Annotated in this window: 54 protein-coding genes (2 of these 54 cut by a window edge); 23 read left to right on the top strand and 31 right to left on the bottom strand. The window is 54.3% G+C overall.

Going from position 1 to position 57,435, the window contains the following annotated elements:
- Window positions 1-277 carry the end of a gephyrin-like molybdotransferase Glp gene (glp, locus tag PUV47_RS16920; RefSeq protein ID WP_274219769.1) on the top strand. Its footprint begins 1,004 nt before the window's first position, so 277 of the gene's 1,281 nt are visible here — the last part of the coding sequence; its start codon lies beyond the left edge, outside the window; the stop codon is at window positions 275-277.
- Window positions 278-330: 53 nt separating this feature from the next.
- Here the strand turns inward: glp and PUV47_RS16915 are convergent, their stop codons facing one another.
- Both PUV47_RS16915 and PUV47_RS16910 read right to left on the bottom strand, forming a co-directional pair.
- Window positions 331-990: a DsbA family oxidoreductase gene (locus PUV47_RS16915; RefSeq protein WP_274219768.1), complete on the bottom strand. Its 660-nt coding sequence runs from the start codon at window positions 988-990 to the stop codon at window positions 331-333.
- Window positions 991-1,033: 43 nt separating this feature from the next.
- Window positions 1,034-1,750 carry a glutathione S-transferase family protein gene (locus PUV47_RS16910; RefSeq protein ID WP_274219767.1) on the bottom strand — a complete coding sequence of 239 codons (717 nt, stop codon included), beginning with the start codon at window positions 1,748-1,750 and terminating at the stop codon, window positions 1,034-1,036.
- 97 nt (window positions 1,751-1,847) lie between these two features.
- Between PUV47_RS16910 and PUV47_RS16905 the strand changes: the two genes are divergently transcribed.
- Window positions 1,848-2,231 (top strand): winged helix-turn-helix transcriptional regulator, encoded by a 384-nt coding sequence (locus tag PUV47_RS16905; RefSeq protein ID WP_274219766.1) that lies wholly within the window; start codon window positions 1,848-1,850, stop codon window positions 2,229-2,231.
- 71 nt (window positions 2,232-2,302) lie between these two features.
- A complete protein-coding gene (locus tag PUV47_RS16900; protein WP_274219765.1) occupies window positions 2,303-3,148 on the top strand; it encodes a fumarylacetoacetate hydrolase family protein in 846 nt (281 codons plus the stop codon).
- A gap of 98 nt (window positions 3,149-3,246) precedes the next feature.
- Here PUV47_RS16900 and PUV47_RS16895 read toward each other — a convergent pair whose 3' ends face one another.
- From PUV47_RS16895 to PUV47_RS16870, 6 genes are all read right to left on the bottom strand, one after another.
- Complete coding sequence (locus PUV47_RS16895) at window positions 3,247-4,692, bottom strand: FGGY-family carbohydrate kinase (protein ID WP_274219764.1); 1,446 nt, start codon at window positions 4,690-4,692, stop codon at window positions 3,247-3,249.
- A 15-nt stretch (window positions 4,693-4,707) separates the two neighbouring features.
- Window positions 4,708-5,487, bottom strand: coding sequence for an SDR family oxidoreductase (locus PUV47_RS16890; protein WP_274219763.1), 780 nt, complete (start codon window positions 5,485-5,487; stop codon window positions 4,708-4,710).
- On the bottom strand, window positions 5,474-6,433 hold the full coding sequence (locus PUV47_RS16885; RefSeq protein ID WP_274219762.1) for an electron transfer flavoprotein subunit alpha/FixB family protein: 960 nt from the start codon (window positions 6,431-6,433) through the stop codon (window positions 5,474-5,476). Before PUV47_RS16885 ends, PUV47_RS16890 begins: the two co-directional genes overlap by 14 nt.
- Before the next feature lies 1 nt (window position 6,434).
- Window positions 6,435-7,229, bottom strand: a complete 795-nt coding sequence (locus PUV47_RS16880; protein WP_274219761.1) for an electron transfer flavoprotein subunit beta/FixA family protein — start codon at window positions 7,227-7,229, stop codon at window positions 6,435-6,437.
- The gene (locus PUV47_RS16875; RefSeq protein WP_274219760.1) at window positions 7,229-8,530 is read right to left on the bottom strand and encodes an MFS transporter; all 1,302 of its coding nucleotides are present in this window, start codon (window positions 8,528-8,530) and stop codon (window positions 7,229-7,231) included. Before PUV47_RS16875 ends, PUV47_RS16880 begins: the two co-directional genes overlap by 1 nt.
- Before the next feature lie 89 nt (window positions 8,531-8,619).
- Window positions 8,620-10,101, bottom strand: coding sequence for an FAD-binding oxidoreductase (locus PUV47_RS16870; protein ID WP_274219759.1), 1,482 nt, complete (start codon window positions 10,099-10,101; stop codon window positions 8,620-8,622).
- Window positions 10,102-10,160: 59 nt separating this feature from the next.
- Between PUV47_RS16870 and PUV47_RS16865 the strand changes: the two genes are divergently transcribed.
- Window positions 10,161-11,024: a MurR/RpiR family transcriptional regulator gene (locus PUV47_RS16865; RefSeq protein ID WP_274219758.1), complete on the top strand. Its 864-nt coding sequence runs from the start codon at window positions 10,161-10,163 to the stop codon at window positions 11,022-11,024.
- A gap of 52 nt (window positions 11,025-11,076) precedes the next feature.
- On the top strand, window positions 11,077-12,702 hold the full coding sequence (locus PUV47_RS16860) for a BCCT family transporter (RefSeq protein ID WP_274219757.1): 1,626 nt from the start codon (window positions 11,077-11,079) through the stop codon (window positions 12,700-12,702).
- 88 nt (window positions 12,703-12,790) lie between these two features.
- Here PUV47_RS16860 and PUV47_RS16855 read toward each other — a convergent pair whose 3' ends face one another.
- The 4 genes from PUV47_RS16855 to PUV47_RS16840 all read right to left on the bottom strand — a co-directional run bounded on the left by PUV47_RS16855 (window position 12,791) and on the right by PUV47_RS16840 (window position 17,530).
- The gene (locus PUV47_RS16855) at window positions 12,791-13,783 is read right to left on the bottom strand and encodes a LacI family DNA-binding transcriptional regulator (RefSeq protein WP_274219756.1); all 993 of its coding nucleotides are present in this window, start codon (window positions 13,781-13,783) and stop codon (window positions 12,791-12,793) included.
- A 179-nt stretch (window positions 13,784-13,962) separates the two neighbouring features.
- Entirely contained in the window at window positions 13,963-14,961 is a 999-nt protein-coding gene (locus PUV47_RS16850) for an ABC transporter permease (RefSeq protein WP_274219755.1), read from the bottom strand.
- Window positions 14,962-14,979: 18 nt separating this feature from the next.
- On the bottom strand, window positions 14,980-16,527 hold the full coding sequence (locus PUV47_RS16845) for a sugar ABC transporter ATP-binding protein (protein WP_274219754.1): 1,548 nt from the start codon (window positions 16,525-16,527) through the stop codon (window positions 14,980-14,982).
- Between the two features lie 79 nt (window positions 16,528-16,606).
- Window positions 16,607-17,530 carry a sugar ABC transporter substrate-binding protein gene (locus PUV47_RS16840; RefSeq protein WP_413697817.1) on the bottom strand — a complete coding sequence of 308 codons (924 nt, stop codon included), beginning with the start codon at window positions 17,528-17,530 and terminating at the stop codon, window positions 16,607-16,609.
- 596 nt (window positions 17,531-18,126) lie between these two features.
- Here PUV47_RS16840 and PUV47_RS16835 point away from each other — a divergent pair.
- Window positions 18,127-19,377, top strand: a complete 1,251-nt coding sequence (locus PUV47_RS16835) for an MFS transporter (RefSeq protein WP_274219753.1) — start codon at window positions 18,127-18,129, stop codon at window positions 19,375-19,377.
- 80 nt (window positions 19,378-19,457) lie between these two features.
- Here PUV47_RS16835 and arsH read toward each other — a convergent pair whose 3' ends face one another.
- From arsH to PUV47_RS16820, 3 genes are all read right to left on the bottom strand, one after another.
- Entirely contained in the window at window positions 19,458-20,180 is a 723-nt protein-coding gene (arsH, locus tag PUV47_RS16830; RefSeq protein ID WP_274219752.1) for an arsenical resistance protein ArsH, read from the bottom strand.
- Entirely contained in the window at window positions 20,155-20,577 is a 423-nt protein-coding gene (gene arsC / locus PUV47_RS16825) for an arsenate reductase (glutaredoxin) (protein WP_274219751.1), read from the bottom strand. The genes arsH and arsC overlap by 26 nt, the downstream gene beginning before the upstream one ends.
- Before the next feature lie 93 nt (window positions 20,578-20,670).
- Window positions 20,671-21,003 (bottom strand): ArsR/SmtB family transcription factor, encoded by a 333-nt coding sequence (locus PUV47_RS16820; RefSeq protein WP_274219750.1) that lies wholly within the window; start codon window positions 21,001-21,003, stop codon window positions 20,671-20,673.
- Window positions 21,004-21,199: 196 nt separating this feature from the next.
- On the opposite strand from PUV47_RS16820, the gene PUV47_RS16815 reads away from it, so the two are divergent.
- On the top strand, window positions 21,200-21,880 hold the full coding sequence (locus PUV47_RS16815) for a GntR family transcriptional regulator (RefSeq protein WP_274219749.1): 681 nt from the start codon (window positions 21,200-21,202) through the stop codon (window positions 21,878-21,880).
- Window positions 21,881-21,933: 53 nt separating this feature from the next.
- Here PUV47_RS16815 and PUV47_RS16810 read toward each other — a convergent pair whose 3' ends face one another.
- The 4 genes from PUV47_RS16810 to PUV47_RS16795 are packed head-to-tail and all read right to left on the bottom strand — an operon-like array spanning window position 21,934 to window position 26,296.
- Entirely contained in the window at window positions 21,934-23,511 is a 1,578-nt protein-coding gene (locus tag PUV47_RS16810) for a BCCT family transporter (RefSeq protein ID WP_274219748.1), read from the bottom strand.
- A 51-nt stretch (window positions 23,512-23,562) separates the two neighbouring features.
- A complete protein-coding gene (locus PUV47_RS16805; RefSeq protein WP_274219747.1) occupies window positions 23,563-24,735 on the bottom strand; it encodes a mandelate racemase/muconate lactonizing enzyme family protein in 1,173 nt (390 codons plus the stop codon).
- A 50-nt stretch (window positions 24,736-24,785) separates the two neighbouring features.
- On the bottom strand, window positions 24,786-25,961 hold the full coding sequence (locus PUV47_RS16800) for a UxaA family hydrolase (protein WP_274219746.1): 1,176 nt from the start codon (window positions 25,959-25,961) through the stop codon (window positions 24,786-24,788).
- Window positions 25,961-26,296, bottom strand: coding sequence for a carbohydrate kinase (locus tag PUV47_RS16795; protein ID WP_274219745.1), 336 nt, complete (start codon window positions 26,294-26,296; stop codon window positions 25,961-25,963). The genes PUV47_RS16800 and PUV47_RS16795 overlap by 1 nt, the downstream gene beginning before the upstream one ends.
- Window positions 26,297-27,241: 945 nt before the next feature.
- Here PUV47_RS16795 and PUV47_RS16790 point away from each other — a divergent pair.
- Entirely contained in the window at window positions 27,242-27,454 is a 213-nt protein-coding gene (locus tag PUV47_RS16790) for a cold-shock protein (RefSeq protein ID WP_274219744.1), read from the top strand.
- A gap of 71 nt (window positions 27,455-27,525) precedes the next feature.
- The gene (locus PUV47_RS16785) at window positions 27,526-27,744 is read left to right on the top strand and encodes a cold shock domain-containing protein (protein ID WP_274219743.1); all 219 of its coding nucleotides are present in this window, start codon (window positions 27,526-27,528) and stop codon (window positions 27,742-27,744) included.
- Window positions 27,745-27,898: 154 nt separating this feature from the next.
- Here the strand turns inward: PUV47_RS16785 and PUV47_RS16780 are convergent, their stop codons facing one another.
- Window positions 27,899-28,090, bottom strand: a complete 192-nt coding sequence (locus tag PUV47_RS16780; protein ID WP_274219742.1) for a hypothetical protein — start codon at window positions 28,088-28,090, stop codon at window positions 27,899-27,901.
- A gap of 793 nt (window positions 28,091-28,883) precedes the next feature.
- On the opposite strand from PUV47_RS16780, the gene PUV47_RS16775 reads away from it, so the two are divergent.
- Both PUV47_RS16775 and PUV47_RS16770 read left to right on the top strand, forming a co-directional pair.
- Window positions 28,884-30,158: an aromatic amino acid transport family protein gene (locus PUV47_RS16775; protein WP_274219741.1), complete on the top strand. Its 1,275-nt coding sequence runs from the start codon at window positions 28,884-28,886 to the stop codon at window positions 30,156-30,158.
- Between the two features lie 77 nt (window positions 30,159-30,235).
- A complete protein-coding gene (locus PUV47_RS16770) occupies window positions 30,236-31,603 on the top strand; it encodes an L-serine ammonia-lyase (RefSeq protein WP_274219740.1) in 1,368 nt (455 codons plus the stop codon).
- Between the two features lie 47 nt (window positions 31,604-31,650).
- Here PUV47_RS16770 and PUV47_RS16765 read toward each other — a convergent pair whose 3' ends face one another.
- Complete coding sequence (locus PUV47_RS16765) at window positions 31,651-32,664, bottom strand: LacI family DNA-binding transcriptional regulator (protein WP_274219739.1); 1,014 nt, start codon at window positions 32,662-32,664, stop codon at window positions 31,651-31,653.
- A 280-nt stretch (window positions 32,665-32,944) separates the two neighbouring features.
- Between PUV47_RS16765 and PUV47_RS16760 the strand changes: the two genes are divergently transcribed.
- From PUV47_RS16760 to PUV47_RS16720, 9 genes are all read left to right on the top strand, one after another.
- Window positions 32,945-33,895, top strand: coding sequence for an extracellular solute-binding protein (locus PUV47_RS16760; protein ID WP_274219738.1), 951 nt, complete (start codon window positions 32,945-32,947; stop codon window positions 33,893-33,895).
- 91 nt (window positions 33,896-33,986) lie between these two features.
- The gene (locus PUV47_RS16755) at window positions 33,987-35,981 is read left to right on the top strand and encodes an ABC transporter permease (RefSeq protein ID WP_274219737.1); all 1,995 of its coding nucleotides are present in this window, start codon (window positions 33,987-33,989) and stop codon (window positions 35,979-35,981) included.
- The gene (locus PUV47_RS16750; RefSeq protein ID WP_274219736.1) at window positions 35,978-37,072 is read left to right on the top strand and encodes an ABC transporter ATP-binding protein; all 1,095 of its coding nucleotides are present in this window, start codon (window positions 35,978-35,980) and stop codon (window positions 37,070-37,072) included. Before PUV47_RS16755 ends, PUV47_RS16750 begins: the two co-directional genes overlap by 4 nt.
- Window positions 37,069-37,869: an inositol monophosphatase family protein gene (locus PUV47_RS16745; protein ID WP_274219735.1), complete on the top strand. Its 801-nt coding sequence runs from the start codon at window positions 37,069-37,071 to the stop codon at window positions 37,867-37,869. Before PUV47_RS16750 ends, PUV47_RS16745 begins: the two co-directional genes overlap by 4 nt.
- Before the next feature lie 419 nt (window positions 37,870-38,288).
- A complete protein-coding gene (locus PUV47_RS16740; protein ID WP_274219734.1) occupies window positions 38,289-39,899 on the top strand; it encodes a peptide ABC transporter substrate-binding protein in 1,611 nt (536 codons plus the stop codon).
- A gap of 61 nt (window positions 39,900-39,960) precedes the next feature.
- The gene (gene oppB, locus PUV47_RS16735) at window positions 39,961-40,884 is read left to right on the top strand and encodes an oligopeptide ABC transporter permease OppB (RefSeq protein ID WP_274219733.1); all 924 of its coding nucleotides are present in this window, start codon (window positions 39,961-39,963) and stop codon (window positions 40,882-40,884) included.
- A 4-nt stretch (window positions 40,885-40,888) separates the two neighbouring features.
- A complete protein-coding gene (locus tag PUV47_RS16730) occupies window positions 40,889-41,815 on the top strand; it encodes an ABC transporter permease subunit (RefSeq protein ID WP_274219732.1) in 927 nt (308 codons plus the stop codon).
- Between the two features lies 1 nt (window position 41,816).
- Entirely contained in the window at window positions 41,817-42,788 is a 972-nt protein-coding gene (locus PUV47_RS16725) for an oligopeptide/dipeptide ABC transporter ATP-binding protein (RefSeq protein WP_274219731.1), read from the top strand.
- Complete coding sequence (locus PUV47_RS16720) at window positions 42,785-43,771, top strand: oligopeptide/dipeptide ABC transporter ATP-binding protein (protein ID WP_274219730.1); 987 nt, start codon at window positions 42,785-42,787, stop codon at window positions 43,769-43,771. Before PUV47_RS16725 ends, PUV47_RS16720 begins: the two co-directional genes overlap by 4 nt.
- 176 nt (window positions 43,772-43,947) lie before the next feature.
- Here the strand turns inward: PUV47_RS16720 and PUV47_RS16715 are convergent, their stop codons facing one another.
- The 10 genes from PUV47_RS16715 to PUV47_RS16670 all read right to left on the bottom strand — a co-directional run bounded on the left by PUV47_RS16715 (window position 43,948) and on the right by PUV47_RS16670 (window position 54,650).
- Window positions 43,948-44,232 carry a DUF6916 family protein gene (locus PUV47_RS16715; protein WP_274219729.1) on the bottom strand — a complete coding sequence of 95 codons (285 nt, stop codon included), beginning with the start codon at window positions 44,230-44,232 and terminating at the stop codon, window positions 43,948-43,950.
- Between the two features lie 83 nt (window positions 44,233-44,315).
- Window positions 44,316-44,900, bottom strand: coding sequence for a GNAT family N-acetyltransferase (locus tag PUV47_RS16710; RefSeq protein WP_274219728.1), 585 nt, complete (start codon window positions 44,898-44,900; stop codon window positions 44,316-44,318).
- A gap of 35 nt (window positions 44,901-44,935) precedes the next feature.
- A complete protein-coding gene (locus PUV47_RS16705) occupies window positions 44,936-45,475 on the bottom strand; it encodes a phage tail protein (protein ID WP_274219727.1) in 540 nt (179 codons plus the stop codon).
- A 73-nt stretch (window positions 45,476-45,548) separates the two neighbouring features.
- A complete protein-coding gene (locus tag PUV47_RS16700; RefSeq protein WP_274219726.1) occupies window positions 45,549-46,109 on the bottom strand; it encodes a phage tail protein in 561 nt (186 codons plus the stop codon).
- Window positions 46,110-46,155: 46 nt separating this feature from the next.
- Window positions 46,156-46,701, bottom strand: coding sequence for a phage tail protein (locus PUV47_RS16695; RefSeq protein WP_274219725.1), 546 nt, complete (start codon window positions 46,699-46,701; stop codon window positions 46,156-46,158).
- A gap of 311 nt (window positions 46,702-47,012) precedes the next feature.
- On the bottom strand, window positions 47,013-48,284 hold the full coding sequence (locus tag PUV47_RS16690; protein WP_274219724.1) for a cytochrome P450: 1,272 nt from the start codon (window positions 48,282-48,284) through the stop codon (window positions 47,013-47,015).
- Window positions 48,281-49,474 (bottom strand): radical SAM protein, encoded by a 1,194-nt coding sequence (locus PUV47_RS16685; RefSeq protein ID WP_274219723.1) that lies wholly within the window; start codon window positions 49,472-49,474, stop codon window positions 48,281-48,283. The genes PUV47_RS16690 and PUV47_RS16685 overlap by 4 nt, the downstream gene beginning before the upstream one ends.
- Before the next feature lie 13 nt (window positions 49,475-49,487).
- Window positions 49,488-50,993 (bottom strand): hypothetical protein, encoded by a 1,506-nt coding sequence (locus PUV47_RS16680; RefSeq protein ID WP_274219722.1) that lies wholly within the window; start codon window positions 50,991-50,993, stop codon window positions 49,488-49,490.
- Window positions 50,986-52,998: a carbamoyltransferase C-terminal domain-containing protein gene (locus PUV47_RS16675; RefSeq protein WP_274219721.1), complete on the bottom strand. Its 2,013-nt coding sequence runs from the start codon at window positions 52,996-52,998 to the stop codon at window positions 50,986-50,988. Before PUV47_RS16675 ends, PUV47_RS16680 begins: the two co-directional genes overlap by 8 nt.
- A gap of 302 nt (window positions 52,999-53,300) precedes the next feature.
- A complete protein-coding gene (locus PUV47_RS16670; RefSeq protein WP_274219720.1) occupies window positions 53,301-54,650 on the bottom strand; it encodes a class I SAM-dependent methyltransferase in 1,350 nt (449 codons plus the stop codon).
- A gap of 125 nt (window positions 54,651-54,775) precedes the next feature.
- On the opposite strand from PUV47_RS16670, the gene PUV47_RS16665 reads away from it, so the two are divergent.
- The 3 genes in view from PUV47_RS16665 to PUV47_RS16655 are tightly spaced (at most 3 nt apart) and all read left to right on the top strand, a layout consistent with a single transcriptional unit that may run on beyond the window.
- Window positions 54,776-55,981 carry an NAD-dependent epimerase/dehydratase family protein gene (locus PUV47_RS16665; protein ID WP_274219719.1) on the top strand — a complete coding sequence of 402 codons (1,206 nt, stop codon included), beginning with the start codon at window positions 54,776-54,778 and terminating at the stop codon, window positions 55,979-55,981.
- Window positions 55,896-56,948: an NAD-dependent epimerase/dehydratase family protein gene (locus tag PUV47_RS16660; RefSeq protein ID WP_274219718.1), complete on the top strand. Its 1,053-nt coding sequence runs from the start codon at window positions 55,896-55,898 to the stop codon at window positions 56,946-56,948. The genes PUV47_RS16665 and PUV47_RS16660 overlap by 86 nt, the downstream gene beginning before the upstream one ends.
- A 3-nt stretch (window positions 56,949-56,951) precedes the next feature.
- A protein-coding gene (locus tag PUV47_RS16655; RefSeq protein WP_274219717.1) for a glycosyltransferase family 4 protein crosses the window boundary here: on the top strand, window positions 56,952-57,435 show its 5' portion. It continues 2,597 nt past the right edge of the window; 484 of the gene's 3,081 nt are visible here — the first part of the coding sequence; it begins with the start codon at window positions 56,952-56,954; its stop codon lies beyond the right edge, outside the window.

The raw sequence follows: 57,435 nt of genomic DNA, 5'->3' as shown, positions 1-57,435 counted from the left end.
CGACCTTCATCTTCAGGCGGTCTCTGGCTTCGAATGGCAGCGAAGGCCGGGTCGAACGGAGTTCTTCCCAGTACGCGTTCTCGGCATCAACGAAGTCGGCCTACCCGTTCTTGCTCGGCACGCCACACACGGTGCTGCATCACTCCACGAGATCGCGCAGGCAGATGGCATCGGTATGGTTTCTCCCAGTACCACTCAAATAGTGCAGGGCACCACACTCATGTGGCGGCCATTTCCGTCTGCAACCCTCTCGCCATTCCCATGGCTCTCCAAATGAAAAGGCCGGGCTTTTCACCAGTCCGGCCTAATGGGGTTGTTGCGCCAAAAACCTCAGGAAGAAGCCGGCAGCGCCATTACTTTTTGCAGCACTGCCTTGTAATTTTCAGTGCCCTGAGCACCTGTAACGAGGTGCTCAAGATTGAAAACCACCGCTGGCACGCCCCGTATGCCACGGGCTGTCCAAAAGTTCTCCTCCTCGCGCACTTCCTGCGCAAAGCGCCCGTCCTCTAGAACTGCTTGGGCCTCAGCCACGTCCAGATTTACGCTGCCTGCAACCCCTGCCAGAACCTCAGGATCACTGACATCCCATCGGTCTGTGAAAAAAGCTGCAAACAAGGCCATCTTCAACTCATGTTGCTTGCCGAAATCCTGAGCCCAGCGAAGCAGTTGATGGGCGCGAAAGGTGTTATACATGCGCATGTCATCGGCATAGTTGAAGGCGAAACCCAACTCGTTCCCCATTTGGGTCAGTTGGTCACGCGCCTTTTTAGAGCCTTCAGGCGTGGTTCCATACTTTGCGGCAAGGTGCTCTCTCAGGTTTTCGCCTTCTGGTGCCATACCGGGGTTCAGCTCAAACGGGTGCCAATGAAGCTGAGCAGTTGTGCCGGTCTCCAAAAGCGCCCGCTCCAATTGCTTGAAGCCGATTATGCACCAGGGGCACACGACATCAGAAACAATATCGATGCGAACATCCGCTGATTTTTGAGACATCGGAGAGCCTTTCTTTTGAGTTCGAAGCAGCGCCGCCTGCAGTTTACTTTTTCACATCGCTGGCAAAACGCGCAGCATTTTCGGCGGCGAAGGCACCATCGTCCTTTTCACCCCAAAATACCGGCACCGGCTTTGGAACTTGAAGGGCACGTTGAACGGCTGGACGCGCATCAATTCGCTCAAACCACGCCTTCAAGTTGTCTAGTCCATCCACCGAGACATTAGCCCATGGATATGCTCGGGCCCACGTGTAAGTTGTCATGTCTGCAATTGAATAGGCGTTTCCGACCAGCCACTCCCGCCCTTCAAGCCGGGTGTTCAAAACCTCCAGGAGACGGCGGCTCTCATCTACATACCGGCGAATGGAAAACGGTTCTTCATTGCCATTTGGCGCGGCGATGCGTTGAAAATACATGGCTTGCCCCATCATGGGGCCAATGCCTGCCATCTGAAACATAACCCATTGAAGGGTTTCGGATTTTTCCTTCGGGTCGGAAGACAGGAACTTGCCGTACTTCTCCGCCAGATACCAGAGGATTGCGCCGGACTCAAAAACAACGAAACCATCATTGCTGCGATCTACGATTGTCGGAATACGCCCGTTTGGGTTCAGCATGACGTACTCAGGTGCTTTCTGTTCCTTTTTGGAGAAATCAATCGGCGTCAAATCGTAGTCGACACCAGCCTCCTCCAGAAAAAGAATGGGCTTCCAGCCGTTCATGGTCGAAGCTGTATAAACATGAATGTCAGGTTGAGACATGGGTCTACTCCAACAAAGGGTGTCGCATTTGGCCCCAACGTGGTAGATCAGAGTTCAAATAGCAACCAGTATACTTTTGGTAACCTAGGATTTTCTGATGAAGGCCAAGATTGTCCATGATGGGGAAGGGCGGAAGCAGGCCGTGAATGCCTGTGGTGCCCCGTGTCCGATTGAACGGGGTATGCGCATTCTCGGCGGCAAATGGACAGGCTCAATTCTGTGGCACCTCAAAGATGAACCTGTCCGCTTCAACGACCTTGCTCGCATGATCGGCGGGGCCAGCAAGAAAATGATCACCGAACGCCTGCGCCAACTGGAAGATTATGGGCTGATCGAACGCCGGGTGCTGGACACTTCACCGGTGGCCGTTGAATATCAAATCACCCCGTTTGGACAGACAGCATTGACGTTCCTTGATGAATTGCGGCGGTGGTCCGATGAGCTGCCACCCGCCTTAAGTGAACGAATTGCCGCTGAATGACCGCCGCAGGTCTATCTTGCGACCCCTACAGGGCTTGATAGGGTGGACTTTCCAAGAACAAGGGGGAGTTCATGAAGTTTCTGCGGTTTGGAGAAAAAGGCGCCGAGAAACCCGGCATTTTTCACAATGGTGAGATCAAGGATCTTTCTGCGCACGTTTCGGAACTATCGGGCCATAATCTCGACCCTGACAGTCTGGCGCAGGTGGCAAGGCTTGATCTGGATGCGCTCCCAACTGTGCAAGATGCGCCGCGCTTAGGGCCCTGTGTTTCGGGCACAGGAAAGTTCATCTGCATCGGCCTGAACTACTCCGATCACGCTGCCGAAGCTGGCATGCAGGTGCCACCCGAACCCATCATCTTCATGAAGGCGACCTCTGCCATCAGTGGCCCTAACGACCCGATCGAGTTGCCGCGAGGCTCCACAACCACAGACTGGGAGGCAGAACTAGGCGTCGTCATTGGGCGCCATGCAAAGTATGTGAGCGAGGAAGACGCGTTGGATCACGTCGCGGGCTATTGCATTGTGAATGATGTTTCCGAGCGCACCTACCAAACCCAGCGGTCCGGACAGTGGACCAAAGGCAAGTCCGCAGACACGTTCGGCCCGGTTGGTCCGTGGCTGGTCACGCCAGATGAGCTTGGCGATCCTCATGCGCTTTCAATAAGGCTTCAGGTCAACGGCATCATTCGGCAAGAGGGGTCGTCGTCGACAATGGTCTACCGAATTCCGTTCCTCATATCATACCTATCCCAGTTCATGAGCCTGCACCCGGGGGACATCATCGCGACCGGGACGCCTCCCGGCGTTGGCATGGGCATGAAGCCACCTGTTTACCTGCAAGACGGGGATATAGTCCATATCGAGATCGAGGGGCTCGGCACGCAAACCCAGCGTGTGAAGGCAGCTGATGGCTAGCGTGCCTCATCCATGGAAACGGCTGATTTAAAAAGCAATCGCGCGGAGAATACGTTTACTCTCCGCGCTGCATTGTGCGTTTTGGGCGCTATTTCGGACTAGCGTCCCTGAAAGATCTCATGTGATCTTTTCAGCAATGGCTCCATCTGCGATGCAAGATTGCAGTAGACGGTTTCATTGATGCCCTTGTAGAGCGCCACGTTCTCAGGAATAGGCGTAAAGACATCGCGCTTGCGCACCATGTGCTCGACAGCTTGCTCCCGATCAGGATAGATCCCCAATGCCAGCGCCGCACATATCGCTGCACCGACGCTTGCGGATCCATTGACCTCATTGCGGTAGGCAGGCACGCCATAGACGTCTGCAAAGATCTGCATGAACAACTCGCCGTTGGATCCGCCACCGCTGACGATGATCTTCTCGAGTTTGATGCCGCGTTCATCACACATGGCTTGGGTGTTGTTCTTCATGGTCATGGCGATCCCCTCCAAGACAGAGCGGAACATGTGCTCACCTTTGTGGGTACCGTTGAAGCCAATCATCATACCGCGCTCGTGTAGGCGGGTAGGGTGCGAGAGCCAGTGGAGGACCGTGTACAAACCATCACAACCGGGGCTAACCTCTTCAGCAGCCAGCTTGTTGAGATACGCCTCTGGAGACATCCCAGCACCTTCAGCCGCTTCAACAATGTCCTTGCCCAGCAGATCCTTGATCCAGGTAACGGTAGCCATGCCACGGCGAATACCATTGCTTTCATAAAGGAATTCACCTGGTGTAGCCCCTGGGTTGGCGAAGTACGCATTGGTGTCAAAGCGGTTTTCTTCGCCAACCATCATGGATGTGATGTAGGTGCCAAGAGATACCAGCGCCGTGCCATCATTCACCAGACCAGCGCCAAGTCCTTCCACCGCCTTGTCATTTGCCGTGGATGCCACCGGCACACCCTGTGGGATGCCCGTTGCTTCGCTCGCAGCCGCTGTGATTTCGCCAACGATCGTCGCTGGGTCTACCAGATCGAAGAGCATCTCTCTGGGCGTGGTGTAGCTGTCGAACGTTTCCTTGTCGTCATACCACTCCAGCGCAACTGGATCGATAGGCCAAGGCCCAACGTAGTTGGAGCGTGTGTCCTTGGTGGCACCAGTCAAGCGATGGGTCAGATATCCCGTTGTGGTTGTCACCCAGCGAACCGCATCATCTTCATGTTCATAGGGGCGGGAGAGACGCATATCCATCCAGCTTTGAACAGGAGAGACCAGGTTGCCGTCCTCATTCATGAGCGCACGGCAACAACGAATAGACCCCAGTCCGACACCGATGATCTTGGTTCTATCGCCCTTGAATTTTTCAAAAACCTTGTGACACGCGTCTTTCAAGCTATCCCAAAGATCATCATCAGGATGCTCAGCGCGATTGTCACCATACAAGACGATGGGACGCAACTTCACCGTGTGCGAACAGATCTCTGCACCACGCAGATCGAAAATAGCGACCTTGGTGCTTTGTGTACCGCCATCAATGGCGAGAATGTATTGTTCTTCAGTCATTTACAACAAGTCCAGTTAGCGCATCAGATAGCCACCGTCCACGGTCACGGTGGAGCCGTTGACGTAGTTAGATGCAGCACTTGCGAGGAAGATGGTTGCGCCCATCAGGTCGGCAGTCCATCCCCAGCGGTTTGCCGGAATGTGCGAGAGAATTTCCGCATTCCGCTTTTCATCGCTGCGGGTCATCTCGGTCAGCGGGGTCGCGAAGTAGCCCGGCGCTATTGCGTTCACCTGAATGTTGAACTGAGCAAGCTCATCACACATGGATTTGGTCAGACCAACGATCCCGTGTTTGGTAGATGCATAAGCCGGAGACCACTGCCCACCCAAGAAAGAGTAGAGGGAGGCAATGTTTATGATCTTGCCGCTCTTCTGTTTGATCATGAAGGTGCAGCATTCGTGGATCATCTCAAAGGCAGCTGTCAGGTTAACCGCAACCATCTTGTCCCACTGAGCACGACCATACTTGGTGATGTCCTGTTCGTTGATACTGATCCCCGCACAGTTAATCAGAATGTCGATGCTGCCCCACTTGTTGACGCAATGTTCAACAACACGCTTGCACTCGCCTTCCGCAGTAATGTCAGCCTCGACGAACTCATATTCAACACCACAGCCCTCCACCAGCTTGCGGGTCGTCCCATCGTCATCGCAAAGGCTAGGAACCAGGACATTTGCACCAGCGTTGGCAAGCGCCGCACTAAAGGCTTGCCCCAGACCGCCATTACCGCCGGTAACGATCGCATTCTTGCCCTTCAGCGAAAAGAAATCCATATTGAAATCAGTTATTTGCATTGATTTGCTCCTCCCGTATCTTCTCGAGCAGTTTTTCTACAAATATAACCGCATCCCCTTCGACAACGATGTCTGAGAGGCTGCAGATTGGTGCATCCGGGTTGGTGTTGACTGAGATGATGTACTCAACCTCATCCAATGCAACGACGTGCTGGATAGCGCCATGTATCCCAAGTGCCAGATACAGGCGCGGACTGACCGTCTTGCCTGACTGTCCCACTTGAACACTTCTTGAAATTAGTCCTCGGTCGACGATGGCCCGGCTTGCAGCCACCTTGCCGCCAAGCGCTTTTGCCAAGGGCTCAAGCAGTTCAAAACCGCGCGCCACACCGCCACCGCCAGAAACCAGAACATCTGCTTCACGAATATCGTAGGAAAGCTGCTTGCTCTCCCTCTTGATCTGGCGGATGCCACCTAGCCGATAACGCAATCCCTTGGGCTCAATGACTTGCGTTGCCTTGTGGTGCTGCTCGCCAGGGCCACGGAACACTCCGGGGCGAACAGTAAGCATGACCGGGCCATCACCCTGCATCTCAATGGCAGCCATCATCCGGCCACCATAAGCTGGACGCACAAGACGCAGCTTGTCGTTTTGCCGGGAAATCTCGGTTACATCAGCTACGAGACCACAATTGATCTTCATGGCGACACGGGGAGCCAACATCTTGCCAGCTGCCGTGGCTGCCACGACGATGCTGTCAAACTGGTGCTCAGCATGCAGCCCGGCAACCACATCGGCCAAAGCCATCTGATCGTGGGCCTGAAGTGCCTCATCCTCAACACTGATGACCGTGTCGAACTGGCCGACCAGCGAACCGACGTCGCCGTTGATCACAACCGCATAGGTCTCGAACGGCTGCGGCCCATGGATCTGGTCAGCCACTGCCAGCAGTTCCGGCGCGAGCCTTTCGTTGTTCTGCTCTATGAAGATGAGTGCTCGGTTCATGCTAAAGAAATCTTTTTTCTTTCAAAAACTTGAGTACCGTTTCCACGCCATTGTCATCCGCGGCGACCCTTAGCTGGGCACCGCTTTCATATTTTCTGGTGTAGGCCTTGGCCACTTTGGTCAAAGACCCCTTGAGCCCAACTTCGCCCTTGGCAAACCCAAGCTCGTCATTGCTCAAAACCTTTATGCGGTCCGTTACGTCTTTCTTTCGGTCCTTGAAGCGCACGTGTGGCAAACGACACTTGCTCTTTCGGGAAAAACTCAAAATGGCCGGCAGGTTCAGCTCATAGGTCGTAACTGCCTCTTCATCGTCTACTTCCACCACCGCGCTTTCAGAGCCGAAGCTGTCTTCTTCCACCTTGGTGATGCCGGAGATTTGTCCCAAGCCGAGGATCTCTCCAAGTTGCGGAGGCACATGAGAGGTGTCTCCATCAATCGCCTGGCTTCCGGTCAAAATGCAGTCATACTCAGTAGTCGCCAGATAGCGGCCCAGGATACGACTTGTTACCCAGCTGTCGCTGCCGGCATAAGACCGGTCGGAGATGATGGTCCCCTGATCCACCCCCACACGGAGGATGTCTTCAACCAGCGGGACCACGGAGGCGGGGGCCATTGTCAGCACTTCGATGAAGATCTCAGGATTCCGTTTCTTCATCTCAAGGGCGAAACCAATGGCGCACCCGTCGTCCGGATTGATCATCATCCGGCTGCCCTCCCGGATGAGGACGTGCTTTTCGTGATCGTACTCAAAGCGATCCACATCCGGGACAAACTTCACTACACAAACAAGTTTCATCAGCTTTCAGGTACTGGTTTGATTTCAGTATCTACAACCGTTGCCGGCTTATTGATCCGCGCATGGATCAGGGCAAGAATTGCACCAACGACGCCGAGGCCAGCACTGACAATGAAGTACGCGTTGTAGCCGCCAGTGTCGCCGAAAGTGTTCCATAGGAACGTGTTCAGCTGAGGCAGGATGATGTCAGGCAGGTAGCCCACAAAGGAGATCACACCAATGGCTGTACCCATCATGGCTACGCTGATGCCGCATTGACCCAACAAGGACCAATAGGTTCCGCGAATGGCATAGAGGAAGGCGCCAAGAGCGACGATAACCACGTAGAAAAGGGACCCGGAAGTCACCGGCAGAATGGTAAGAACAACCAGCAAGGAGGCCGCACCGAGCATGGCACAGCAGATCACCTGCGCTCTACCAAAACGGTCGGCAAGGAAACCACCCACAAAGCCACCCACAGGACGCATCCAAAGAACGATGGCCGTCACGGTACCAGCTGTTACCGCATCCACGCCCACATTGGTCTGCAAGAAGCCACCGAGATAGTAAACGGTCCAGAAAACGGCATAACCCATGAAGATGATGCTACCCATCAAGAACACGTTGCCGTTCTTGAGAAGCACGCCAATTTTGCTGAGCTGGAACTTTTCAGATTCTGCCCGTTCGCCGCTGTTTTCAGCGTGCGCAAGCAAGTTCTTTTCGCTGTCAACGAAGAAGATGACAAGAACTGCAGTCGCCAGAACGATTGCCGAGTAGAGGTTGATCACCGCCACGAGCGCGGATGTCTTGTCTTCAACGCCGACGCTGGTGCCCAGGATTGATGCGAAGATGGCAAGGCCGATTGTGCCCATGACAGCTTCAACGACGCCACGTCCGCCGTCCATAATGCCGAAGAAACGGCCTTCTTCATTGGCGCGCGCGAGCATCTTGACCATCTTCATGTGTGCACTCCAGAAGGTGAACACAGTGAAGAAGCCCCAAAGCAGGAAGATGATGCGAACTTGAGATTGATCTGGAACTGTACCGAACCAGAAGCCGCAAATAGCTGTGCCAAGTAGAGAAATTGCAAGCAGCCATTTGGCCGAGAAGCGGTCGCTCAACAGACCACTGGGGATGTACCCAACAACAAAGGTCATGCCCAAGACAGAATAGAAATTATTCAAGTCTGGCAGAGACAGGTTGAAAACTTCTAGGATTGTCTCTTGATAGTTGGTGCGCAAATAGACAATAGGAAAAATTGCCCCTGCTGCAATAACAACCAAGAAAAACTGGAAATAGCGTTTAAAATTCTCTGTTTGCATAGGTTCCTCCCACAAATAGAGATCGTTTTTGAAGGGGCCAGCAGGAAATCAAGCTCCCACATGACCTGCTGGCCCTTACTCAGAGGCGATTAGTCCTGCTGATAGATGTACTTGTTCAGCTCCTTCACCGGATAAATGGTGCCGTGGTTCATGATGCCTTTTGGATCAAAGGCTTCCTTGAGCTTCTCAAGCATGTAGTAAGCGCTACCATGCTCATCCTTGGTCCACTCACTGCGGTACTTCCCGATACCGTGGTGGTGACACATGGAACCGCCATGTTTTAGCGTTTCTTCCACGATGATCTTCTGGATAGGATGGTGGTAGGTGATCAACTCGTCTTCTGGCTCGCAGTTGATCTTGTAGTTGTAGACGAAATACATGTTCGTCCCATTCAGATAGCTGTGAGACGAGTGACCACCAAGCATGGTCAGATCGTCTGCACGCTCGAACTCAGCGCGAACCCGAGCTATGACCGCGTCATAGATTTTCGGAATTGTCTCCCAATCCGCAGAAATCTCAGTGGTATAGCCTGCATGAGACGCATTGGTACGCATCTCGGCATACTCATCATCGATGTCTTGCTGTGACCAGTTCAGGTGATTGAACCAATCCTCGATCAGCTTGCTATCGACTTGCTTGATGATGCCTTCTTCGAATTTCTTGACTGCCTCTTCAATGGCTACGCCTGTTGCCTCGACGATACCCTTCGGGCCTTCTGCCATGAACAAGACAATGCACTTGCCTTCGTAGAAATGGTAGAAGTGTTGCGCTGCATCTTCTTCAGAGTAGGCACGTGCAACGGATGGACGGAAACCATTGACCATCACTTCGCGCAGGATCTTGATGCCCGTTTCAATGTCCTTGGTCAGGTAACCATAGAACTTGTTGTTCTCTGGATAGTACTTGAAGATCTTCACCGTGACTTCGGTGATGTAGCACAGTGCGCCTTCGTTACCGATCACGATGTGGCGGATGTCTGGACCGCCAGCGCGACGGGACACATTCTTGACGCGAGAAACAGTGCCGTCCGGGAACACGCATTCCAGACCAACCACCATATCCTCGATACCGCCGTAGAGGGTAGAGAACTGGCCAATGCTTCGTGTCGCCACCAGACCACCAAACTTGGCCACCGGCTTGGATTGCGGTGAATGACCTGTGGTGTATCCCAGCTTGCGCAGCTCGTCTTCGAGAACCTGTAGCGGCACGCCTGCCTGAACAGTAGCCTGACTGTTATAGGTGTCGATCTTGACGATCTGGTCCAACTTTTGGGTATCAATGACCAGCGTGGTGTCTTTCCAGTTTTCCAGACCACCTTCAGTCGCGGTCATGCCCGCGCGCGGAATGACGTTGATGTCGTATTCATTACAGAACTTCAGCAGTTCGCTGACCTGCTCTGCGGTCTTTGGGTAAACGATGGCGACCGGCGCAGGGACATCAAGAACGTTTCTTGCAAAAGCATACTTCTTGTATCGATCTGCGGAGGCCACGTACAGATCATCTTCGTTGGTGTTGATCTGCTCTGGGGCAACCAGTTTCGCCAACTGCTCGACAACGGCTTTCGGATCCAAATCCCTTACTCCCTCTTGAGATGGAAAACTTTCTATCGGCTAAGAAGAAGCCTACCCGCATGAGAGAGATTCATCAAGAAATAATGGAATATTTTCTATTATACAGCATCATTTTCTTCACAAATGGAAATTTTTCCATTTGGAATGCAGAAAATTTTCCATTACACTGGGCAATTATCGGACTTATCCACCCTAGACACCAAGAAACGGGGCGCTTCTTGATAAATATCGATTTTGACGCATTGAACCCGTTGGAGCAACGAATCCATGCCGTCCTGAAAGAACACAGTGAAACTACGTCAACCATTCGTATTACGGAAGCGGCGGAGCTCTGTGATTGCTCTGTTTCCAAGATATCGAAATTTGCCAAAAAGCTCGGCTTTGCCAATTACAAACAGTATTTGGATTTCCTCTATGAGCGTGAAACTGTCGAAAGCAGCAAGCCATCAGAGATTCTGCGATTGCAGCACTTCCTGCAGAACTTCGATCAGCGAAAGGTAGAAGAGGTGGGCGAGATGATTGCCGCCAGCAAGAAGCTGGTGCTGCTCGGCTACGGACCATCTCTGCTATGTGCGCAGTATTTCGAATACAAGCTGAAGACATGTACAAATAAAGTCTGCATCGCAGCTCCGGATGACCTGACCGCGACCACCATGACCGATGAAGATACGTTACTTCTCATCTTCACCGTAACGGGCACCTTCAAGTCCTTTGAAGGCACTTACAAGGAAGCAAAACGCAAGGGCGGCAAGGTGGCCATCATCGTGGAGGAATACAATCCAACCGTGGTGACCCATTGCGACAAGGTCTTCTGTTTGACGCAGGAAGCTCAGTCCAGCGACCTGAAGCCCTATGAAAAAACAAGAACACTGTTCTTCATCTTTATGGAGGAGGTCATTCGGCACCTGATGAAAAAAGCCTAGGCGGATTATTTCGCCAAAAACTACATAAGCTTCGCGCATCATGGGAGGAAAAATGAGCAATCGAAGCATAAGGCCTTTGGTGTTCTGGCCGCCGTTCTTGCTGCTATTTGCAGCAGTCGCCGCCAGTTACATAACACCCGATCAATTTTTGAGTTTCACGACCTCGATCAACAGCTGGATCCTTGATCGCTTCTCTTGGCTGTTCAGCCTTGGCACCCTCTTGATGGTCGTTACCTGCGTCTGGGTCTATGTTTCACCGTTGGGAGCGGTGAAGATTGGCGGCAAGGACGCAACCCCCATCCTCAGTCGTTGGCGCTGGTTCTCAATCGCGCTGTGCACGACAGTTGCAATCGGGATTCTGTTCTGGGGCACGGCAGAGCCGATGTATCACCTCCATGGTCCACCTGCTTCTTTGGGCTTGGAGGCAGGTTCTCCTGAAGCAGCAACTTTCGCGATGTCGACCATGTTCTTGCATTGGTCGTTTACCCCCTATGCCATTTATACAATTCCATCGCTCATGTTCGCTCTGGCGTACTATAATCTGAAACTGCCTTATTCTCTTGGCTCTGCTCTTGCGCCGATCCTGGGCAGAAAACTGCAAGGCCCAATGGGCCAAGTACTTGATGCCGTCGCTCTTTATGCGCTGGTTGCGGGTATGGCTGCGTCTCTAGGAACCGGCATTCTGACGCTCGCAGGCGGCCTCGACAATCTGATAGGTACAGGCACGACACCCGTCGTCCTCGGTGCTTTGACCACGCTCATTGTAGTCAGCTTCATCATTTCCGCCGCCAGCGGGCTTAAAAGAGGGATCGCGATCTTATCCAGCCTGAACACGCGCTTTTTCTTTGTATTCTGCGCCTTCGTGTTCATTTTCGGCCCCACCAACTGGATTCTTTCCATGGGCGTTGAAGGGTTTGGTGACTACATCGGCACCTTTTTCCAGAAAAGTACCTTCACTGGCATCGCCGCCAGCGACCCCTGGCCACAATGGTGGACCATATTCTATTGGGCAAACTGGCTTGCCTGGGCCCCAATCGCCGCGCTGTTTCTCGGCAAAATCTCCCGAGGTTACACGGTACGCCAGTTCATTTTGACAAACCTTGTGTTCCCTTCGCTTTTCGCCTGCGTCTGGATGTCCATCTTCAGCGGTTCTGCGCTGTTTTTCGACATGCATGGGAATGGCTTGTTGCACAACGCCCTGACGAACACCGGCGCGGAATCCGTTGTCTACACAATGCTTGAGCAGCTCCCGCTTCCCGGCATCACAGCTGTGATTTTTGTGTTTGTGTCCTTCCTGTCCTATGTGACCGCGGCAGACTCGAATACTGAAGCCATGGCAAACCTCTGCGCTGAAACGCCAAGCGAAAGCCCGGAGCATGCAGACACGCCAGGCTCCTCAACGCTGGTGTTGAAGGTTGTCTGGGGAGCAACGATCGGCATCATCGCTTGGTTCATGACAAGCTATGCCGGGGTCGATGGGATCAAGATGATGTCAAATCTTGGTGGATTGCCCGCCTTGTTCATCGTGCTGGGGTGCAACGCATCGCTCATTTATGTGATGACATCAAAGAAGTTCGAGCTGCAGCCCGACGCGCAGCCCGCACCTGGTGCCCGCCTCTCAGAGGACCTACTGGATGAACTCATAGGGGAGGGAGGCAAAAAGCCCGCCTCAACCTGATGTGCAAAAGAGGGCGTCAGACCTGCAAATCGCATTCTGGCGCCCCCTGACATGAATGTGCTTCCAGCAGGCTGGAGCTTGCGGCCCGCTATAGCGGTTCAATCGCTTTGGTTGACTCTCGCTGGATCACAGAACAAGCAACGGGCTCAGGGTTCCCAACGCCGTCGCGATCAAAAATGAGACCTACTGCGGACGCCGCCAGTGCGTCGATTGGCTGCCTGACGGTTGTAAGGCTTGGGATAACCAAGGCCGCCAGCGTAATATCATCAAAACCAGCTACAGAGAGATCATCGGGCACGTTGAGTTTAAGATCGCGCGCGCACCGCAAAATACCGATCGCCTGTTGATCGCTGGCGGCTGCGATCGCCGTCGGACGCGCCGCTTGAGGCTTTCCCGCCAGAACACAGCGCCCCATTTCCTCTCCAGAGTCAAAACTGAACTGGCCTTCATGAACACTCAAATCGATGGGGTCTTCAGGGCGGCTCAGCTCTGCAATCATCGAGAGGAAACCGTCTTTTCGGTCTCGCGCCACTTTGGTGGAAAGGGGACCAGCGATATAGGCAATGCGGCGGTGACCAAGCTTTACAAGCAGCTCTGCAATCTGTCTTGAACCGCCATAGTGATCTGCCGTGACCAACGGATAGGTGCCAAGCATACGGTCCAGCGCGACAATGGGCACATCAGCTGAGTAGTTTCGGCAGGCATCAGAGGTTGCCACCAGAATAACCCCTCTCACGGCGCGGTTTAGGAGCGCCGTAATCTGAGTTTTCTCATCCTCTGGAGAACCGTGAGAGTTCGCAAGCATCACGGAATGATTTCGTTTTGCTGCTTCCATCTCGACGAACTTGGCAAGCTGGGCGAAGAACGGATTGGTGATGTCCGGAACCACGAGCCCAATCACGTCAATGCTGTTGGTACGCAGCGCGCGCGCGGCAAGGTTCGGCTTGTATTGCAGCGATTTCATCGCCTCAAGTACGCGCATTTTCAATGGATGCTTGACCGTTTCATTCTTTGCCAGAACGCGAGAAACGGTCCCGACTGAGACGCCGGCCTTTTGCGCTACGTCTTTTATGGTCGGCATCGAAGCACCTCATTTCCATTGCCGCGTCGACCCATCAGCTGCGTTCAAGTTGCCAACGCTTCCCTTGGTGCTACGACAGCAGCTGACAGGCTGAACAAGAGGCCATGCGGGAAGCTTTCTTGGCAGATCTTTTCGGGCACCGGATGAACTTCCCGGTGCCCCAAAAGATAAGGGGCGCATCAACTCGCCGTGTACTTTGCGCGGTAGTAGTCAAGCACAACGGCAATTATGATCACAACGCCGGTAATCATTTGGCGCATGAAGTCGCTGAGGCCGATCAAGATTAGGCCGTTGGCGAGCACCCCGATGATGAACGCACCGAGAAGAGTACCGATGACGGATCCACGCCCGCCGCTAAGGCTGGTACCGCCGATGATCACCGCCGCGATGGCGTTCAGCTCGAAACCAATCCCGGCAATTGGGCTGGAAATGTTCAGTCGCGCCATATAGACCACCGCAGCAATTCCGGCTGTCAAACCGCATATTGTAAACGCGGCCACCTTGTACCAATAGACAGAATGCCCGGCGAGGCGCACGGCCTCTTCATTGTTGCCGATCCCATAAAGCAGGCGGCCGAACACCGTGAAGTTCAGGATAAACCAGGCGATCAACACCAACACCACCGCCACCATGAACACAACGGGCACGCCATAGATCATGGCTGAACCGAAATCTTCAAAGGCGAGAGGGAAGGAATAAATCGTCTGCGCGTCGGAAACATGCAGCGCCGCACCACGAGCGATATTCAGCATACCCAGCGTGATGATGAATGACGGCAGCGACCAGTAGGCGCTGATGACCCCGTTGAACATCCCGCAGAGCACACCAATCAACGTAGCAGCAACAATGGCCAGGGCAATTGCCTCGACAGGCCCAAAGCCGGGCAGGGTGATTGCTTTGCCCGCCACAACGGCAGCAAACGCCATGACCGAGCCTACCGAGAGGTCGATGCCGCCGATGAGAATGACGAAGGTCATCCCCACGGCCAAGATCAGGTTGATCGTGATCTGCGTCAGAATGTTTGTAATGTTGTTTGGCGTCAGAAAGTGCTCTGTAAACACCGCGAAGAAAAGGATGAGCGCCAAGAGCGCAAGCCCAATCCCGGCATTGTTCAAGACGGATCGTAAGGTTACGCGTCTAGGCTCCTGAGCAACATCGCCGCTTGTTTGAGTAGTCATGGTTTTTCTCCTCCTGGCCTATTGATGCTGCCCATACGCTAGCTTCAGGATGTTTTCCTCTGAGAATTCATTGCGCTGGAGTTCGCCTTGAACTTCATGTTCGGCAAGCACCAGGATCCGATCCGCAAGCGTCATCAGCTCAGGCATTTCTGATGACACCACAAGAAGCGCCACACCTTCCCGAGCAAGATCTTTCAAGATGCTGTAGATCTCGGCCTTGGCCCCCACGTCCACCCCGCGGGTTGGCTCATCAAGCAGAAGCACCTTCGGGTTGCGTGCAAGCCACTTGGCCAGCACCACCTTTTGCTGGTTCCCGCCTGACAGGCTTGAGGCTGGATCAGCAGTCTTGCCGTATTTCAGCTTTAGCCTCGCACCGCCCTCGCGCGCCTGCTTGTTCTCTGCGGCGAACTGGATGATGCCAGAGGTCGCAACCTCCATGAGGTTCACGAGAGAGACATTTGCAGCAATCGGCATGTCGAGGATGAGGCCCTCGTCTTTTCGATCCTCCGTCACAAAGCCGATACCGGACACAATTGCATCCTTTGGGCCTTTGAAACGGACTTCCTTGCCATCCCGGTAAACGCTGCCGGAACGAATGGGATCGATACCGAAAATACCCCGCAGGATCTCAGTTCGACCTGCACCGACAAGGCCTGCAATCCCAAGGATCTCGCCGTAGCGAAGGTCAAAGGAGATACCCTTGTCCTTGCTGTTGGCAGCGGTACACATGTCCACCACCTTGAGGGCCACTTCGCCGTAGCACTGTTCTTTGGTCGCGTCCGTCATCTGCGCTTCCAGATGCCGTCCCACCATGCGCTGAACCACTTTCTCCGGCGTCATGTCCGCAATCTGGTCTGTGGCAATTGTCTTGCCGTTCCGAAAGACGGTCACGCGGTCACATAGCGCAAAAACCTCATCAAGATGGTGCGAAACAAAGACAATGGTCACACCTTCGGCCTTGATGTTCTCGACGATCTCGAACAACCGCTTGGTCTCACGCTCGGTCAACGTTGCGGTGGGTTCATCAAGGATAAGGATTTGGCTTTTGGACTGCAGCGCGCGTGCGATTTCCACCAGCTGACGGTGCGCGATCCCGAGAGAACTGACGGGAGAGCGCACATCAATGTCGGAAAGACCAATAGCGTCCAAGGCTTCGCGGGCCCGCCGGTTCATTTCTGCCTTGTCCAGCAGGCCATAGCGGGTCTTGGGCAACCGTTCGATGGAGATGTTTTCTGCAATACTCAGATGATCAAGCAGATTGAACTCTTGATGCACCACCTGAATGCCACTTTCTTTGGCTTCATGCGGATTGGCTGGTTTGTAGGCGGCCCCCCCAAGAAAGATATCGCCGGCATCGTAGGGGTAAACGCCCGACAGGATTTTGATGAGGGTGGATTTTCCCGCGCCGTTCTCGCCCACCAGTGCATGGGCCTCCCCTTTGACCAGGGAAAAACTGACACCATCAAGCGCCTTTACACCACCGAAGTACTTCCTTACGCCTTCGACGTTCAGAAAAGCTTCTTGAGGGTCTGGCGCTGGAGCTACGGAAACAGGTGTTGCTGCCATATTGCGTCCAGTCGCTTTTGGGAAGAATAAGGGAACCTCGCCCAACCAGCAGCGGACGGGCGAGGTGAGCGGCTATCGCTTACTCAGCAACGACCAGCTTGATTGGAGTCTTCACCCAACCTTCGAGTTCTGGTCCCCCGCGCACAACTTCCAGAGCCATGTCGATTGCATTGGCAGCCATGTCCTGACCAAACTGATCAACAGTTGCCAGCATGCGGCCATCTTCAATCATCGGGCCAACGGCATCGATGTTATCGAAGCCTACAACCAGAATGTCGTCGCGTCCGGCACTTTCCAGAGCCTTCACAACACCAATCGCCATGGAGTCGTTTGCGGCCATGACGCCCTGAATGTCTGGGTGAGCGGTGAGCATATTGGAAAAGACGGTGTTTGCTTCTTCAGTCTCCCAATGGGCTGTGCGGCTTTCGATAAGGTTCAGCTCATACTGCTTCACGGAGTCTTCGAAACCGAGCGCACGCTGAATGCCATTGTCAGCACCAGGGTTCCCCTCGATGATGACTACCTTGCCATCCTTGCCAAGCTTTTCGCCGAGCACATCGCCAGCCATCTTGGCACCGCCACGGTTGTCAGGACCGACAAATGCCAGCTCGACACCCTGCTGCTGCTTGACTTCCTCGTCCAGCGCCACGTCAAAGTTCACCACGACAATACCAGCCTGCATGGCTTTCTTGAGTGGACGCACCATTGCGCGGGAGTCAGCAGGAGCCACAACAATGGCGTCCACGCCTTGCGTGATGAAGTTCTCTACAGCGTTGATCTGCGATTCAAAGTCGGTTTCATTTTGCATGCCGACAGCGCGCAGTTCGTAGTCGCCGCGCATCGCTTCATGAGCCTTTGCTCCCTCCAGCATGTTCTGGAAAAACTCATTTGCGAGCGATTTCATGATAAGGCCTACGACCGGCTTTTCCTCAGCAGCTTGTGCTGCATTAGCGAGCAGAACAAGACTAGTCGCAGCAGCGGCAGCAAATTTCATAAACTTCATTAGAAGCCTCCCAATATATCGATTATAGCTACTCAAAATTTGCAAGCTATTTCGCCCATTTTTGATATATCTTGCCAAAATTACGGTCAATATGAATCGTTTCATAAAATTGAATGCATTCATTTACTGGTGTTATTAGAATTAATCTATTTGCCGCTGAGTATATTGAGCAGATCAACAAAGTTGATTTGCCGCCCAAAACCATTAGTTAAAATGATATTCTGCCTACAACTTTTGATAAGCTGGTGAAATATCAAAGGGAATACGAGCTTCCACCCTGATGGCCTACGCATGTTCTCAACTTCGGGCACAGCAGGATGGTGCGGACAATTTGAGATTTGCACCACAGTGTGAACTGAACCATGCGCGAACTCACCTCAGCAAACCTTAGGCATGGTACGTATGTGCAAAACAGGCCGTTTTCCAAATGGAATTCTCCAATCGCACGCACTCCAATGGCGTAGAGGCGTCATCACGCTCTGACACGACCCGCGAGCTTTCCGAAAACACCGCATTTCTTGTAGCGAACAACCTGTGATATCGCTTAAACATAAGCATAAAGACGGATCAGCCGCGCATCATAGAAGGTTTGTACGATGTCACAACGAGCATCGCTCATCACGCCTGTTCTTATCGGAGGCTCTCTCATCATGCTGGTGGGGTTTGCGATCAGGGCAAGCTTTGGAGTGTTCCAGATTCCAATCGCCGAGGACTTCGGCTGGCCCCGTGCGGAGTTCAGCCTGGCAATCGCTATTCAAAATTTGGCATGGGGCTTCGGCCAGCCGATCTTCAGTGCAATCGCCGAACGTCTTGGTGACCGCAAAGCAATTGTACTTGGCGCACTCACCTATGCACTGGGGTTGGTTCTGTCCGCCTATGCGATCACACCTGGCCAACACCAACTACTGGAGATCCTCGTCGGATTTGGCATTGCCGGAACTGGCTTCGGGGTTGTGCTCGCCATGGTGGGACGGGCGGCATCGGACGAAAACCGGTCAGTTGCTCTGGGAATTGCCACCGCGGCCGGTTCTGCCGGTCAGGTTATTGGTGCGCCAGTTGCCGAGTATCTTCTGCAAAGCATGCAATGGCCTTCGGTTTTCATGGTGTTCGCCGTCGCCATTCTCTTGTCTTTGGTTGTCCTGCCCCTGATGCGGACCGCGCCAACTGTTAAGTCCAACGCCCCTTCCGAAAGCATGGCCACGGCCATTTCACAAGCCGTACGCGATCCATCCTTTTTCCTTATTGCTGTTGGGTTCTTCTCCTGCGGCTACCAACTGGGCTTCTTGACTGCACATTTCCCCGCGTTCGTTCTTGAGCTGTGCGGCCCCATTGCTCCGGGCTCACTTTTGCATTCCGCAGGCATAACAACCACATCTGCCCTCGGGGCCTGGTCCATTGCGTTGATTGGCATCGCCAACATCTTTGGGACGATCTACGCAGGCGTTCTGGGAAACAAGTTTCCAAGACGATATCTGCTCACCCTGATTTATGTTGGCCGGACCCTCGCATCGGCGATCTTCATCATCCTGCCCATCACACCAGAGACCGTCATCGTGTTTTCGTTGGTCATGGGATCATTGTGGCTTGCCACTGTACCGCTGACTTCAGGCCTTGTGGGCCATATCTACGGTTTGAAGTATATGGGAACGCTCTATGGGCTGATCTTCTTTTCGCACCAACTCGGCAGTTTCATCGGCGTGTGGCTGGGTGGCACACTCTATGACATGTATGGAACCTACACCGCTGTTTGGTGGATTGGCGTTGGGGTCGGGGCACTCTCAGCGATCGTGCATCTGCCGATTGATGAAGAACCTCTTGCCAAACGGAGAGAGGCAGTGCCAGCCTGACACCACCGCGAACGCAAGAATTGCTGCCCCGATCAATGATTCGGGGCAGTTTCTCTAGGCAATTACCGGAGCACGAGAGATCAGGTTGCGCTTGACTGGTTGACGCGAGCAGAAAGCTCTGCATGACTTTCGACACGCTCTGAATAGCGGTCAACCATGTAGTCCCGGCTGTCTTTGGTAAGCACCGTGAACTTCATCAGCTCCTCCATCACATCCACGATGCGATTGTAGTAAGGGGAGGGCTTCATGCGTCCGGCTTCGTCGAACTCATCCCAAGCCTTGGCAACCGAGGACTGGTTCGGGATGGTCAGCAGCCGCATCCACCGGCCAAGTATCCGCAACTGATTGACAGCGTTAAAGCTTTGGCTGCCGCCACACACCTGCATCACTGCAAGGGTTTTGCCTTGGGTTGGCCTTACGCCGCCTAGGGAGAGCGGAATCCAGTCGATCTGTGCTTTCATGATGCCAGTCATGGCCCCGTGTCTTTCCGGGGTGGACCACACCATGCCATCGCACCACGTGACCAGTTCTCTCAGCTCTTGCACCTTTGGATGCTCAACGGGTGCAGCGTCAGGAAACGGCAGATCTCTAGGGTGGAAGAAGCGCACCTCAGCTCCCAAGGCTGCCAAAATGCGCGCGGCCTCTTCTGCTGCAAAGCGCGAAAAACTGCGTTCACGCAACGATCCATAAAGCATGAGGATACGCGGAGCTTCGCCGCTGTGGTTGGGCGAGAACAACGCCTCACGATCGATGTCTTTGAAACAGCTCTGCTCAGGATCAGCCAACGCGTTCACCCCTTTCATTGATGATCAATGTGCCATCTTCTTTTGCCAACGGGCCAGGGGGCAGGGTATCAAGCAGGTCAAGCACAGCTTCCGAAGGCCTGCACAAACGCACACCCTTGGGGCTGCACACGATTGGCCGGTTCACCAGCACCGGATGCTCCAGCATGGCATCCAATAGTGTCTCATCGCTCACGCCTTCGTCCAAGAGGCCCAGTTCTTCCGCCGGGGACTTGGTGGTGCGCAGGGCAGAGCGAGGGGTCAGGTTGGCAGCGGCGAACAACGCCAGCAACTGAGGGCGCGTCCAACCTTCGCTCAGATAATCAATAACAACCGGCTCGACACCAGAAGAGCGGATGATCTCAAGAACATTGCGTGACGTACCGCAATTCGGATTGTGATGAATGACGATGCTCATCTATTGCCTCATCTGTATTGGTGGCAGGCAGGTTTTAAACAGCGCGTTGAATTGGCATCCACTTGGAAACGGAATGCAGCTTTCCGCCTCCACCTAGTTGGTGCAGGACATCTGCTTGAGCACTGGGCGGCATATTTCCGGATTGCCGCCGCAGCAGTCTTCCATGAGAAAACCAAGCAGCGCACTCATTCGCTCGAGGGCTGCAAAATACCGGATTGTCCTGCCTTCGCGTTTCGAGTGCACCAGATTGGCCGCAGCAAGAACGCTGAGATTGTTGGAAAGGGTGTTGGGGCGCACGTGCAGTGTTGTTGCTATCTCTCCTGCCGGGACGCCGGTTTCTCCGGCTTTTATCAGCAGCCTGAATATTTCCAATCGCTGCTCATGAGCTAAGGCCGCCAGCGAGGAGAGTGCTTCCTTCGATTCCATACTTCATGAAATATCGAATTATTATAAACCTGTCAATTCTAATCGCATTCAGCCCCCCTCATGCGACATCCGCCAGACTGGATGTGGTGTCGCAACCGGGTTCGCTTTCTTGAAATGCGCAGTCCGAGTGCCTATTGTCGGACAATGCCGACCACTGATGTGGTCCACCCGATGTTCATGACACCCAAGAGTTCCAATGAAAATAAACAAGCAAAGCCTGGAAGAGCAGGCCGCGGATTATCTACGGCAGCAGATTTTGGCAGGAGCCTTTGTATCAGGTGACAAGCTCACTGAGAGCACGCTGGCCAAGGATCTGGAACTTTCTCGCACAACCGTGCGCATGGCTTTGAACACGCTGGCAAGCGAAGGTCTTGTATCGCAAAAGCCTTATGCAGGTTGGAGCGTGACAACACTCAGCGGGCACGACATCTGGGAGATCTACCACCTACGTGTTGCCTTGGAGAGCCAGGCGGCAATGATGGCCGCCGAGACCATCAACGATGAGAAGGCAAAGCGCCTGCGAGATGAACTGGCTGCCTTTCAGGCCATCTGTAAACGAAAAGACGTCTCGCTTGCCGAAGTTACTCTTTGCGACTTCAAGCTCCACAAATTGATCATCGAGCTGAGTGAAAGCGACCGCCTTGCGCGCATGTACAAGAGCGTGATCAACCAGCTTTCCATCTACATCCGCATCACACACTTTGATTTCGATATTGAAAGCAGTGCCGACACCCACATTGATCTGATCAACGCCATTTGCGCAGGAGAACCTGAGAAAGCGCGCAGACTGGCAATCGAAAACATCAGCACCTTCACGGAGATGGGTCAGAAACTGAAGATCGAACAAGATCACACCTCCGATTTTGCGGCGAGTTGACAAACGAGAAGGGGCGGCCCGAAGGTCGCCCCCTGTGCTTGGGAGTGGGAGGTTTACTCCGCTGGCGCGGACGCCGCTTCCCGCGCCAGTTGTTGAATGTTTTCTCCGCTAACGAGCCCGTAGTCCTGGTGCATCCAACGGATGAAGCCTTGAACCATGTAGCCAATGATGAAGAGCAAGGGGATTGAAGTCACAATCGCGCAGGTTTTGATTGTGTTCAAAGGCGCCTCGATAAACATCATGGCCAGAGGGACTGCAGCCAGCATCACGCACCAGAACAGACGCAGCATTGGGGAAGGCTCTTCACCCTCACGCAGGCCCTTGGTGGATGTTGCCGCCATCGTGAATGCCGCGGAATCCAGCGTTGTGGCCAGAAACAGCACGGACACCAGTGAGAACAGGATGATGAAGGCCGCGCTGAATGGAAGAGCATTCATGACCTGCACGATTGCCTGATTTCCTTCACCGGCAGCAACCATGCCTGACACGTCGACCAGGCCTGAAATGTCCATGGACTGAGACAGCCCGCCGAGAATGCCGAAGAAGAAGAAGCAACCCGCACTGCCACTGATCAGCATGTTGAGAACCACACCGCGGATTGAACGTCCCTTTGAGACCTTCGTCACGAAGATGGAAACAAATGGTGTGTAGGTAATCCAGTAGAGCCAATAGAAGACGGTCCAGCCTTCTGGAAAGCCACTGTTCTCAACCGGATCCGTGTACAAGCTCATGCGCACGAAATCCTGGATCATGATACCCACGCCGTTCACCGTAGACTTGGCAATGAACATTGTTGGGCCAACCAGGAACACCGCCAGACAGAAGCCAATGGCCAGATAGGTGTTCATGGAGCTGATCCGAGCCATCCCCTTCTGAATACCCACGTAGGAGCTCAGCGAGAAGAAGGCGGAGATGATCAAGATCAGAACCAAATTTACATTGAAAGTAGGCTCAATTCCGATCAGCGATGACAGGATTTCTGATACCATCGGCACTGAGACGCCAAGCGTGATGGAAAGTGCGCCGAAAATGGTGAAGATGAAGATGACATCCACAACGCGGCTGATAAAGCGCCACAGTGGTGTTATCGGCTTGTCTCCGCGAATGGCAGTACATACCGCTGAGAGGCTAAGCCCGGGGTTCTTCCGCACATGGAAATGATAGGCTACCGGCAGTGACACGATGCAATAGGCCGCCCAGGCACTAAAGCCCCAGTGAAACAAATTGTAGGCAGTTCCAAGTTCGTAAGCCTGCGTGGTCTCCGTTGCGACACCCAGAGGCGGAGCATTGAAGTAGTAAGCCCACTCGGTGAACGCCCAGTACACTGTTGCAGAGCCCAATCCGGCACAAATCATCATCGAGACCCATGCATACGTGCTGTATTCAGGAGCCCCTTCACCCAACCGAATACTGCCATATTTGCTTAAAGCCAAGGCAGCCAGAAAGATGACTGAACCAAACACAATCATTAGCACTGGCGTACCAAAGATCATGTTGAAGGTGTTAAACAAATAGTTGGCAATTTCGTTGCCTTGCTCTGGGAATGCCGTCAACCCTGCAACAATGGCAACAACAAATCCGAGACTAATTGATAGCAGAAAGGTGTCTAATCTTTTCCCACCATTAGACATTGCTTTTTCCTCCGATTAAAAGCTTGTTTTTCAGCGTGTCGTTCTTATTCATCAGCACGCTCGCTCCACCTCCCAGAAAGTACTCTGTGAGACTGGCTTTGATTTCACTTCGTACTTGCTGACAAGATCCTCATTCAGCTCCACGCCAAGGCCCGGGCTATCCGGAACGATCAGATAACCGTCCACGAATTCGATTGGCTGCTTGGCAAGACCATTCCCGGCCACGAGGGGGCTGTTGCTTTGCGAGTACTCCATCAAGGTGCCGTGCTCGCAGGACGCTAAGAAATGAACCGAAGCCGCCAATAGAATTTCAGTGCTGAAACCGTGCGGCACCAGTTGGACACCGCGCATCTGCGCCATGTCATAGATCTTCCGCATCTCGGAGATGCCGCCGCAGCGGGTGATGTCCGGCTGAATTATGTCCGGTTCACAGCGCTCCAGCATGTCGAGGAATTCACGTGCAGTTGTAAGAGCTTCACCGCCAGCGATTTTTTGTGGCGCCTGCCGCCCCAGCTTCACATAGCCGCGTTCATCATCTGCCAGAACTGGCTCCTCCACCCAATTGAGGTTGAAGGGCTCCAAGAGCTTGCACATCTTCAAGGCGTAAGCGGCGTTCTTCCATTTCGTTGCAAGGTCAATCTGCAACTCGATATCCGGACCGCTTGCTTCACGAACAACACGAACAATCTCATAGTCTTTGTCTGGATCGTCCCCGAAGACACCGCCACCAAACTTGATGCTGCGGAACCCCTTGGAGACAAGATGCTCAACAATCCGCCGGTTGGCTTCTGGTGGATCAGCAGGAATGAAGGTGCCGTAGGCCGCGATCCTGTCGCGGTACTTAGCGCCCAGTAAAATGTGCAGCGGCACGCCATAGTGCTTTGCAGCAATGTCCCAAAGCGCAATGTCAATCGCGCTGATCGCATGAATACCGGCACCGCGGCGGCCCACATAGTTGCTGGACCAGTACATCTTCTGCCAAAGACGCCCGACTTCCAGAGGGTTCTCTCCAATGAGGAGCGAGCGGAGGCCCGTGCAGTAAAGGTTGGACTTGGGCGCCTCTATCAAAGATTTGATCACACTCGGAGAGCTGTCCGCCTCTCCCAGCCCAACCAGTCCGGTGTCCGTGTGAACACGCACGACAAGGGCGTCCTCTCCCCATTCGCAATCGCCATCTATTGGTGGCACTCGCAGGTGAATGGCCTCTACATCAGTGATCTTCATTGTTTTTCTCCCGCGCATACGCTCCCACTTTTCGCAGGAACGCCTTGCTGTTATTCGGTTGGGATACCGAGAAGTCGCTCTACTCGTTGATCTTTTTGAATTAGTGAGCAGTAGGCGTAGCCGAAGTCCTCAATGGCGGTCTTTTCGCCATTAATGACCCGGTGCAATGTCTCCAGCACCTTTTCCGAAACTTCCTCGATGCTGTCCTCCCCGCGCATGATCCCGGTCGCATCAACATCGATGTCTTCGTTGATCAGCTGACTGTTGCCACTGACCCGGATGACTGGGACAATCGGGTTATTGAAGCCTGCGCCCCCGGTGGTCCAGAGGATCACTTGGCAGCCCAAGGCCGCGAAGTGCATTGCCGAGCCGCCACAAAGCATTGTCGTTTCAGACAGGTACATCCCCGGCACTGTTGGCTTCTCGATGGTTTTCGCGTTAATGCGCAAGATGTCCTGGATGGGGCGTGTCCCGGTCTTGGCCAAAGCGCCAAGGGACTTTTCTTCAATCGTGGTCAGGCCACCTATGCTGTTGCCAACACTCATGGTTTCCACCTGAGCGCCTTCAACATGCCAGCGTTTTTCCTCATCACTGATCAGTTGAACAATCTTCTCGTGCACTTGAGGCGAAACGGCACGCTTTTCGAGGATGTGTTCACATCCCATCAGCTCCAGCAATTCACCAGCAATAGCGGTTGCGCCCTTGTCGATCAGTTTATCTGCGGCAAGGCCGACGCTCGGGTTCGAAGCCATGCCTGAACTCGTGTCTGAGCCGCCACACTTGATGCCGACCACCAACTTGGACAGGGGCGCATCGACCATTTCAACGGCATTTGCATGCGCGACCAGCTTCTGCGCTCGAGCGAGCCCTTCTTTGATAGTGGCGACCGTGCCACTTTGTTTGATGCAGGTCAGCGTTTCCACCGGTCGGCCCGAGGCCCGGATGGGGCCAGCTACCAGATCCGGCGCAATGCTGCCACATCCCATGTTCAAGACCAGCGCACCCGCAACATTGGGATTGATCGCAGCATTGATCATGGTTGCAATCATCTCTTCGTTGCCGCCATACATGCACGTATTGTAGTTGGTGACGACCACGCTGTTTGGCGTCTTGTCAGCAACAGCGCGCGCAATTCCCTCTGCGCATTCATCTGCTGCAATAATAAGGAGAAGGTTGCGGATCCCAACCGAACCATCTGCTCGCTGATAGCCCCTAAAAGTCTGCATCAGTCTTCCTCAATATTCATCTGCGTGATGATTTCGCGGATCATCGTTTCGGGAATGTCCAGATTTAAACTTCGAATGTTCTGCACATGCGCCAGCTGCCCCAGCGGGACCGGCTTGATGGCCTTACCAACAGCCGCACCTCCCTTGATCAAGTGGTCCCCGGGATGCAGTGGAGCGAGCGCGATCTTGTTGCCGAAAGGAATTGCCTGCAGAGCCTCAATTTCGGCGATGATTTCGTTCTGATCGGAGATGATTTGCACCCGCTCGCCCTTGGCCACATCGGCCAAAACCGTCGCTACATTGTCCGCCCCATCAAGGCGTAAAGCCTTACCCATAATGCACTCCGTCGATTGTCTGACAATCGACATTTGCACAAAACACAGATGAAAGAAACTGATTTATATCAAAATGCGAAATATTACTTAGCAAGCAAAAGCTGTTGTAAGGCGCATTCGCCCTTTTGCCATGTACCCGAAAGGGGACACCTACCAAACAATCCGCTCTTTTACTCGGCACTAAGCCACTGAATTGGCGCTGTTAAATGACGCGATCACCCGTTGCCCGGGTTGTAACCACCATTAAAGAGAGGAGGGGGAACGCCCGTTGCCGAGACAAGGCTCACTGTGAACAGGGTATGCACCTCTGATTTTAGGATGCTCAAAATTCACTCATGTTTTCTCGAGGAGGCCGCTCTGCCGACATGGTTTAGAGCTTCAATGAAGCCCTTCTGCGCACCAGTCCGGACCGACCTCTGCTGAGGTAAGGCCGCCAGGACGCCTCATGAGTTGAGTACACTAGGCAGTGTGCAATTGAGGCTTCAGGACGGGCACAAAGCGTCAAAACAAAGACGCTGAACCCAAAATGTTTCTTCTCAAGGATTAGGTCTCAGGAAAAATAAAATTTAGTAGGCCTCTTTTCACTTCAGTATAAAGTGGCTCTCATCCTTGTATTTCTGCCATTAATTCTACTAGTAAATTTGAGGGTGCGCGCGATTTAACATAGGCCGTCCGTAATAAAATTATCAAAAAACTTTTATTCCCTTGCGCCCCGGCAGAAAACAAGATACGTCTTAGCGCATTAGGTGCCCAGTGATTTGGAAAAAATGCGCCTCAGACTCTCGGTTAGAGTACTTTAGACCCAGTTGTGCAGCCTGATTACAGGGCGCATGTTGGCTTATCGATCTTTCCCGACAATCTGCGAAACCTTACCAACGCATGGCATGCGTTTGTGCGGTTTCATGCCAAGTCATCACTATATGATCAAACGGGAAGGACCCCAACATGTCGATCAACGGAACCGTAAAATTCTTCGACCAAACACGTGGCTTTGGCTTCATTGCCCCTGACACTGGCAGCAAGGATGTCTTTGTTCACATTTCCGCTCTTGAGCGCGCAGGTATCGGCTCCCTGAACGAAGGTGACAAAGTTTCTTTCGAAGCTGTCGACGACCCACGCGGCCGCGGAAAAACAGCTGAACAGCTGGAAATGATCTAACTAATTCGGCGGGTCCGCTCTCTTTAGCGAAAGCGGGCCTGCCACCTCAAATTAAAGAAAAGGTACAACAATTGAACACAATCAAATTCGGTAAGGTAAAAAACTACGACCACATGGCTGGTCTTGGCTGGATTACACCAGAAGATGGCAGCCGCGACGTTGCCGTTAGCAAAGCCGCTGTCAAAAGCGCACGCCTCGGTCAAATCTGCGCAGGCCAAAGGCTTGGATTTCACGTCTCAGGTGGAGGCAGCAACGCCGTCAACCTTTGGGCAACTTGGTCCAACCGCTAGACCGCGAATGCCCTCGCAGGCACTACCCACCTCTATGAGAGCGTTGTGGCGCTGCCATTTGCATCCGCGCCAACTCACAGCTCAAGCCTCAACACAACGCGATCGCTGCAGCCGACCTGAGCCCAAGACGCTCCTGCAAGCGTGCAGCGCAAGATCAACTCTCTGATACGCCTTCAAAACGAAGCCGCAGATATCCAGAGACCATATCATCAAGAACGGCCAGATGCGCTTGCGCTCGCTGTTCTTGCTCATCTTGCATGGCGTCAAAAACACCCACCCAGCACTCCACCAGAACACGCGCGACAATGACAGCGTCTTCAAACGCAACGTCTGGATGATGCCGCACAACGCCTTGCACGAAAAGAGGGCAGAGCCGCAAAACGACTCACTTGTCGCTAAGTTCAGCTCACTTAACCTAAACGGCAACTTCTGCCAGCACATCAGCCAATTCGGCCCCGGCGATTTGTCACAATGATTGCAGGCGCTGCAGCACGGCTGAGACCTGCAGCATTCAACACCCCCAACCTTCTAAGAGAGAGGCACCGCGTGCCGGACACACCAAAGGGCCATAAGGGCAGATAAGCAGAAACGCTGGAATATCACCGAAAACTCTATCGAGCTGCTGCGAAACATGAGGATAGCAGCCCAGCTCCTCTCCAAACGTCATTCCGAGGCTTGATCTCCGCGAACTCTTTATATACGGCCTGCACATCAGAAAGACCGTCGCCTACAGGGCCTGCCCGAACAATCCGCGATCCGTTCTTCCGGCAGCATTTGGAAGCATGAATTGAGTACAGCTATGCCGACGAACTCCTCTAGGGAAGACCGGCAATTTTTACAGCGAAACTACTAACTTTCGGCATTTTTTCTGCACACAAATGTATATCCCCAAAAAACCACACAAAAAACGCATACGGCAAAGTATACATTATTTTATGCCACGAATAATTATTTAAGTAGAATTTTCAGCTATTTGGCACACAACCTGTAGTTATTCATGCCTTCCCAGAGATATCTCACAGCGACTGATAGCGGCTACCACGTATAGATGTGATTTACATAGTTATTTAAAGAACAGCCTTGAAGGCGGGTTATTCTCGCGAATTTAGACTTTGACCACTGCTTGGGAGTGACTAGCAATGTCAAACGAAACAGTTACCTTAAGTGAGCAAAAAGAAAACAAACAGTCGTACACAAAACAGGATTTGACTTGGTCACTTTCCATGTTTGGTACAGCTGTTGGTGCCGGCATTTTGTTCCTTCCGATCCGCGCAGGCCTTGAAGGCTTTTGGCCGCTCATTCTGATCGCTGCGCTGGTTGGTCCAATGACCTACTTTGCGCACCGCGCACTTGCCCGGTTCGTACTCTCCTCCAAACGCGCCGACGCTGACATCACCGACGTGGTTGAGGAACACTTTGGTAAGACCGCAGGTCTCATCATTACTTTCCTGTACTTCTTTGCGATTTACCCAATCGTTCTGATCTACGGCGCTGCAATCACCAACACAATCGACAGCTTCATTGTGAACCAGCTCGGTGGCCCAGAAATTCCACGCTGGCTGCTGTCCGGCGCGCTGGTTGCCATGATGATGGGCGTGATGATCCTCGGCAGACGCCTGATGCTGATCGCCACTGAGCTGCTGGTTTACCCACTGGTGCTCATCCTGATCGGCATGTCGCTGTATCTGGTTCCACATTGGTCAATGGAAGCAATGTCCCTCTCAAAGATGCCATCTGTTGGCGCTCTGCTGATGGTCGTCTACCTGACAATTCCAATGCTGGTGTTCTCTTTCAACCACAGCCCAGCTGTTTCCTCCATGGCGCTTGCGCAGCGTGAAGAGTATGGCGAAAACGCAGTTGCACACTCCGACATGATCCTGAAGCGCGCTTCTTTCATGCTGCTCGGCTTCGTGATGCTGTTCGTGTTCTCTTGCGTGCTGGCTCTGTCTCCTGAACAGCTTGCAGAAGCCAAGACACAGAACCTGCCGATCCTCAGCTACCTGGCAAATGAGTTTGACAACCCGTTCATCTCATTCCTCGGCCCGCTCGTTGCGTTCCTTGCAATCTTCTCTTCCTTCTTCGGCCACTACCTTGGCGCCAAGGAAGGTCTTGCAGGTGTCATCAAGAAGTCCGCTCCGACAGCTGTTGCCAACATGGGCGAGAAGAACTTCAACACTGCGCTTGTTGCCTTCTTCTTCCTGTCGGTCTGGGGCATTGCCTACCTGAACCCATCCGTTCTGGGCATGATTGAATCCCTCGGCGCTCCGTTCATCGCAGCTATCCTCTTCCTGATGCCAATGTACGCAATCAAGAAGGTACCAGCGATGAAGAAGTACGACGGCGCCCTGTCCAACATCTTCATCATCGTGATGGGTGTACTGGCGATCAGCTCCATGATGACCGGGTTCTTCTGAGCGAGTTCACAATTGTGACGCCTACAGAAACCGGTGCCCACCTGCACCGGTTTCTTTTTTAAAAGGATCATAGCCCCATGTTCAGTACCCTGGATATTTTCAAAGTGGGCGTAGGCCCGTCCAGCTCCCACACCATCGGCCCAATGAAGGCTGCCAAACAGTTTGTCGACACGCTGCGGGCAACCAACAAACTGCGCGAAGTCACCCGCATCACCGTAGACATCTACGGGTCCTTGTCCTTGACCGGCAAGGGGCACCAAACTGACATCGCCATCATCATGGGCCTTGCTGGCAACTCTCCGGAATCCGTCGACATTTCGACCATTCCAGCTTTCATCAAGCAGGTTGAAGAAACCGGCCAGCTGCCTGCGGGCATGAACAGCCACATGGTTGCGTTCCCTACGGACGCCATCACGTTTCATGAGCCCGCATTGGCACTCCATGAAAACGGCATGAAGCTGCATGCTTTTGCGGAGGACGAGCTGGTCCTGACCAAGACTTACTACTCCATTGGCGGCGGCTTTATCGTCGACGAAGAAAACTTTGGCCGCGCCGCCTGTGAAGAGCGCGAGGTTCCTCATCCCTTCGCTGATGCGGAAGAACTGCTTAACCAGTGCAAGCAATCCGGCATGAGCATCTCAGCACTCATTCTGGAAAACGAGAAAGCGTTCCGCACTGAAGAAGAGATCAACGAGCATCTGAATTATGTCTGGTCCGTCATGAGCGGCGCGATCGACAACGGCATGAAAACAGAAGGCATTCTCGCCGGACCGCTTCGCGTGCCACGCCGTGCAGCAGCGCTGCATCGCCAGCTCACCGCGTCAGCTCGCTCCAATACCGACCCCATGGCGGTCGTAGATTGGATCAACCTGTTTGCCCTTGCAGTTTCAGAAGAAAATGCAGCAGGCGGCCGCGTTGTAACTGCGCCGACCAATGGCGCTGCGGGCATCTTGCCAGCAGTTCTGGCCTACTTCGACAAGTTCGTGGAACCGATCTCTGCCGAACACTACACCCAGTATTTCCTGGCAGCAGGCGCAATCGGCGCGCTTTATCGGATGAACGCGTCCATCTCGGGCGCAGAAGTCGGATGTCAGGGCGAGGTGGGGGTTGCCTGCTCTATGGCAGCGGCTGGCCTTGCGGAACTGATGGGCGCAAGCCCGGCGCAGGTCTGCATCGCGGCAGAAATAGGCATGGAACACAACCTGGGCCTCACCTGTGATCCTGTTGCTGGGCAAGTGCAAGTCCCATGCATCGAGCGTAATGCCATTGCAGCGGTCAAGGCAGTCAACTCGGCCCGCATGGCGCTGCGCCGCAATTCGGACCCGGTGGTATCGCTGGATAAGGTTATTGCCACGATGTATCAAACCGGCAAAGACATGTGTCCGAAATACCGGGAAACATCTCAAGGCGGCTTGGCTGTCAAGGTGCTCCAAAACGCGAGCTAACGCGTCAGATATGAGAGCATTCCATGGCCTTTCCGGCCATGGAATGCCTAGGCAAACTCGGCTTTCGTACGCGGCACGAACCGCGTCGGAACCATCTTACTCAACCTTTGGTCACCAGCGCCTTCCTTGCGCTCCGTCAAGATCTCCAAAATCGCATTGATGATGTCTGCATCGCGCTGCTGGATGGACGGCAAGGCATAGGTCGGCCACGACGACTGCGGAATGTCGTCAAAACCAACCACATAAAGGTCCTCAGGCACCCGCAGGCCATACTTGAAGCGGGCCGTATCCATAACGCCCATGGCCATCAGATCGTTTGCGCAAAAAATCGCATCCGGCAAAGGGCCGCGCTGATACAGCCGCTCAAATGCCGCCGTGCCGCTGTCGTAGAAGAAATCCCCGACCTCGCTATCCAGCAGCCGAAGGTCGCTGCGCGCCAAAGCCTCAAGCAGCGCCATCTTTCGTGAGGAATAAGCGGATGTCGTCTGCCGCCCGGCGATGAACCACAGCGTCTTTCGTCCCGTGGATTCCAGATGGGCGACCATTTCGCCAATGCCCTTCACCTCATCCAACCGGACCGCATCCACCTCATCGTCTCGCGAGTAATTTTCGTTGAGCATGATGGGCGGCGCATAAGGGCAGTGAGGGATCACATGTCGCGCTTCAATGGAATCGGCAGAGACAACCGCAGTCAAAAGGGGAAACCGCAGAAACTGAGAGAGCGTCTCAGCGCCACTGTCATCGTTGCGCACAGACAGCATCAACGGCGTCATGCCAGCATTGAACAACGCCCGGCTGAGGTTTTGAACAAAGAACACCTCCCGAAAGTCCGGCGCATCGCCATTTATCAGCGCCACAATGTCGCTTGTCTGCCGCGCAAGGCTCGATGCCAATCCGTTTGGGCGATAGCCCAATTGCTCAGATGCAGCAAACACCTTGGCGCGCGTTTCTGCAGAAACCCGCCCATTCCCTGAGAAGCTGCGCGACACTGCCGAGCGCGAAACTCCGGCCAATTCGGCCACTTTTTTTGCGTTCACCTTTTGCATAGCGACAATATGCACATGCGTGCACCAAAAGACAATATCACGCCGCACACGCGCATGTGCGCAACCGCGTGCGCACGGCCTGATTCTATTATTTATACCCAAGGCAGAGTCCCGCTAAAGCCCAGATTTTTCGATATGTTTCCAACTGTCATAAAGGTTTCATGGGCTATGGGGCATTAACCCGTCGTGACTGAGCGGGAGTGAAACCGCTTGCTCCGGGCGAAGATACCACCAAGGTGCGCACGCCTGTGCACTAGAACCACCGAACCTAACTTTGCAGCGTAGGAATCGACACATGAAAACTCTGGGAATTACCGCCGCTATTGGCGCGCTACTGATGACAACTGCTGCCTCTGCCAGCAATCTCACGGTCTACTCCGCCCATGGCGACGAGATTTTCGGCCCTCTCGTATCCGCATTCGAAGAAAAGCACCCTGAAATCGACGTAGAAGTGATCGTTGGCGACACCGGCGCTCTGTTCCAGCGCGTTCAGGCGGAAGCCGCAAACCCAGCTGCGGACATCCAGTGGGGCGGGGCCATTCAGAGCTTCGAAGCTTTCGCTGAGCTCTATGAAGCTTACGATTCCCAAGAAGCCGCTGCGCTTCGCCTGCGCGATCCGAACAACAAGTGGTTCCCATTCTCACTTTTCGCCCAGCCTCTTCTGGTAAACACCGATCTGGTGGCTGAAGGCGACTATCCAACCACCGTCAAGGAAGTTCTGGACCCACGCTGGAATGACACACGTGGCTTGGTTCTGGCTGACCCGAACCACTCCGGCACTGGCGTGTCCATCGTGTCTGGCCTGGCTTCCGGCCTTGGCTGGGAGTTCATGACCGACGTCATCAAAACCGCACGTGCAACACCGGGCTCTACGCCAATGTTTGAGGCCGTACGTGATGGCGAAGCAGCGATTGGCTGGATCAATGAAGATCTGGGTGCCAAGTGGGAAGCAGAAGGCCTGCCAGTGAAGATGGTTTACCCAACCGACGGTGTGACCGTTCAGGTTGATGGTCTGGCCATCATCGCGAATGCACCAAATGCCGACAATGCCAAAACCTTCATCGACTTCATCCTGTCAAAAGAAGGTCAGACACTGTCCACCGCGCTTGTGAACCGTCGTTCTGTTCGCACCGATGTGACGCCGCCAGAAGGCCTGCCTGCTCTGGATGCTCTGAAGCTCTTCCCAGCCGAAGAACCTGCAGACGTGATCAAAGCAAAGTTCACGGCCATCCTCGAAGCCAAGTAAGCAGAGCTTCCCCCAAACTTGAACTCAATTATTGCGGGCATCCCACCGGGTGCCCGCATTCAACGGTACATTGCCTACCGGACCAGGAACTATGAGAAACAGCTGGAAAATATTCTCCCTATTCTGCCTAGCCGGGGCCATTCTATTGGTCGCTGTGCCGCAGATATGGATCGTTGTCTCGGCCTTCCGCCAAGATGGCGGTGCCTTCACGATCCAGCTTCGCCAAGGCGAAATGATGCTTGTCTCAGAAGACGTACAACGCTTCATTCCGCGCACTGATGGACAAGAAGACATTACCCTGGAGCGGCCGGATGGCTTTGCCGCCTCCGTTTCCAACAAGGGCGACAACCGCATCGTTTTCAAAACCAGCGAGCCCCTGACGATTGACCCGAGCTCTGCAGGCAGCAGGCTGGTGCTCAACTCAGACAATGCTTCATTTGTGGTTGAACAGACCGTGCCCATGTCGATCTTCGGCACGCCCACTGCTCCCGTATTTGAAGCCCGCCCCGTTGATGGTGCCGTTGAGATCACGCACGCAGCCCGCAGTTTCATTCGCTTTCACGATCGCGCACTCAGCTTCAGCTTTGGCAACTTCAAGGAGTTTCTGTCGCGCAGTGTGTATCTGGAAGCCATCAAGAACAGCCTCATCGTAACGATCGCCTCAACGGTTCTTGCCAGCATCGTGGCCGTTCCGCTCGCCTGGCTGGTCGCACGGTACTCGTTCTACGGCCGCTCCATGCTGATTGCGCTGATCACCATGGCATCCATATCGCCGCCCTTCCTTGGCGCGTATGTCTGGCGCATGTTACTGGGTTCAAATGGACTGCTCACCGCCGCGCTCGGCCTGGACTGGACCATTGTCGGCCTCCACGGCGTGATCTGGGTCATCATCTGGCTGATTTATCCGCTGATCTTCCTGATGAGCCTCGACAGCTTCAGCAGCATTGATCCCACGTTGCGAGAGAGTGCCCTCAACTTGGGCGCAACTCGGCGGCGCGCCTTCTTCAACGTGGAAATTCCCACCAGCTTGCCGGGCGTCTTGACGGGCCTGTACATGGCGGCCATGGCGGCATTCTCAGACTTCGGGACCCCCTTCATCATTTCGCTGGATCTGGTGATCCTTCCCAAGCTGGTTTACACGCAGTTCCTCAACGAGACTGGCGGTAACGTATCCATCGCCTCCACCGGCTCCATCATCATGCTCATCATTGCGATGATGTTCCTCGCCATGCAACGTGTCGTGCTTGCAGGACGCAGCTTTGCGTCCGTCACCTCCCGCAAGTCCGAACTCGACCGTCCGGGAACGGCACTCAAGTGGCTGATCTATGGCTTTGGCGCCATCGTCATTGGCTTTGCCTTCACCCCACACGTCTTTGTGGCCATCACATCCTTCCTTGAGTGGCGCGCAGGCACGGTCACAACCGTCATGACCCTTGCAAACTACAGCACCCTGTTCACAGAGCAGCTGAATGCGGTCTGGGTCAGTCTGTCGACGGCTTTTGCCGCCACCATGCTCTGCATGGTCTTCGGTCTGTCCATCGCTTATGTGATTGTTCGCAAGCGTTTCCGCATCATTGGTCCGGCATTGAACGGCCTGGTGATGACGCCCTACATCATTCCGGGCACGGTTTTCGCGATTGGCTTCATCCTAGCGTTCAACCAAGGCCCGATCGTTCTGACCGGCACATGGTTCATTCTTGTGCTGAGCTATTTCGTCAGAATGCTGCCGTTCTCGCTCAAGACCAGTGAAGCTGCGCTCTATCAAATCCACCCCGCAGTGGAAGACGCGGCCATGAGCCTTGGCGCAACGCCTGTGCGGGTTTTCCTTGGCATCGTAGTGCCAATGATGCTCAGCGGTGCCATTACCGGCCTCACACTGGTGTTCCTGCATTCGGCAACGGAACTCAGCTCCACCATCTTGCTCTACCGCCCACCCTGGACCCCCATGTCGGCGGTGATCTTCCAAAACACCATCTCCCCTGGCGCTAACTTCGGATATGCCGCCGCCATGTCGGTGCTGATGATGGTGATCCTTTACGTGCCTCTGGCCTACATCACATGCTCACGAAAGAAGACCTTGGTATGACACGGAAGCAAAACCCGTCATCAAATGGCCTGAGCGTTTCTCTGGAAGCGCTGGAGATCTGCTTCGGCAAGTTTCAGGCACTTCACGCCACCGATCTGAACATTCGCGATGGCGAGTTCTTCACACTGCTCGGCCCATCCGGCTGCGGCAAGACAACCTTGCTGCGATGCCTTGCAGGCTTCATCAAGCCCAAGAGAGGGCGCATTCTTTTCGACGATAAGGATGTGAGCCAAATCGAGCCATGGGATCGCGGCATTGGCTTTGTATTCCAGAACTACGCCCTGTGGCCCACCAAGACCATCGCGCGCAATGTCGCCTACGGTCTGGAAATGCGCAAAGAGGACAAGGCGACCATCGAGCGCAAGGTGCGTGAAACGCTCGAGCTTGTGGAACTGGAGCACGCTGCGGACAAGTACCCCGGCGAGCTTTCCGGTGGCATGCAGCAGCGCGCGGCGCTGGCCCGAGCCGTTATCATCGATCCGCCGCTGCTCCTGTTTGACGAACCACTTTCGAACCTTGATGCAAAGCTGCGCGTCAAACTGCGCCGTGACATTCGCGCCTTGCAGTCACGACTTGGCCTGACCGCCGTCTACGTGACCCATGATCAGGAAGAAGCCCTTGATATCTCCGATCGGATCGCGGTGATGCACCAGGGCCGGGTCGCTCAGATTGGCACCCCGCGCGAAATCTACGAGACACCGGTCAGCACCCGCGTTGCTGACTTCGTTGGCAAAGCAACGTTCTTGCGCGGGCACGCCGTCTCAGCTGATGCATTTCAGCTCGACAGTGGTGCCATCATCCAAGGCGCTATGACGTTCCAAACCAGCCCCGCCAACGGGCGCGTGCTGTTCTCGCGCCCAGAAACAATCTCGATTGTAGCGCCGGGTGAGGGCGACATCGATGGCGTGGTCCACGAGGTGTCTTACCTAGGCAACCTCACCCGCTATGTGGTGACCACCGGGTGCGGCCAGAACATTCTGGTCGAAGCGCGCTGCGTTGCACAGCAGGGCGACCGGGTCGGGATACGTTTCTCGGAAATGAAAGTGTTCGACGACCTACCGGACACAAAGATGCAGGAAGAAGACCTATGAGTTCCGATTACACAAAGCTTCTTGAGCTGATGGAGCACACAGCGCGCCGTGCTGGCAAGGAAGCATTGCACTATTTCCGTCATGAAGGCGCACTGTCGGTTGCCTTCAAAGGGCAGGCAGACTTTATCTGTCAGGCGGACGGCGAAGCGGAAAAGCTTATCCGCGAGACCCTCCAGCACGCCTATCCGGATATCGCGTTTGAAGGCGAGGAGTATGGCTGCCACGGCCCAAGTGACGCGGAACTGCGCTGGGTCGTGGATCCGATCGATGGCACCACAAACTACATCAGCGGCCTGAACTTCGCCGTTTCCATCGCACTGGTGCGCGGTACGGAGCCACTTGCAGGCGTAATCTATGAGCCGGTCGCCGATGAAATGTTCTCGGCAACAATCGGCGGCGGCGCGACGATGAACGGAGCGCCCATCAAGGTGCGGAAACAGGACGATCCGGCGCGTTTCGTTGTCGGGACGGGTTTGCCGCTCGATTGCCACGCCCATTCTGACGGGGCATATGATCGCCTGCACGAAATTCGCGAGCAGATCGGGGCCATCCGCATTGTTGGCGCTTGCGCTCTGGGCTTTGCCTACGTCGCATCCGGACGCCTCGACGGCTACTTTGAAGGCCCAACCGGCTTTCTGGACTTTGCCGCGGGCGTTGTCATTCTGCGTGAGGCGGGCGGCATTGTGACGGATTTCTGGGGCACGCAAGATTTCCCGGAAAACGTGACAACAACAATCGGCGCCCCAGCGTGTCAGCGTTTCCTGCTGGAAACCACTGTCAAAGCACCCAAGAACTAAAATGCCCATCAAACAGGCTGGTTGCGCTTTCCGTGACCAGCCTGCTCCTGCGGCGCGACCCTCCGCGCGATCCGCAATGATCAGCTTGCACCCACGCGCAGCTTATGCCCTCAGCGCGCCGGCACACTCTCCATCTCCGCAATGCTGCACCCCAAGCCAAGTAAGCGCGCGCAACGATCCACCTCTAGAGCAAAGGTTGTATGTCATAATGCAACAACCAACTTCCAGAGACGACAATAGTTTGCTAAAACGATTCTCACAGAGGGTGTAAAACAATAAGTGAATTTAATTCATTAGAGTATAAATGAGGAGCGCAGGACAATTCTGCTTACTTATTGTCACCTCTGCATATTTTTATAGCTACGTTTGACTGCAAAATAATCAAGGCAGCAAGCGAAAACTACAAAGAGGAGAGGGTCTTGAAAAAGAACTGGCTTATTGCGACTGCATTGAGTGCATTCATTGCTTTTCCGGCACTGGCAGAAACCCGCGTTATCAATGGTGAGGAGCTGGCAGCGGACCAGACATTCATCTACCGCATTCTGGATGATTTCAAGACGCTTGACCCACAGCTCAACTCTGATGTCAGCGGTTCGGAAGTCATGCGTGACCTGTTCGAAGGCCTGATGAACGAAAAGGCTGACGGTAGCCTGGAGCCGGGCGTTGCCGAGAGCTATACAGTCAGCGACGACGGCAAGACCTACACCTTCCATCTGCGGGACGCCCTGTGGTCCGACGGCAAGCCGGTGACAGCGGGTGATTTCGTTTATGCCTGGCAGCGACTGGCGAACCCGGAAACGGCCTCTGAATACGCCTGGTATATGGAGCTGATGGGAATTGAGAACGCCTCTGCCGTTGTCAAGGGCGAAGCTGACCCGTCAGAGCTCGGCGTCAAGGCCATCGACGACAAGACATTTGAAGTCAAGCTGATCAACCCGTTGCCCTACTTCCCAGCAATGACCGTTCACAGCTCCACGTTCCCGTCGCCCCAATGGGCCATCGAAGAGCACGGTCAGAATTGGACCAAGCCCGGCAACATGGTCAGCAACGGCGCCTATGTCCTCACCGAATATGCCCCGGGCGAAAAGCTGGTTCGCGAGCGTAACGTGAACTACTGGAACAATGAGGAAACCATTCTCGACAAGTCGGTTGCCCTCATCATCAACGACGAGGCGCAGGCTTTGACGCGCTACCTTGCAGGCGAGCTGCACAAGACCGAAGTCCCGACAGGTCAGTATCCGCGCCTGAAAGAACAGTATCCCGACCAAGCCACCGCTGTTCCTTACTCCTGTTCCTACTTCTACTGGCTCAACATGAGCGACAAGGGGCCGGAAGCCCTTAAAGATGTTCGGGTGCGCAAGGCGCTTTCCTACGCCGTCAACCGCGACGTTATTGTAGACCGCATCATGCAAGGTGGCCAAACGGCAGCATACAACCTGACCCACACCGCGACGGCCAACTTCACGACGCCAGACATTCCATACGCCTCTTGGACCCAACAGGAGCGTGTTGCCAAAGCCAAGGAACTGCTGGCAGAGGCTGGTTATGGCCCGCAAAATCCTCTTGAGCTCAAGATCTCCTACAACACCAGTGAAGGTCACAAGAAGATCGCCATCGCTGTGAGCCAGTTCTGGAAAGCGATTGGGGTAACGGCTGTTCTCGAAAACACTGAATGGAAAGTGCACACGGAGAACATGCAGGACAAGAACTATGAGGTCGCTCGCTATGCCTGGTGCGGCGACTACAATGAGGCGTCAACCTACCTCGACCTGCTGACTTCATATTCCGGGCACAACAATGCCGGCTTCAACAATGCCGACTACGATGCGCTGATGGCGGAATCCAAGACCATTGCTGACCCAAGCGAGCTTTACACGCAAGCTGAGGCAATTCTGGCAGAAGAGATGCCATTCATCCCGATGTACCACTACACCAACGTGAACATGTTCAAGCCAAACCTGCGTGGTTGGCCGCTTGAGAACGTGATGCGCACCTGGTACTCGCGCGACCTCTATCTCGTGAAAGACTGACCATGAGCAGGGTGCCACGGTTCAAGTGGCACCCCATCCCTTCAGCCAACACGAGAATGCCATGCTAAGTTACATTGCCCGGCGCATCATGATCGCGATCCCAACCCTGTTGGTGTTGATCGTGTTTTCGTTTCTTTTGATGCACCTTGCCCCAGGAAGCCCGTTCACTCAGGAACGCGCCATTCCGCCCGAGATTCTGGCCAACCTTGAGGCCAAGTACGGTCTGGACCAACCGCTCTATGTCCAGTTGCTGCAGTACATCAAGAACGTTGTTTTTCATTTCGATTTCGGGCCATCCTTCGTCTACAAGGACCGGACCGTCAACGAGATCATCGCCAACGGTTTCCCGATCACACTGACCTACGGCGTTCTGTCCTTCGTGGTCGCCGTTGTCGTCGGCGTGACACTTGGGGCCTGCGCCGCCATCTACCAGAACAGCTGGCTCGACTACATCACGGTTGGCATCAGCATTGGGGCGCAAGTCCTGCCAAACTTCGTGATGGCGCCCATTCTGGTGCTGATCTTCACGTTGATGCTGGGGTGGCTGCCCGGTGGCGGTTGGGAGGGCGGACAGTGGCAATATCTCGTCATGCCGGTAATTGCGCTGTCGACCAGCTACATGGCCTCCATTGCCCGCTTGACGCGGTCCTCCATGCTGGAGGTTCTCACCTCGAACCATATCCGCACGGCACGCGCCAAGGGGATGCCAGCTCGCCGCATCATCCTCAACCATGCGCTGAAACCCGCGATGCTTCCAGTCGTGTCCTACCTCGGCCCCACCTTCGTGGCCATGGTCACAGGTTCGGTCGTGATCGACATGTACTTCTCGACCGGCGGGATCGGTCTGGCCTTTGTCAACGCAGCTTTGAACCGTGACTACTCGCTCATGATGGGGGTCACCATTCTGGTTGGCGCTCTCACCATTCTTTTCAGCCTGATCGTCGATCTGCTCTACGCGTGGATCGACCCAAGAATACGGCACTGACACCATGCTGACTGATACAGGTAAGATTGAAGAAATGGCGACCCGCATGGCGGAGCAAGATGTGCGCGGCCGGTCGCCATGGGCGGATGCCCGTCGTCGTTTCTTGCGCAACAAGGCGGCCATGACAGCTCTTGTTGTGCTTGTTCTGGTGGCCTTGTTCGCTGCCTTTGGCGCGCAGTTCACCTCCTTCAACAATGAAGACATTGACTTCATGGTGATTGGACAGGTGGCGGAACTGGGTTACCCCTCGCTGGCATCCGGCCATTACTTCGGCACGGATGACCTGGGCAGAGACCTTTACGCCCGAACAGTGCAGGGCACCCAGATCTCCCTCATGGTGGGCATTCTGGGCGCAGGCGTTGCAGTCGTTGTTGGCACGCTCTACGGCGCGATCTCCGGCTATGTGGGCGGCGCTCTCGACAATTTCATGATGCGCATTGTCGATGTGCTCATGGCCATTCCCTACATGTTCGTGCTGATCATCATGCTAACGGCCTTCGGCCGCTCCATTTCCTTGCTGTTCATCGGCATTGGCCTTTTGTCATGGCTGGACATGTCGCGCATCGTGCGCGGACAAACCTTGTCCCTCAAACACAAGGAGTTCATCGAGGCCGCGCGCGCCAGTGGGGTCTCAAGCGCGAAGATCATTTTGCGCCACATCGTCCCGAACCTGCTTGGCGTTGTGGTGGTCTATGCCACCCTTCTGATCCCCTCCATGATCATGGCGGAGAGTTTCATTTCCTTCCTCGGGCTGGGAGTTCAGGAACCGGATACCTCTTGGGGCGCGCTGATCTCTGAAGGCGCCCGCACCATGAAGTTTGGCACCTTGTGGCAACTGGCCTTTCCATTGTTCTTCTTCGTCGTCACCATCTTCGCCTTCTATTTTGTCGGAGATGGTCTGCGCGATGCACTAGACCCGAAGGATCGATAGAATGCCCATGTTCGAGATCAACAATCTGAGTGTGGCCTTCAACACCGATGAGGGAACTGTCAACGCCGTCAGCGACCTCAGTCTGTCCATCGACAAGGGCCGGTCTCTTGCAATCGTTGGCGAAAGCGGGTCCGGCAAAAGTCAGACGGCATTTGCCGCACTCGGGCTCTTGGCACGCAACGGCAAGGCAACAGGCTCCGTGCGGTTTGACGGCGCCGAGCTGCTGAACGCCCCATTGAAGACCCTGAACCAAGTGCGCTCAACGGGCATATCGATGGTGTTTCAAGACCCCATGACGTCGCTCAATCCGTTCATGCGGGTGAGCGATCAGATGGCTGAAGTCCTGATCCACCACAAGGGCCTTTCCAAGAAGGACGCTCTGCGCCAATCCGTTGAGATGCTGGACGCGGTGCACATTCCAGATGCCAAGGCGCGGTTGCACTACTACCCGCATGAGTTCTCCGGTGGAATGCGCCAGCGCGTCATGATCGCCATGTCATTGCTGTGCAAGCCCAAGCTGCTGATCGCAGATGAGCCAACAACTGCCTTGGACGTTACCGTGCAGGCACAGATCATGGACTTGTTTGGCGAGCTGCGCCGCGAGTTCGGCATGGCGGTGATCCTGATCACCCATGATCTGGGCGTTGTCGCTGGTTTCTGCGATGAAGTGCTGGTCATGTATGGCGGCCGGGTGATGGAGCAGGGCCCTGTTGACGCCATGTTTGACAGTCCGTCCCACCCGTACACCCGCGGTCTGTTGCAGGCCATCCCGCGCGTCGACCAGCTCTCCCCAACCCTGAAGACCATCCCAGGCAGCCCGCCCAACTTGCTCAGCCAACCGGCGGGATGCCCTTTCGCCCCGCGCTGCAGCGAAGTTCAGCCGCTCTGCGAAACCACACGGCCTGCTCTGGAGGCTTTTGCTGAAGGTCGACTGCGGGCCTGTACACGCCCAGTTCTGGAGCTTGCCTCATGACCCCGCTTCTTGATGTAGAGAACCTGCGCGTTACTTTCTCCGCAGGCCGAGAAAACGCGCTGCCTTGGTCGCCTCAACGGGTTGTGAAAGCGGTCAATGGGGTGTCCTTCACGCTGCGCCCCGGAGAAACCCTCGGCATTGTGGGCGAGTCCGGTTGCGGCAAGAGCACGCTGGCCCGCGCGTTAATCCAGATGGTTGAAGCAGAAGGCAGTGTCACCTTCGATGGCACGACAGATCTTTTGTCTCTCAGCCCCAAACGGATGCAGCCCTACCGCTCTCAAATCCAGATGATCTTTCAAGATCCACTGGCCTCGCTTAATCCGCGCATGACCGTTGGCGAAATCATCGCAGAGCCGCTGAAGACCCATCAGCCGCACCTGTCAGCTGCGGAGGTAAAGGCACGGGTGCGCGCCATGATGGAGCGGGTCAGCCTGCTGCCAAACCAGATCAACCGCTACCCCCATGAGTTCTCCGGCGGTCAGTGCCAGCGCATCGGCATCGCACGGGCGCTGATTGTGGAGCCGAAGCTCTTGATTTGTGATGAGCCGGTCTCCGCGCTGGATGTGTCCATTCAGGCGCAAGTGGTCAATCTCCTCAAGGACATCCAGCAGGAGATGGGCCTGTCCATGATCTTCATCGCCCATGACTTGTCCGTGGTCCAACACATTTCAGATCGGGTGATGGTGCTTTACCTTGGCAAGGTGATGGAAATCGCCAATCGCGCGGCACTCTACTCTGCGCCGCGCCATCCTTACACCAAGGCACTGATCTCGGCCGTTCCGATCCCGGATCCTGCAATCGAACGGGCCAAGAAGCACATGCTGCTCGAAGGGGATCTGCCAAGTCCGCTCAATCCACCATCCGGTTGCGTTTTCCGCACCAGATGCCCCATTGCTCAGGATGCTTGTGCCCAATCCGCCCCGGCTCTAGCCAGCGCGGAGAATGACGCGGACCACTTCACGGCCTGCCACTTTCCGGGCTAGGACTGGGTCGTGCCGCGCTCAACAATCAGGCGCGGCCTTTGAAGGGTTAGATCCATCAGAGCGAAGCGGCCAACGCTCCCTGAGCTTTAACCGGCGAGGGTCGGATGAAACGAAAAGCTGGCGGCACACAGATGCCGCCAGCTTTGTTTTCAGGTCTCGATCTCCAATGAGATCAATCAGCTAAACACCACCTGAAGGTTCGGTGTTTTATTGCTCCCCATCACTTTGGAGATGAAGACGGAATGCGCTCCGATGGTATCGTGAGAGATCGCCAGCGTGTCGTGGTCACCGACAAAATTATCCGGGCATTCAAAGATCAACGAGAACTGCTCGCGGAACTCGGAAGGCGTATCAGGCCCCAGAGAGACGGAGGTGAGCTTGGCTTTGTAATGCCCGATTGCAAACTCCTCGCCAACCAAACCAGTAAAGTCAGTGTGTTCCAAATCCTTGATGGCTTTCATAACTACCTCCATTTGATGATGCATACACGCCTCAGCCCAAGTGCTTTCACGGTGCCAAGGCATTTTCAGAGAAGTCACCGCGGTCAGGCTGCACCCGACCCCGCGTTTTCGTGCTGCAGACGCCGGATGGTTACGTCCGGCGGCACAAAGTGCCCACTGGCAAACTGCTCATAGCTTGGGTGAAACCACCGCATCAGCGTGTGCCGTTGGTTCGAACTCACCGGCTCAAACCCAAGCCGCCAGTAGAACCGATAGGCCGCTGCGTTTAGGCAGTGCACATGCAAGGTCACGGGCAAACGCATACGTGCAGCAGTTGCACAAATCCCATGCATGATAATCGAACCGATCCCGCGCCCCCGGTAGTGTGGCAGCAAGGCGATGTCCAGAACCCGGAACTCACCCTCCCGCTCATCCAGATAGAGCCGGCCGATCGGCGTCCCGCACAGCAAAATGATCCCATACTTTGCAACAGTGTAGCTGTTGAAATAGACCTCATGATGGGCGTTATACTGCTGCGCCAGCACCTTGTGGTAGTTCTCCTCGTCCCCTGCATTGAGAAGGGGCGCGAACTCCCAATGCCGTTCCGCGGCGTGCACACGCTTCAAGAACGGCTCATCTGCGGCTCCGGCTGGCCTGATCCTCACATCATGGGGGCTCACTGCGGTCATCACATACCTCCACTCTGGGTGAAAAACGGGAGAAGCTACGCTCTTGAGGGGTACACCCCTTTGAGCGAGATCTCGTAGTTCATGCAGGTGAACGGGTCCATGATCGAGAAAGGGATGCCCGATCCGCTTTTTATCGTTCGGCTGCCGCTATTGCCGAGCGTGACCTCACTCCCGTCGGGCACCGCAAAACCATCGCCAACCAAACCGCCGACTTGCGGGACCGAGAGAATGGTCATGTCTGATGGCACTTCACTCCCAACCAAGGTGGAAGCTGCGAACCGCACATTGTCATGCGTGTGCGGTGGCAGGTTGTTGACATCAAGGGTCTGCGTCTCGTTGCCTGACCGTAGGCCCCATGGATAAAGCCCGTTGGTGTCCCGATGAACAGCAACGCGGCCCCGCATTTCCGGCAGGCCAAATGACGTGCGTCCATTTCCACCAAAAGTTGTACCAAGCAACGAAAAGAGCGCATTGTACTGACTGATTGAGAGTATCTGTCCGTCACAATAGGCCCAGTCCTGGACAGCAAAGACGAGCGGAAAGATCGAAATCTGCGACATAAATGGCTGTGACATTTCATGCCTCCATTTTAGAAACACCCGTCAAGGTGTTTTCAATTTTAGATACAAACGCAAAGTGTCGAGGCGTTTAGGGGCGCGGTGGATACGTCCCAAGCAAAGCCATTTGGTAGCTAACCACCTGAAATGGCGACATAGTCGAAATGGGTGAACTGGCACCTTCGGTACTGGTGGCCGGAGAGCCATAGGAAGACAAGTCTGTCAGATTGGAGGCAGATGCATACCAGTCCGCGATTACCGGGGTACCGCCAAATGAGCCTTCCGGTATCGCAGTGACAAAGCCCGGAGCGGGATCACGGGAAGCGCCAGAACTCGGCTTGGCTTTTTGGGCAATGAGGTGGTCATGAGAGGGCATCTCAAGATCGGTGAGCGCCCAGGCTCTGGAGACGTGTTGGTCTCCCAGATTCCGGTTGGACAGGCCCGGACCGGTACCTGAGTGCAACACCGTCCGGCCTGCCAGGTTCGGCACGCCCATGGACACACGGCCATCGCCGCCATAGATATCCATGATGAGGGAGAACAGCGCTTGGTTCTGTCCAACCGACAGCAACTGACCTTGACATTGGGTCCAGCCCTCAATGGTGAACCCGAGGCCAAACGCCGAAATCTGGGAGATAAATGGCTCCGCCATGACTTACTCCTTAAAACTTGTTTAAACGGCAGGTGAACACAAGCTTCTAATCCCGAGAAGGATAGACGCCTTCCAACGCGATCTCGTAATTCACTGCAAGAAACGGACTGCGCACGGAAAACGGTGTACTTGAACCAACGCTTTCCGTCGGATTTCCTGCACTGAAGGAAGCATCTGGGCTCCCGTCCTCCGAGAAGGAACTGCCAACTACGCTGGACCCCGGGCGAGTCACGGTAGGGTTTGCCATCACAAGGCCTGTTGCGGGCCCGCTGGTGCCCGGGTCATCAGCCACCGTCAGCACTGTGCCTCGGTGGGTATGAGCCGGCATGCTGACCTCAGTAAGCGTCACGGTTTCCGTACCGCCAATGGTGCCACGGTCTTCCCCCGGGTAGCCCAAGCCCGTTGCTATGCGCCCTTTGAGGTTTGGCAACGAAAAGGTGGAGGTTCCGTTGCCTCCATACTTGGTACCCAGCAGAGAATAGAGAGCCGCATACTGAGAAATATTAAGTGTCTGGCCGTCGCAAAACGCCCAGTCCTCAACCGCGAAGTTCAAGCCCCACAGAGATATCTGGGAGATAAAGGGTTGTCCCATTCAGTCCTCACCTAAGGTTCCTTGGTTGACTAGCGATCCAAAAAGAGACGGAAACATAAATCTGCAACTGAGACAGCAAAGTCGCTGGGAGTTGCCGTGCCATTTCTCTTTTTGGTTGCATTAATTTACTTCAAGCAACCTATAGGGGCATAACTCTTGACGCCATTCTCACGTTTCTCTGGGAGGAATGACCTTGAGAAAACATAGCATGGTTATAAATAGCAACGGGGGAGAATGCCGGTGGGTGCCGCGCCCCAGCAGGACCTCAATTTGCCACAAGAGATTTAGGAAAGAACGCCTGGGAGCGGGCCTTAAAGGCCCGCAACTTCAACAAGAAGAGGACGGTCGGGGTAGAGACAAACACCTGTTTCAAGCCCGGGGGCGGGCTCATCGCGATCCGGCAGTTTCAACCGAACCTGCGACATGACCGAGCTGATCACCTGCGAGATTTCCTCTTGAGCAATTGCCGCTCCAAGGCAGCCGTAAGGCCCACCGGAAAAGGGGATAAATGCCCCGCGCGGGGCTTTGGGTCCGGACAAAAAGCGTTCAGGAGAGAACGAATCCGGCGCCTCCCAGTATCTGTGACTGCGATGGAGAGCATATAGCGAGACAATCAAGAGTGCCCCGCGCTCTAGAGGCACGCCATCTATTTCGAAGGGCACCTTCGCGTCACGCATGGCTTCGGGCACAGCTGGAAACAGCCTGAGCGCTTCATTCATGGTCGCAGCGAGAAGGGGGCTCCTTTCCGGCGCTTGCCATGTGCCAAGGCTCTCGCGAAGCTGGTTTTGCCTTTCGGGCAGCGCTGCCATCAGCCAAGCGATCCACGCCAAGGAAATGCCTGTAGACACATGGCCCGAGGCAATCAGTACGCTCGCATTTGCCTCCAGTTCCGCTTGGCTCAGCTTCATTGCCGAATGCCCAGCCGGGTTGGTGATCTGAGAAAACGGGGAGCTGTCCGCGACCTTCTTCCACCGCCCGCTGTCAATGAAATGTCTCGTCAGGCGCTTGACGATTTTGGAGTTGTCGAGAAAATCGGCCCTGCTTGCGCGGGCAATCTCTTGCACTGTTTGCGTAACAACTGGGTCTCGACCTTCATATCTGCCAGGCCCGAAAAGGGTTGCCCAGGCGATTTGCAGCGCCAGATCAGACATTTCCAAGCCGAGATCAATTGTGCCTTTCCGCCGCCAACGCCCCACCGCATCAGCCGTTGCTTCAACGGTGACCTGTGCCAGACACTCCTTCAAAACAGCGCTGAACAAGGGCCGAATGGCACGCCGCTGTTGAGCACTCTGTTCCCCTCGGGTCCCGCTGATGCCTTCGCCGAGCGCCACGCAGGCCAGCTTGCGCTGGACCTCGGATTTCGGAAAGTCATGAGGCCTCACGAACAGGATCTGTTCAGCGGCAGCCGCATCGGCAATCAACGCCACTTGCCGTCCTTTGATGCGCCGAAGCACCATAGGTTCATGAAGAAGCTCCACCGGTCGTGTGTTTGGCCGGAAGCGAATAATCTGTGACAGGTTCTTCCAGTTGATCTCGTCAGCCCGGGCAAAAGACAGGCGAGGGGCCATCGTCGCTCCACTCATTCAAACGCACGTCCAGCAAACTGATCGGCACTTTCGGCAGCAGGCACATGATATGGCTCGGCCGCACCGATGAGGAAAATCCGCCCGAGCACATCCATCGTGTCCAACCACCCCTTAAAGCCTTGCAGGTCCTCAAGGTCTGCAGGGCTGGGCACAAAGCGAGAAGACCAGCCGCCGGAGTACAGGCGGCATTGACTGCAGTCCACATCAGAAGTGCCGCACTTGACCTGCAGCTGTTGTCGGTTGGTGCCGAAGTAACGCATAGGGGCAACCATCCGAGAGCCGCAATTTTCGGCAATACCGGTAGCCGGATCTATCGCATGGGGCGCCTCGCGCGCACTCATGAGCCGGTTATAGCCACGATCGTAGATGACTGTTTCCGGATACCGATCCATGGTCTCCTCGATCACCTGCGCCATGCGGTAAAGGTCTTCAGGCCCCAGCTGCGGGTTGTCTTCCGGCGCACTTACGCGGAAAAACGCCTGGTCATTGCTTTGATGTGACTTGAGTTTCTCCAGATAGCTGTGGGTTGGAGAGTAGATATTGAACGTGAGTGGCAGCCCGTGCTCTCGGCACTGCTGGGCAATCATCGGAATATGATCAATGGTCCAGCGTGACACGGTAAACAGAATGATCGCTCTCGGGTCCCCCGCATAGTTCATCAGGGCCTTGCGGAAAGCACCCGCGCCGCGCATCACGCGATCGGTTTCTTCATCGGCTGCCCAAACCGAGACACCAATGCGGTAGGGCACCTCGGAGGGAATTCTGATCGTGCCGTTGCTGCCGATGTTTCCCCAAGGGAAACACTCGGCGGCCGCCATCAAACGCTTCGGTTCCAAGGCAGGCTCCGCGCCGACGAAATAGGCCATTGAAACACCGCGCCGCTGCTCTTCCTTGAAGAACTGTGCCCATTCTTCATCCTGCGCCCGAATATCGGAAACGTGGGATTGCCCCCCCTCAAAATAATAGCAGCCTTCACATTTCAAATTGCAGCGCGTCGAAATCTCATAGAAGGCAGGACGACGGAAAGCACGCACCACTTTCTTGGCCGCCGCGTAGCGAGGCTCAAGCTGGGGGTGGAGGCTGAGGAAATGCGAGATCCGTTGCGCAACCCACTTTTTGTAGGTCACGCTTCGCAGACTTGCAAAACCACCGGATGCCCGTGCATCCTTGTTTGCGGCGTTTATCATCGATGCCCCGTCTTCAGTCCGAGCCAGGCGAGGACCCCATGGCCCTTGCCCAAAAATCTCTGGTATACGTGTAGTTTCGCGGAGACCTGCGCAGGTGGCGCTCCAGCTTGCTGGCAAAACTCCGCGCCCATTCCATGACCGCAACGTCAGCATCCGGTGATGCAGTGTTCGGCGCAATCTCTTCTATTTCAAGGGCAATGCTCTCGCCCTGCCAATAGGGTTGGCACCAAAATGTGGGAACCCCATGCTTCACAGCTAGGCGCGCGGGCATGTCCCAAAGCCTCAGGGTGCCGTCCAGAAACGCCACTTCTACGGCGGAACCGACCTGACTTCCATCGCAGGCAAGCGCCAGCACGTCATTTTCTTTCAATGCTTTAATGACAGCCCGCAATTCCGCTCTTGGCTTTGCGCCGATGAGTATGGACTTATGCGCTTCTGGCTCCCACGCATTTTCAGGACGTCGTGCCAACATCAAGTTGCCGCGATTGCCGATACGCCTGAAGCGTTCAAACTGCCGCTCAAGATACCAAGAAGCTGCCGCCGTTGGGCCGTTGTGAGACGCGACCAAGAGACAACCCTTCCCTTTGTTGAGCGCCACACGCACCGCGCCAAGGTCCGGCGGCACAAAAAGCCCTTCCATGTGCTCGGCTTCGGCTGGCAAGTCCATGAAGCATTGCATGGAAAGTCTGTTTGCAGCAGCGCCCCACACCATGCCGCGCATAAACTCATCGTCTGGGACACCTGGCGGACACAGAAACTGGCGTATCCTTTTAAAAAAGACGGCATCTTGCTTCTTGGGTTCGGGCGGCGCATTGAGGCGCGCTCGAAAAGCCTCAAGATCCTGTAATTTTTCAGTTTTCTGGCGCGCATGCTCGTGGAGCTCCTGCGCTGCTCTTGCCTGTTCCAGCCGCCCCGTGCCGTGAAGACCATCCAGATAAAAAGAATAGAAAACCCGATCAGCCGGGCTTTCGTGGAACCACTGAGCACGTCTTGTTATGTCACCAGATGAAGGGGAAGTAACCCGCTTCAACAGAATATAAACATGACGCAATGCTGTGTCCGAAGGGTGCTTCTGCAAGGCGCTTTCGATCTTGCCCTCAAGCTCTTCATAGTTCCCAAGCGAGAACAAACTCATGAGCTCCAAACGCAGAGGAACAGGATTTTCTGGCTCCAGTTCCGCGAGTGCCCGAGCGAACTGCAACGCGTCAGAGTGTGCGCCCGCTTGCTTGGAGAGTTGCGCCGCATGGCGAAGGAGGGCCGGTCTGTCGGGCCAGGTCGCCAGTGCCTTCCGCGCTGCTACCAAAGCCTCGGACCATTGCCCCAAGGCGCGCTGTGTACGAATGACCCCAACGACAGCAGGCAGAAAGTGCGGCGCGCTCTCAACAAGTCCAGACCATAAAGCCAGCGCCCTGTTCAGGTCGCCGTCAGCCTCAGCTTTTTGGGCAGCTTCTTTTGCCTCCCGGAGTTTCTGGTTCTGCGCCCGGCGGTCAATCGCCTCACTTCCAGCGTTTCTATCCATCTGTTACCTCCAGACGCGGCGGCTCCGCCCGGCTTAGAGCCTTCGCCTCGCGGGGCGGCGTGTTCGGTGCATCAAAATCCTGCGCCAGATCGACAAACTGGAAGTCCGCACGCTTGGAAAACTGCGCCCTGACACGGCGCAGCAGTTTGCGCAGTCTGGGCAGTTGTTCCGGGTCTTTGTGATCAAGAGCTCTCAAGCGCGGGTTCAGCTGCTTTAAGACCAGCTCTTCCCGGGTCAGCTCCAGCGGATTGGCTGCTCGCTCGGCTTCTGCCCAGTCGATAGGCTGCCGTGGCACAAAGCTCCGGTTGACCCCTTCGGGTGGCGGCGCGGATTGGTATACCTTGAAGTTCGTCAGCTCTAGCCGAAAGCCATCAACATAAACAACGCTGAGTTCCTTTTTCAGCGCAAAGTCGAGCGCCGCTTCCAAGCTGTTCAAAATGGGTTCGCCGCGATCATTCAGCGAGGTATTGCACAGCATCGGCACCCCGGTTTCGCGCGCAAAGGCCTGTATCTCATCGTAGAGCGCCGGATTTGCTGCGCGAGAGAGTGTCTGCGCGCGTGCCGTGCCATCCAGATGGCAGATTGCCGGAACGAGGGCCTGCTGCTCTGGCTTCACTGCAAATGCATGCAGCATGTAAGGTGACGGAAACGCTTCCTCAAACCAAGCGTCGATATGCTCCTCCAGAACGACCGGGGCGACAGGCCGCCACCACTCCCGTTGTTTGATTGAGTTCAACAGATCCTTGGACCGCTCCGTTCTCGGATCAGCCAGCAAAGATCGATTACCCAAGGCGCGCGGCCCAACCTCAGAGCCTTCGCAGATACGCACCACGGGTCCCTTAACAATATCCTCCAAGAACTCAGAGGGGGCATAAGTTGATAGCGCGCGAACGAAAGGGCTGAAGCTTTCAGAAGCCACAACAGCTTCGACTGAGCTCCCCGAACGCCCCCCAACGTAAGGCGACGCAAATTTGAACGCAAAATCCCTGTTTTGTTCAAAAAAACGCATCAACCCCAACCCCATCGAAAGCCCTGAGTCATTGACGCAAGGTGGGGCAATAAATCCCTTGAACCCAAAAGTATTCATGAGATGCGTGTTGGCAGGACAGTTAAGTGCCAAGCCGCCAGCCATGGCAAGATGGCTCGATCGCGGGTCAACTTCATGTTCTTTTAAAATAGATGACACCGTATTTTCAAGCCGCTTCTCAGTACAGGCCTGAATAATCCGCGTCATAACTGCCGCTTTATTTTCCAGAGGGGAGAACCTTCCGTCCATATCCTCTGATTTTTCTTCATCGCAAAGAAAATTGACCTTATCGATCATTCCGTTGAACCAGGCATCGGCTTCAAGAAAATCCGCAACGCCAAAAATGGGCGGCGGCGCCTGCTCTGGCAAAAGATCTGGCCCGCGACAAGCACTTGCTAGTGCCATCAAGCTCCCTTCTTTCAAGCCAAAGTATTGCCGAAGTAACGCCCAGAATGGAGCCGTCGACGGGACAGGGAATACCTTAACACTCCCAGACTTTACTATAGCCCCAGCGTAGAATGGCTTATCCCGGCTATAAAGATCCTCCAGGCTATCTGGCCCGCCATCAACGGCCAGACCCACGATACAACCTCTCTCGAAAACCTCTTTATCCAACATCATCGCGCTAAAGAGGTGGGCCAGACTATGCTGCGAAAAGTCGCCATAGCGGTGCCAGTAGTCGGTGGCGTCCGTGGTGACTCCCGGCGTCCCCCACATTCCCTTGATGTCGGCGGGCTTCAATCCGAGGGGAGCCAGACGCTCCTGCAGAAATTCTCGAAAATGATCTGTGTTGTAAAAGGCTTGCGTGTGATGCTTCTGTCCCGAATAGCGCTCAAGCTCCCACAGCTGGACGAGCTCTATAGCCTGCCCCGCCTTACGCCACAAGCTGATGTTCTGGTCATGCCTGAGAGCGATGCGATGGAGGTACTCAAGCTGCCCAATCTGGCAGTAAGCCGAGATATAGAAGCCATCCTGCAAAACTAATTCCCCCAACAAGCAGACCCGAGTCAGCCGCGCGACCTTTCAGCATTTCACCAAATTTAGATACGCAAGAACTCTTTGTGAAAATAGGTAAAAGTCATAGAAATATTTTTTCACCTCCTGTTTAAAGCAGCACCTCAATAATAATATTCAGTAACTTAAGTACTCAGACTCGAATCCCGTCTTCGATCTAACAGTTCACATTACAGATACAAAGTTTAACTTTCTCAACTTCGCGCGGCCTCAACGCAAAAAAGCTTGAAAAATTCTTTATTCAAGCTTCGATGCTTCCCAGGGTTCTATAGAGTTGCAACGCAGTAAACAGCGTTTGTTTTTAGCTCCTCCGTAGTGAGGTCATCCCTTACCTTAAAGACACCCTCCTGAATTTCAGGTGTAAGGCGCTGCAGAACCACCTTTGGTGAATACTTGTGTTCCCAACTCTCAATTCTAAAGTAATTTTCAGTCAGTTTTTTCAGTTCACCGATGCGTATACGATTGAGACTGGTTTTAATGTAATGATCTTCCGGAATATCATCCATGATCTTGATGTGGTTCCAATCACAGTACTTCAAGTGTTCTGGATTTTCCTCTTCCAATACGTCGGGGTGATGCGGTCGCATATGATGCCCGCTCCATCCGTAATAGTTATGATGCAGAAAGACGATCTTACCTCCAGATACAAGTAATTTTGATATGTCGTCAAATACGCCCTCAATATTCATCAAATGCTCAGTCACATTGTGAAGACAAACAACATCAAACCTTTTTTCACCTATGATATCTCGCGTGGAAACTTGACGCAGTTCGATAGCCGGCACAATCTCCATGATGTCCCTTGCCGACCTCTGAACTGGAACCCATTGCCGCAAGCGTTTGTTTCTCATACGCTTTTCATCCAACTTCATGGCCGGATCTATGCCAGTGTAACTCTTAGCGCCTGCGCAGAGAAAACCGATAGCATAACCCCCAAAACCGCAACCAACATCAAGAACGGTGCGCCCCTTGATAAGGCTTTGGATTTTCCAAGGCCAAGTGCAGTAACCGAATTCCACTGCGTCACCAATGAGTTCTGGAACAAAATTGGTCAACGCGCTCGAAACATCAGGAGCGTTGTGGAAGTACGCAATCGTCGCTTCCAGCAGATCGGCGTCCCACTTTTTTACTGGGCGCATTTTCCTCAAACGCCCTGCTTCTTTTATCCTACGAAAATGTATTAACTTGTTTAGGCCACGAGAACTTAATTTGGAAAGAGTATCTCGCGCCGTCTTTTGGCGATTAAGCCGCTTCAACTCATCTTGCGCACGCAGAGCAGCCTGATGCCCAGGACTTGCTTTCAACGCTATATCCAACTCCTTTTGTGCATTGCCGAGCTCTCCTCGCGCCATAAAGAGCCGAGCCGAAATGGTTCTCATGCCCGGATGCTTCGCATTATGCGCCAAAAACTTAGAACAGTACTCTTCGCAACTGTCCAAGTTGCCGAATTTGGATTCAACCAAGCACAAAAAATAAGAGGCTGGGTGAGAAGGTATTTCCCGTGCAATCGGAGAAAGTATTTTTCTTGCATTCTCGATATCTCCTTCTAATGCAGCTGACTTCCCCTCCTCAAATTTCACAGCAAAACTTACAAAACTGTCATTTATTACACCCATGATGCAAGACCTACCAACTGTATAACCATCAATATTTGAGCTTCCAATTCACATTCTATTAGTAAATGCTTTTGACGAACTACAAAATCTACTATTTTTTTGACTGCGATTTACGGAGTGACCAAATGAAAATTATGGTCTTGGGTGGCGACGGCTTTTGCGGCTGGCCAACTGCGCTACACATGTCCAATCTCGGGCACGACGTGATTATTCTGGACAACCTCTCTCGCAGACGCATTGATGAAGAAATTGGCACCAACTCCTTGACACCGATTTCTGGGGTGGGCGATCGGCTGGATGCATGGTTCGATCGTACCGGTCATGTAATACGGTTTATCGAGTTGGATATCGCCGCTGATTTCGAGGGACTGCTGTCCACGCTCAGGGAAGAACAGCCTGATGCTATTATTCACTTTGCAGAACAACGGGCTGCGCCATATTCGATGAAGTCCGGCCATACGAAGAATTATACCATCCAGAACAATATTTGCGGCACCCACAATGTACTTAACGCAATAGTGGAAACAGGGCTTGATGTGCATTTGGTGCACCTGGGCACGATGGGCGTCTATGGCTACGGCCATGAGGAACCAATTCCGATTCCTGAAGGCTACCTGGAGGTGAAAATTGACACACTCGACGGCAGGCAGGTCTCGGATACAATTATCTATCCTCCAAACCCAGGCTCCATCTATCATATGACTAAGACGATGGACGCTCAGATGTTTCAGTTCTACGCAAAGAATGACAAGCTCCGTATCACAGATTTGCATCAGGGCATCGTATGGGGAACTCAAACGGAACTGACCGAACTGGACGAACGGCTTATTAACCGCTTCGATTATGACGGCGACTACGGAACGGTTCTCAACCGCTTCTTGATGCAAGCAGCTGTCGGGTATCCACTGACGGTGCACGGAACAGGGGGGCAAACTCGAGCTTTCATTCACATCTCTGACACCTGTAAGTGCATAGAGCAGGCACTCTTGCATCCACCGACTGCCGGCGCACGACCTCTTGTGCTTAACCAGATGGCAGAGACCAAAACCCTTTGTGACTTGGCATTGCACATCCAAGAGATGACAGGCTGTAAGATCAGCTATCTAAAAAACCCTCGAAATGAAGCTGAGAAGAACGATCTGGTGGTCCGCAATGATCTGCTGCGGTCCTTCGGGTGGACGCCAACGCTCATTGAAGATGGGCTGCTCAATGAAATTAAAGAGATAACAGAACGCTACAGGTCGCGTGCAGATCACTCGAAAATACCCTGCGTTTCCTACTGGAGCAAAAATAAAGCGGCCCCCAATCTCGAAACAACCATTAGCGGATAGTATCAAATTGTTTAACAGAGTTCTTGTGACAGGCGGCTGCGGCTTTATTGGCTCAAATCTAATTCGAGAACTATGCTCCAAGAAGCTTTGCGAGGACATCATTGTCCTTGACAATGAAGCAACCTCCGACCGTTCGTCGATCTCAGGTCACCCTCACACCTTTATTAAAGGGGATGTGAGAAATCCTGCTGACATCGACAAAGCAATGGACGGTGTGGATGCCGTGGTTCATCTAGCTGCAGACACGAGGGTCATTGATTCAATTGCAGCGCCTCTTTACAACTTTGAGGTCAACGTCCGCGGCACGGTGAATCTTCTTGAGGCAATGCGCGCCCATGGCGTTTCTCGGCTTGTAAACGCTTCGACTGGCGGCGCAATTCTTGGGGAAGCAGTACCGCCTGTACACGAGGAAATGGTTCCAAGACCGGCCTCTGCCTACGGTGCCTCCAAAGCCGCAGCTGAAGCATACTGCTCAGCTTATTCGGAAAGCTATGGCCTCGCTGCAGCCTCGCTGCGCTTTTCCAACGTTTACGGCCCACTTTCCCTACGTAAAGGCAGCGTTATCGCGGCATTCATCAAAAATGCTCTCAAGGGTGAAACCTGTGTTGTTTACGGGGATGGCACACAGACGCGAGATTTTATTTTCGTTGAAGACCTTTGCCAAGGCATTATAAATGCGCTCAAACTCACGAGTAAAGGCGTCTTTCAGCTTGGCAGCGGCAAACCAACTGCAGTCAATGAAGTCATTGACCTGCTTAGAAACGTTACAGGGTTTGGACAGAGGCTTCGAGTAGAGTACCGCGACTTTAGAAAAGGCGAGATCAAACACAATCACACCGATATTTCCAAAGCATCAAAGATGCTTGATTTCGAGCCACAGACTGAATTGATCGACGGCATTAGAGCGACTTGGAGCTATTTCCAAGGCATCGACGGTTCCACCCAGCGTATCGGAGTTGGGGTCTAGCAAATGCAACACGATACGTTTGAAGTAGCATCCTTTCCTGACCTGGAAAAGTATGCGGCCTACACCTCGAGCCGCAAGCTGCGGCTATGTATCGCCACCGAAGAAATACTCGGGCCTGTCCGAAACGGCGGCATTGCCTCGACCTATTACCACTTGGCCAAGGGGCTTGCTGCCCACGGGCATGAGGTACATGTGCTGTACCTTAAGGGACCAACTGTTGAAAACAAGACAGCCGACCACTGGGTTAAACACTTTGCCGAGTTCGGAGTTGCCTTACATTATCTGGAGCACATTCCAGAGGCCATTGTCGGCCCTTCCCAATTCTGGCAGCAGCGTTATGCAGCCGCATACAAGTGGCTAAAAAACCAGAACAATTTTGATGTGGTCCATACATCTGAATGGCGTGGTGGTCTGGTCTATGCGCTAATGGCCAAAAAGCTTGGTCTGGCCTTTAAAAACACCCTCTTCATCGTGAAGACGTCGTCGC

The sequence above is a fragment of the Pseudovibrio exalbescens genome (assembly GCF_028737195.1).
Taxonomy (GTDB): Bacteria; Pseudomonadota; Alphaproteobacteria; order Rhizobiales; family Stappiaceae; genus Pseudovibrio; species Pseudovibrio zosterae.
Note: the sequence above shows the minus strand (reverse complement) of the source record. Positions and strands in the feature narration are given on the sequence as shown.

What these genes read in the sequence shown, in the direction of transcription:
- PUV47_RS16710 (WP_274219728.1), bottom strand. Translation starts at nt 44,900, where the DNA reads ATGACCGCAGTGAGCCCCCATGATGTGAGGATCAGGCCAGCCGGAGCC.
- PUV47_RS16895 (WP_274219764.1), bottom strand. Translation starts at nt 4,692, where the DNA reads ATGACTGAAGAACAATACATTCTCGCCATTGATGGCGGTACACAAAGC.
- arsC (WP_274219751.1), bottom strand. Translation starts at nt 20,577, where the DNA reads ATGAGCATCGTCATTCATCACAATCCGAATTGCGGTACGTCACGCAAT.
- PUV47_RS16880 (WP_274219761.1), bottom strand. Translation starts at nt 7,229, where the DNA reads ATGAAACTTGTTTGTGTAGTGAAGTTTGTCCCGGATGTGGATCGCTTT.
- PUV47_RS16705 (WP_274219727.1), bottom strand. Translation starts at nt 45,475, where the DNA reads ATGTCACAGCCATTTATGTCGCAGATTTCGATCTTTCCGCTCGTCTTT.
- PUV47_RS16730 (WP_274219732.1), top strand. Translation starts at nt 40,889, where the DNA reads ATGCTGACTGATACAGGTAAGATTGAAGAAATGGCGACCCGCATGGCG.
- PUV47_RS16685 (WP_274219723.1), bottom strand. Translation starts at nt 49,474, where the DNA reads ATGATAAACGCCGCAAACAAGGATGCACGGGCATCCGGTGGTTTTGCA.
- oppB (WP_274219733.1), top strand. Translation starts at nt 39,961, where the DNA reads ATGCTAAGTTACATTGCCCGGCGCATCATGATCGCGATCCCAACCCTG.
- PUV47_RS16795 (WP_274219745.1), bottom strand. Translation starts at nt 26,296, where the DNA reads ATGGGTAAGGCTTTACGCCTTGATGGGGCGGACAATGTAGCGACGGTT.
- PUV47_RS16715 (WP_274219729.1), bottom strand. Translation starts at nt 44,232, where the DNA reads ATGAAAGCCATCAAGGATTTGGAACACACTGACTTTACTGGTTTGGTT.
- PUV47_RS16745 (WP_274219735.1), top strand. Translation starts at nt 37,069, where the DNA reads ATGAGTTCCGATTACACAAAGCTTCTTGAGCTGATGGAGCACACAGCG.
- PUV47_RS16850 (WP_274219755.1), bottom strand. Translation starts at nt 14,961, where the DNA reads ATGACTACTCAAACAAGCGGCGATGTTGCTCAGGAGCCTAGACGCGTA.
- PUV47_RS16915 (WP_274219768.1), bottom strand. Translation starts at nt 990, where the DNA reads ATGTCTCAAAAATCAGCGGATGTTCGCATCGATATTGTTTCTGATGTC.
- PUV47_RS16865 (WP_274219758.1), top strand. Translation starts at nt 10,161, where the DNA reads ATGAGAGAGATTCATCAAGAAATAATGGAATATTTTCTATTATACAGC.
- PUV47_RS16700 (WP_274219726.1), bottom strand. Translation starts at nt 46,109, where the DNA reads ATGGCGGAGCCATTTATCTCCCAGATTTCGGCGTTTGGCCTCGGGTTC.
- PUV47_RS16860 (WP_274219757.1), top strand. Translation starts at nt 11,077, where the DNA reads ATGAGCAATCGAAGCATAAGGCCTTTGGTGTTCTGGCCGCCGTTCTTG.
- PUV47_RS16815 (WP_274219749.1), top strand. Translation starts at nt 21,200, where the DNA reads ATGAAAATAAACAAGCAAAGCCTGGAAGAGCAGGCCGCGGATTATCTA.
- PUV47_RS16725 (WP_274219731.1), top strand. Translation starts at nt 41,817, where the DNA reads ATGCCCATGTTCGAGATCAACAATCTGAGTGTGGCCTTCAACACCGAT.
- PUV47_RS16690 (WP_274219724.1), bottom strand. Translation starts at nt 48,284, where the DNA reads ATGAGTGGAGCGACGATGGCCCCTCGCCTGTCTTTTGCCCGGGCTGAC.
- PUV47_RS16875 (WP_274219760.1), bottom strand. Translation starts at nt 8,530, where the DNA reads ATGCAAACAGAGAATTTTAAACGCTATTTCCAGTTTTTCTTGGTTGTT.
- PUV47_RS16910 (WP_274219767.1), bottom strand. Translation starts at nt 1,750, where the DNA reads ATGTCTCAACCTGACATTCATGTTTATACAGCTTCGACCATGAACGGC.
- PUV47_RS16800 (WP_274219746.1), bottom strand. Translation starts at nt 25,961, where the DNA reads ATGCAGACTTTTAGGGGCTATCAGCGAGCAGATGGTTCGGTTGGGATC.
- PUV47_RS16805 (WP_274219747.1), bottom strand. Translation starts at nt 24,735, where the DNA reads ATGAAGATCACTGATGTAGAGGCCATTCACCTGCGAGTGCCACCAATA.
- PUV47_RS16840 (WP_413697817.1), bottom strand. Translation starts at nt 17,530, where the DNA reads ATGAAGTTTATGAAATTTGCTGCCGCTGCTGCGACTAGTCTTGTTCTG.
- PUV47_RS16665 (WP_274219719.1), top strand. Translation starts at nt 54,776, where the DNA reads ATGAAAATTATGGTCTTGGGTGGCGACGGCTTTTGCGGCTGGCCAACT.
- PUV47_RS16775 (WP_274219741.1), top strand. Translation starts at nt 28,884, where the DNA reads ATGTCAAACGAAACAGTTACCTTAAGTGAGCAAAAAGAAAACAAACAG.
- PUV47_RS16720 (WP_274219730.1), top strand. Translation starts at nt 42,785, where the DNA reads ATGACCCCGCTTCTTGATGTAGAGAACCTGCGCGTTACTTTCTCCGCA.
- PUV47_RS16790 (WP_274219744.1), top strand. Translation starts at nt 27,242, where the DNA reads ATGTCGATCAACGGAACCGTAAAATTCTTCGACCAAACACGTGGCTTT.
- PUV47_RS16835 (WP_274219753.1), top strand. Translation starts at nt 18,127, where the DNA reads ATGTCACAACGAGCATCGCTCATCACGCCTGTTCTTATCGGAGGCTCT.
- PUV47_RS16845 (WP_274219754.1), bottom strand. Translation starts at nt 16,527, where the DNA reads ATGGCAGCAACACCTGTTTCCGTAGCTCCAGCGCCAGACCCTCAAGAA.
- PUV47_RS16750 (WP_274219736.1), top strand. Translation starts at nt 35,978, where the DNA reads ATGACACGGAAGCAAAACCCGTCATCAAATGGCCTGAGCGTTTCTCTG.
- PUV47_RS16760 (WP_274219738.1), top strand. Translation starts at nt 32,945, where the DNA reads ATGAAAACTCTGGGAATTACCGCCGCTATTGGCGCGCTACTGATGACA.
- PUV47_RS16770 (WP_274219740.1), top strand. Translation starts at nt 30,236, where the DNA reads ATGTTCAGTACCCTGGATATTTTCAAAGTGGGCGTAGGCCCGTCCAGC.
- PUV47_RS16900 (WP_274219765.1), top strand. Translation starts at nt 2,303, where the DNA reads ATGAAGTTTCTGCGGTTTGGAGAAAAAGGCGCCGAGAAACCCGGCATT.
- PUV47_RS16670 (WP_274219720.1), bottom strand. Translation starts at nt 54,650, where the DNA reads ATGGGTGTAATAAATGACAGTTTTGTAAGTTTTGCTGTGAAATTTGAG.
- PUV47_RS16810 (WP_274219748.1), bottom strand. Translation starts at nt 23,511, where the DNA reads ATGTCTAATGGTGGGAAAAGATTAGACACCTTTCTGCTATCAATTAGT.
- PUV47_RS16890 (WP_274219763.1), bottom strand. Translation starts at nt 5,487, where the DNA reads ATGCAAATAACTGATTTCAATATGGATTTCTTTTCGCTGAAGGGCAAG.
- arsH (WP_274219752.1), bottom strand. Translation starts at nt 20,180, where the DNA reads ATGAAAGGGGTGAACGCGTTGGCTGATCCTGAGCAGAGCTGTTTCAAA.
- PUV47_RS16885 (WP_274219762.1), bottom strand. Translation starts at nt 6,433, where the DNA reads ATGAACCGAGCACTCATCTTCATAGAGCAGAACAACGAAAGGCTCGCG.
- PUV47_RS16755 (WP_274219737.1), top strand. Translation starts at nt 33,987, where the DNA reads ATGAGAAACAGCTGGAAAATATTCTCCCTATTCTGCCTAGCCGGGGCC.
- PUV47_RS16905 (WP_274219766.1), top strand. Translation starts at nt 1,848, where the DNA reads ATGAAGGCCAAGATTGTCCATGATGGGGAAGGGCGGAAGCAGGCCGTG.
- PUV47_RS16820 (WP_274219750.1), bottom strand. Translation starts at nt 21,003, where the DNA reads ATGGAATCGAAGGAAGCACTCTCCTCGCTGGCGGCCTTAGCTCATGAG.
- PUV47_RS16680 (WP_274219722.1), bottom strand. Translation starts at nt 50,993, where the DNA reads ATGGATAGAAACGCTGGAAGTGAGGCGATTGACCGCCGGGCGCAGAAC.
- PUV47_RS16855 (WP_274219756.1), bottom strand. Translation starts at nt 13,783, where the DNA reads ATGCCGACCATAAAAGACGTAGCGCAAAAGGCCGGCGTCTCAGTCGGG.
- PUV47_RS16695 (WP_274219725.1), bottom strand. Translation starts at nt 46,701, where the DNA reads ATGGGACAACCCTTTATCTCCCAGATATCTCTGTGGGGCTTGAACTTC.